We start from the raw sequence: 57,671 nt of genomic DNA, 5'->3' as shown, positions 1-57,671 counted from the left end.
GCTTTTTGACACACCTTCTTTTTTATATACAATAATATAATTGTATTATGCTATTAATATAATACAGCAAGTTCATCACCAATTTGCATATCAATCATGATCATCCCATCAACCACTGGCAAAGAAACCGCTTTCTGATTTAACAGCAAACTGACAGGAGCTGATTTTTCCCGAGGAAGCTTTACACGGAAATTTCCTTTACAAAGAGCTTTTACTCTCATTACTTCTACTTTTCCATTCTTCCATTCCGCCGATACTTCTGCACCGCCCCGAGCCTTTAATCCTGAAAAACTTCCATTCGGCCAGGCCGCAGGTAATGCCGGTAGCACTTCAATACAGTCATTCTGACTTTGAAGCAACATTTCAGCCATACCAGCACAACCACCAAAATTACCATCTATCTGAAAAGGAGGATGTGCACAGAAAAGATTAGGATACGTTCCTCCGCCATTCACCATATTTGTACCTGTATCTACACAAGGACGTAGTAAATCCGTCAGTAACTTCCAGGCATGATCTCCATCATGCAGGCGAGCCCAGAAATTAATCTTCCAGGCCATCGACCAACCCGTACTTTCATCACCTCGTATTTCCAAAGTCTTACGGGCAGCCTCAGCTAATTCTGGTGTCTTATCCAATAAAATCTCATTCCCCGGATATAATCCATACAAATGAGAAACATGACGATGATGCGGTTCTACCTCTTCATATTCCTGTAACCACTCCATAATACGTCCGTCTTTTCCAATAGATGTCGGCATCAGGCGAGCCTTCTTTTCGGCCAAGATCTTAACAAAATCCGAATCTGTACCCAATACTTCTGCAGACGCAATCGTATTAGTAAAAAGCTCACGAATAATCTGATTATCCATAGTCGAACCCGCACAAATGCTTACAGTATTTCCATTCAACCGATAAGCATTCTCTGGTGAAGTTGTCGGTGCTGTTACCAGGTACTTCGACTTAGGGTCTTCCACCAGCATATCAACAAAGAACTGAGCAGCACCACGCATGGTTGGATAAACATCAGCCAAATAAGCCGTATCTTTCGTATACAAATAATGCTGATATAAATGTTCGCATAACCAAGCTGCAGAAGTATTGGTCGCTCCCCACGACGGATGTTCTCCTGGAGCCGTAAATTCCCACACATTTCCCAAAATGTGTGTTACCCAACCCCGGGCATTATAATAAGCCTTCGCTGTGCGTTCACCACTTGCCACCTGTTTCTTAGTCCATTCAATCAAAGGCATATGTAATTCTGATAAGTTGGTAACTTCAGCCGGCCAATGATTCATCTGCAAATTAATATTCAAATGATAATCGCCATTCCACGGCGTATGAATCGTATGACACCACAGACCCTGCAAATTAGGAGGCAACAAACCTAACCGCGTAGATGAGATTAACAAATATCGCCCAAACTGAAAATATAAAGCTTGTAAACCTGGATCATTTTTATCCTGCGCAAAGGCGGCTAATCGTTTATCTATTGGCCAAAAATCACGTTCTGAACTTCCTAAATCTAAAGAAACACGATTAAAATACTGCTGATAGGCAGACGAATGTTCCCGTTCGAGTGCCATATAACTTTTTCCGGCAGCCTCATCAAGCAGCTGTGAAATCCGTTCAAGATAATCCGATGCAAAATAGTCTGTTGCCATACTAACCAACAGGATGGCTTCAGATGCATTCTGTACGGTAATCCGGCTACTGTCGGTTACGATTAAACCACCTTTAGGCAAAACCACCCGTGTACAAGCCGCAAACTTCATTCCTCGACAAGCCGTTGTATCAACGCCATCCGGCAATTGACCTTCCAGCCATAAATCATTTCCCTCCAAACGCAAGATTGCATGTTCAGGGCGATTCATTGTATAAGAGAAATTCAAAGCTTTCTCCACATCAGCCGTCAGATGAATCACTCCAACATCTTGCGTAAACGAAGTAAACGATTCCCTCATAAAAGTAACACTGCCACGTTTGAAGGAAGTAGTAGATACGGCATCTTCCAAATTCAGTTGTCTGCGATAATTTGAGACAGAATCTGTTGAATTGTATTGGTACTGAATATCCAAATTACCTAACAACTGATAACTTCCATAGGGAACTTCTGCTCCATCACCCAGTCCACTGCCGGCACCTTTACAGACAAATGTCTGATACATCAATTGCTGTGCCTCATCATTCCGGCCTTCAAACAGCAACCGACGTATGGTCGGCAAAGCATAGCTCGCTTGAGGGTTATCCGTATCCTGTTTACAACCAGACCAAAGAGAAATCTCATTCAATACAACCTGCTCCTTATCGAGTCCGCCATCAGGCATCATCCCCAACCGGCCATTTCCCAGTGGGAGGCATTCTTCCCACATTCGTGCCGGCCTGTCAAAATAATAAACGGACGAATGGACTCTCTTTACCTGCCAGTCTTCACATGAAAATAATCCCAGCAGAAGGAGCATACAGCAACTGCCACGGAATATTTTACTTACCAGTTTTTTCATTATCTACCTGTATTATTTAAGTTAGAAACTTTGCATATCACACAAACGCTTATAATAGCCATTCAGTTTCAGTAAATCTTCATGGCAACCACGTTCAACAATTTCACCTTCGTGCATGACACATATTTCATCTGCATTCTTTATCGTCGACAAACGATGCGCAATAACAATAGTTGTTCGATTACGCATCAAATTTTCCAAAGCTTCCTGAACCAGATGCTCTGACTCCGTATCCAAAGCAGAAGTAGCTTCATCTAAAATCAAAATAGGAGGATTCTTTAAAATAGCACGAGCAATACTGATTCGCTGACGCTGTCCTCCCGACAGTTTTCCTCCTCGATCACCAATATTCGTATCATAACCATTCTCGGAAGCCATGATAAAATCATGTGCATTGGCTATTTTCGCCGCTTCTTCTACTTCCTCTCTCGTTGCTCCTTCAACGCCAAAAGCTATATTATTGTAAAAGGTATCATTAAATAATATAGCCTCCTGGTTTACATTTCCCATCAGGCCTCGCAAATCGACCAACTTCACCTGGCGAATATCAGTATCATCGATCGTTATTGAACCTTCTGAAACATCATAGAAACGAGGCAGCAGATCAACTAATGTACTTTTTCCTGAACCGGACTGCCCCACCAGCGCAATCGTCTTGCCTTTAGGAATTGTCAAGTTGATTCCTTTCAGCACCCAGTCATTCCGATAACGGAACCAGACATTCCGATATTCAATAGAACGTGTAAATGATACCGGCTTTGGCTGCTCCGGATCATTAATATCCGACTGGGCCATCAATATCTTATCAATTCTCGTCATTGAAGCCAATCCTTTTTGTATCGCATAGGCCGCTTTACTCAAATCTTTCGCCGGATTGATGATGCTATAGAAAATCACCAAGTAATAAATAAAAGTTGCCGCATCAATCGAACTGTTATTGCTCAAAATCAGTGAACCGCCATACCACAAGACAATAGCAATGGTTGCTGTCCCTAAAAATTCACTCATCGGATGAGCCATCTGCTGACGGCGATATACCCGTGTTGTCGTCTGACGAAACTGTTCATTGGCACGTTCAAAACGATCTTGTATCTTTTTCTCCGCATTAAAGGCCTTGATAATGCGTAATCCACCCAAAGTTTCTTCTATTTGGCTCATCAACGCTCCCCACTGTTGTTGACCTTCCAGCGAACGGCGTTTCAGTTTCTTTCCGACCTGTCCCATTACATATCCCGCAAAAGGGAGCAAAATAAATACGAACAACGTCAATTGCCAACTAATTAAAATCATGCCCACCAGATAAATAGTTATCAATATAGGATTCTTAAATAACATATCCAGTGAACTCATAATAGATGCTTCTATTTCATTCACATCGCCTGAGACGCGTGCCAGAATATCTCCTTTTCGTTCTTCCGAGAAAAAGCCTAAAGAAAGTTGTGTAATTTTCCGGTTGATCTGATTCCGGATATCACGAACCACACCCGTACGAATGGGAATCATCATATAAAATGCCAGATACATGGAAGCAACCTTCAGGAAGGTCATGACTACCAGGAAAACACCTAATACAATTAATGTAAACGAACCACCATCCCGTTCTATCAAATCACTTACAAACCAAAAGAAATTGTTTTTCCAAATTTCCGGTAAAGTTTTTATCGAATCCCAACTTCCCCAATCGATAGCCATAGGCATATATGTATAAATGCCTTTGTCTATTTTAAACAGAATCTGCAAAATAGGTATTATCAAGGCAAAAGAAAACAGATTCAAGATTGCAGAAAGTATATTAAACAGAATATTACCGACTAAATACTTCTTATAAGGAGGAACGAAGCGCTTCAATATGCGCAGAAAATCTTTCATAAGCTTTTATTATTTGAATACGTATTTCTCTCTTCAACCTAAAGACAAGCATGGAAGAGTGTGCGAATTTATAAAATATTCCAGTAATCATCGCTGTAATTCCAACTCATTGCACCAGTTACATGCAAATTAATCAATCATCAGAATCATGCGAAATCTACATGAATCATTATTAATTATTAATATAAGCAAACAGAGTTCAAGAATAAATAATTAATTAGCTACTTTTACTTCATTATATAATCTAAATCAGAAAAACAAATATGAGAATTACATCCATTTTACTTTGCTCACTATTAGGAGCATCTACATTAAGCTATGCGGCTAACCAGAAATCTAACATCTACCAGAAAGGTTGGATAGACTTCAACAAGAATCAAAAGAAGGACATCTATGAAGATCCGACAAAACCAATAGAAGATCGAGTCAATGATTTGCTTAATCAAATGACGCTGGAAGAAAAGACCGGCCAGCTATTAGCTGAATTCGGATGGCCACTTTTCAGTCGGGAAGGGAATAAAATAACACTGACGGATGAAGCCCGTAAAGTCGTTGTTGAACATGGAACAGGTAGTTTATGGGGTTTTATGCGTGCCGATCCTTGGACTCAAAAGACATTGAAGAATGGATTAAATACGCATTATGCCATTGAAGCGACAAACCTGCTCCAGCATTATTGCATAGAAGAAACCAGGTTAGGCATTCCAATGTTCTTGGCAGAAGAATGTCCGCACGGACATATGGCTATCGGAACGACCTCTTTTCCTACAGGCATCGGACAAGCATCAACGTGGAATCCGGATTTATTGCGCCGACTGGGAGCTGCTCAAGCCAAAGAAGTACGTAAACAAGGCGGACATATCGGCTATGGTCCTGTAATCGACCTGGCCCGAGATCCACGCTGGTCACGAGTTGAAGAGGGATTTGGGGAAGACACATATTTATCCGGAGAACTTGGAAAAGCCATTGTAGAAGGAATGCAGAACAACCCAGAATATCCCATCATTTCAACGGTTAAACATTTTACCGCTTATGGATGGACGGAAGGCGGACACAACGGAGGTGCCGCTCACATGGGAGAAAATGAAATGCAAGAAGTTATCCTTCCTCCGTTCCGTAAAGTTGTCGAGGCCGGCCTGCTGTCTCTTATGACATCCTACAATGAAATTGATGGAGTTCCGTGTACCGGAAATAAGAAGTTAATTACCGATTTACTGAAAGATACATGGAATTTCAAAGGTTTTGTGGTTTCAGATCTCTTTTCGATCGACGGGATGACAGGTCATGGTGTAGCCGGAAACTTAAAAGAAGCTGCCGATATTGCATTTCAGGCTGGAGTTGAATCAGACTTAGGTGGACAAGCCTACCGGAATTTACCGGAACTGGTTAAAGAAGGGAAAATATCAGAGAAACAGATTGACGAGGCCGTCAAGAAAATCCTTTACTTGAAATTTCAATGGAAACTGTTTGATGAACCATTTATAAACCCTAAAAATGAATTGACAGAAACTGAATTAAGCGAACATCGTGCATTGGCCCGTGAAGTGGCCCGCCAGTCTATTGTCTTGCTAAAGAATGAGAATCAGGTCTTACCTTTACAAAAAGATAAGATCCGTTCCATTGCCGTAATTGGTCCGAATGCAGATACTCCTTATAATATGTTGGGCGACTATACAGCACCCCAGCCAGAAGGCAGCGTCATCACGGTTCTGGACGGAGTTAAGAAAGCTGTACCTAACGCAGAAATAAACTATGCTAAAGGTTGTGCCATTCGAGACATGTCTGACGAAGGAATGGCTGAAGCCCGAGCTGCCGCCGAAAAGAGCGATGTCATCATATTGGTTTTAGGTGGATCCAGCGCCCGGGATTTCTCGGCCGAATTTGAAGCAACCGGAGCAGCAAAGGCCAGCAGGAATGAGTTAAGCGACATGGATAGCGGTGAAGGTAACGACCGCTGTACATTAGACTTGCTTGGCCGGCAGAATGAATTGCTAGATATGATGAAAGAAACCGGCAAACCACTGGTAGTCGTATTGATCAAAGGACGACCATTAGCGGTAGAAAACTGCCAGGAGAAAGCAGATGCGTTATTGGACGCCTGGTATCCGGGTGCTGAAGGTGGTAACGCAATAGCAGATGTCCTTTTCGGAGATTATAATCCGGCCGGACGATTAGCGATTTCTGTTCCTAAAAATGTCGGACAATTGCCTGTCTTTTATAATCCCAAACGGGGCGCAAACCGTAGAGGTTATATTGAAGGTGATGCCAATCCGCTATATCCATTTGGATACGGACTGAGTTATACGAGTTTCAGTTATGACCATATGGAAGTAACTCCAACAGATTCACATGTTAAAATCGCTGTTACCATTACTAATAAAGGTAACTATGATGGCGATGAAGTCGTCCAAGTATATGTAAAAGACGTGATTTCATCACACAGTACTCCAGAAAAGAATCTGAAAGCATTCAAACGCGAACACTTCAAAGCAGGAGAAAGCAAAGTGGTAGAATTGCTCGTAGACAAAAAGGAACTGGAATTATACCAGGGTAACGGCAAATGGGAACTTGAACCGGGAGAGTTTATCTTCATGGCTGGTGGGTCATCCGAATCATTACCGCTCAAGACAACAATTACTCTTTAATGGCTGTGAATAACAAGTTTTCTTATACCTTATTATATATGTAATCATTAAACAAACAGATATATGAAAAGGCTAATCTTATTAATCATGATCATCGGATGGATATCAAGCTCGGCTATGTCCATTGAAATTAAACGGTTAGAACCCGCCTGCTGGTGGATTGGAATGCAAAATCCGGAATTACAGCTAATGGTCTATGGAGACAACTTAGCAGGATCTGAGGTTGCTATAGATTATCCGGGAGTTACAATCAAAGAAGTGGTAAATGTAGAAAACCCCAATTATCTATTTCTTTACCTCAACATTTCGAAGGGAACTGCTCCTGGAACGCTCAACATCACTTTCCAAAAAGGAAAGAAGACACAAGTAAAGCATATTGAATTGAAAGAACGAAACCGTAAAGCCGGTGCAGCCGGCTTTACACCAGCCGATGTCATGTATTTAATTACGCCGGACCGTTTCGCTAATGCTGATTCATCAAATGACAATCTGGAAGATGTCAAGGTCGATCGTTCTAAACCCAACGCCCGTCATGGTGGTGACTTACGGGGAATCATCAACAAGTTAGACTATATTCAGGATTTAGGCTTCACAACGATCTGGCTGAATCCAGTCTTGGAAAATAAGATGCCGGGAGGTTCTTATCATGGATATGCGATTACAGACTTCTATCAGGTAGATCCTCGTTTTGGAAGTAACGAAGAATATGTAGAGCTGGTAGACAAAGCCCATGCAAAAGGTATGAAGGTCGTTATGGACATGATCTTCAATCATTGTGGAAGTTCTCATTGGTGGATGAAAGATCTACCGTGTTCCGACTGGCTGAATAATCAGTCGGAGTTTGTGCAGACAACTCATTTTAAATGGACAATCATGGATGTGCATGCACCCCAATCAGAAAAAGACCTTCTGGTTAAGGGCTGGTTTACTCGAGGTATGCCTGACTTAAACCAACAGAACAGACATCTTGCCCGTTATCTGATTCAGAATAGCATTTGGTGGATTGAATATGCCCGGATCGATGGTATCCGACAAGATACACATCCATATGCCGATTACAATTTTATGGCTGAGTGGTGCCAAGAAGTCGAAAGAGAATATCCCGATTTCAATATTGTTGGTGAAGCTTGGTACCCCAGAGGTAGTGCTTCTGCCTGGTGGCAAGCTGGTTCACCCATTAACGACAAAGACAGTCATCTGAAAACTGTTATGGACTTTGATTTAACCTTCACTTGCCAAAAGGCGTTCAACGAAGTCTGTTCCAGTCAGGAAGGATCAGAAGCCGGATTGTTTAAGATTTACGAAGTCATTGCCCAGGACTTTCTGTTCCCTGATCCCAACAATATTTTGATCTTCCTCGACAATCACGATCTGAGTCGCTTCTCTCAAAAGGGAGAAAGTGACCTGCGCAGATACAAACAGGCTATTGCTTTCTTATTAACGACTCGTGGCATTCCTCAAATTTATTACGGAACAGAGATTCTGATGTATGGGAATAAATCAGAAGGAGACGGGAACATCCGGAAAGATTTTCCTGGTGGCTGGGCTGGCGATCCTGTTGATGCATTTACTTCTGCTGGAAGAACAGAATTGCAGAACGAGGCATGGAACTATCTGCAGAAACTGTTGAAATGGAGACAACAATCTGAAGCTGTCACTACGGGTAAGTTAGTTCATTACACGCCGGATGGAAGCGGGTGTTATGTCTATGCCCGTATCAAGAATGATAAAACCGTACTCGTTATCATGAATGGTACCGATGAAAAACAGACTTTGGATATGAGCCGATTCCAAGAAGTCATTCAAGAAAAGCGCATCGGGCAAGATATTATCAGTGGTAAATCAATCAGTATTGATTCATCCCTGCCAGTTGATGCCCGCGGTGTCTACATTCTGGAGTTATAGGGAATAAACTGTTGCCTAACAAGATCATTATCCTACCGATAACAACACAATTGGCTGACTTCCGTGATGGAAGTCAGCCAATTGCCGTTTATAGTAAATCTTATTATTCAGCTTTGAGTTTATTAAACTCCAGAGGCTTGTCTGTCGTGATGAAATCAACGCCCTGATCCATCAGCGATTGCATTAAAACCGGATCGTTGACGGTCCAGACGTTTACTTTTACTCCAAGCTCTTTTGCTTCCTGTATCCAGGTAGGATTCTTTTCAAAGGCTTTATAATGGTAATCCATATCCATGCCCAAGCGCTTCAAATCGGCAGGAGAAACCTCGCCATTCAAATAAGCAACCGACGCATACGGAACACGGTCTACCAGTTCTTTACAGATATTCATACTGAAAGAGATATAATCAACCCGGTTTTCCAACTGATATTTCTCTATCAAGGCAACAACTGCATTGACAGCCCGGTCTTCATTGACAACCCGCTTATGAGGTTTGATTTCCACAACTAGCTTCATGTCCGGAAGCGTTGCAAACTTCTGCAGATAACTTTCAAAAGTAGGAATAACTTCTCCGTTCTGCAACTGGATGTCCTTTATCTGTTCATAAGACGCATCTTCAATTCGCATTCCCTGCACTTCATCATCGTGGTGTACTACCGGAATACCGTCAGCCGTAATAATTACATCCAACTCTGAACCATACGCATGTACTTCATGCGAAGCTTCAAGTGAAGCAATGGAATTCTGGGCTGATCCTTCCCGATCCCAGAAACCACGGTGCGCTACCAACTGTGTTTGAGCCGACAACGGCGAAAGTCCAGCCAACAATACAAAGGAACAAGTGAGTAATAACTTTTTCATGATTATGCTACATTTAATGTCTTACAGGTTATTTCTGATAAAAACGAACCCAGTCTATTTCCATTTCAACTGGTAAATCTTCCTTATACACGGCTCCAACCCATGAACCTCCTAGTTGCATGTCCAACAGTAAATAGTAAGGACGATCGAACGGGAATTGTCCTTTCTTGTCTGTTTCAATGCGCGGGTAAGTAAATGTATGGGTATCATTAATAAAGAAGCAAAGACTATCCGGATATAGTTCTACGGCATACACATTAAAGTCATCCCGGTTGATCAGGCCTGTACTTCCTTGTTTCGGATTATCCTTGATACCTTGTACATACGTATAATGTGAATGTACCGTCTGATAAGCAATCGAATCATTATTCAACCGCTCCATAATGTCAATCTCACCGCCATTCGGCCACTTTTCATCTTCCGGCAGCAACCAGAAAGCAGGCCATGCTCCTCGTGCACCATGCAAACGTGCATTGATTTCCAGACGTCCGTGTTCAAACAGTTTCTTTCCCTTACTGTACACACCACCCGTCAATACGGATGAGGTATCATTTTTCTGCGTATAATTCACCAACCCGCGCAGAATCAATTTCCCGTCGCGCATGGCATAACAAGAATCAAAATCAGACATATGCCGGTCCCAATCCGATGTTCCTCTCGGTATCTTACTCCACACAGCCGGGTCAAAAGCATCCGTCTGTTCAAAATTCTCTTCCCAGACTAATTTCCAATCTGATTTTTCCGACTGGCAACTTACTAAAAGTCCCACTCCGGCTATCCAGGAGACACAAGTAGTAATTAGTTTTTTCATAGGCTACAATATATTTTTGATTTCGTCTAACTTCTTTACGGTAAAGGTTGGAATAAAGCCTTTGGGAGGACAGTCCTTCGGATTAAACCAGATCTGATCTATGCGGGACTGGTAAGCACCTACGATATCAGCATCCCAACTGTCGCCAATCATCAACGATTCGTTCCGCCGTGAATTGGTATTCACCAACGCATAATCGAATATTCCTTTATGCGGTTTCTGTATGTTCGCATCTTCCGACAAGATCAAACGGTCAAAATAAGGAGCCAGCCCCGAATTCTGTAATTTCAGAGACTGAACCTCCCGAAATCCGTTAGAAAGAATAAACATCCGATAATTCGGACGCAGATATTCCAGCAGCTCGATGGCTCCCGGCACTAATCGTTTCTGCAAGGTCGTCCGATGCAGGAAGTCGTTATTTATCCGAAGAATTTCTTTCGGATCTTCGATTCCTAACGGACGAAACACATAACGGAAACGGTCGATTATCAAAGTCTGCCGATCAATTTCACCATTCCGGTATTTTGCCCACAGCTCTTCGTTGTGCGGCATATAGATAGCAAAAAATGCCTCGAAAGAGGCATAATGACGATCCATCTTATAATCGGCATATAGCTCTTTGAGGCATTCTTTATTATTATGATACGTATCCCAAAGCGTATCGTCTAAATCAATGAACAGGTTTTTATATTTCATCATCCAACTTCAATGACCAAATACCGGCTCAGGCTCCAGAATGTTTTCGGATCAGTAATCTTCAATGTCATATTACCGTCTTCATCCTTGACAAATTCATACGAGCCGTCCGGATGGTTCGACTGCAGTTTGGCTTTTGCAGCAAACAACGGAATCTCTGTTACTTCGCGGATATCAATAGTAATAAAATAATCTTTGTTGAAACCGTCCTGCAAAACTTTTGTCTTTGAGAAAATACCCTTCTTGCTCAAAATATTCTGGGCTTTCAGTTCTTTCGATGTACCAAAACAATAATAAGCCTTGTTCAATTCCTTGTCTTGCGCATCGATCTTTTCAGACTGGGCAGCAGTTGTTGTTGACAGGTTTTCCACATCTTCGTTCAATGAAGCTACCATATTGTCCAACTCCTGAATACGTACATTCTTGTTGGCCAGATCTTCCTGCAAAGCAACGATCTGTGCTGTCTTTTCATTCAATTCTTTTGACAGACGATTCACCATCTTCTGCAATGTCGCATTTTTATTGCCACTCTGGTTCAGCTTCTTCTGCAGCTCTTCAATCTGAGCCTTGTTCTTCTTCAAGGTTTCAGACACCAACTGCATGTTTTGTTTAATCTGTTCACGACGGCTCGGAGTCATTTCACCGCCGGCCTGTTGCTGAACAGACAAATAGTTCTCGGCATCCTTGATAGACTGGAAGCCGGTTTCAATATCATCTAAAGTCGCCAGCATTTCATTCAAGTCGCTGGTGGCTTTTGTATTTTCAATTCGAAGAGAATCATTCTCCGCCTTGAGTTTCTTATACTCCGCGGATTGCTGGCCACAAGAGGCCAACATCGCTGTACAAACACATGCTACTAATACCTTTTTCATTGCTTTTTCTTTTAGTTCGTTAAACTTCTTCTTCAGCTCTCTTGTCTTTTTTATTTTGTTTTAAGCCTGCTAATACGATGACAATTTCACCTTTTGGTTCATGTTCGGAGAAATGTTGAACAACTTCTTCCAATGTTCCCCGAACCGTTTCCTCATGAACTTTTGAAATCTCCCGTGAGACCGACACTTGCCTGTCTGCACCGAAAAACTCCATAAACTGCATGAGCGTCTTCACCAGTCTGTAAGGTGATTCATAGAAAATAATTGTACGTTCTTCTTCCGCCAGCTCCATCAAACGTGTCTGACGACCTTTCTTCTGCGGAAGAAAACCTTCAAAACAGAATTTCTCATTCGGCAAACCGGAAGCGACCAGTGCCGGGACAAACGCGGTCGCACCCGGCAGACATTCTACGTCCACACCTTGCCGCACACATTCACGCACCAGCATAAAACCCGGATCCGAGATAGCCGGTGTCCCCGCGTCAGATACCAAAGCGATATTCTCGCCGGCCTTGATCCGCGCAGCCAACTGCTCTACCGTTTTATGTTCGTTGAACTTATGATGCGACTGCATCTTATTCTGTATTTCAAAGTGCTTAAACAAAATTCCAGTTGTTCGCGTATCTTCGGCCAGCACCAAATCGGCTTCCTTCAATACTCGAATTGCCCGGAATGTCATATCTTCCAGATTACCAACCGGGGTCGGAACTACTGTTAATTTTGCCATATACTGTTTTTTGAGTTAACAAGTCTATTCGTTTTCAAGCTGTGGTCCGGCTGTTGTATAAACTTTTCCACGTAAAAACTGAATAACCCAGAAACTTATTTTAGTTAGATATATCTTTTCTCCAAAAGTTTAATGAAGTCGGTTACAGTTTCATTATTCATGTCCCACGACAAGTTTTTATCAATGAAACGAAGCGCTTCATCCAGGGAATCTATCTGATTCAAATCTGAAATCACCTGATTCATCTGTTCTTCATTACCATGGAAAAGATCACGGCGGAAACGGAAGCGGTCGTTCAAGCTGAATGCCTTACGGAAATCAGAAAGATTCTTCTTTTCCAACAGATCATTCAACGACACATTACCTTTCGCCATAACCGGGGCAGGCTGTGGAGCCTCAGCTGTTTTTTGAACCGGCTCCTTTACCGGCTCTTCACGCACGGACTCAGTCGGTGATTTGACTTCTTCCTTCTGAACCGGTTCTTCTATTATAGGCTCCGGCTCTTTCGGCAGAACAGTCTCTTTCACCTCTTCTTTTTTCTGTGACAACAAAGGTTCCGAATTTTCTATTTCCTGTTTTGTGGCAAGAATATCCTTCTTACAGGCTTCTGCCATACGCTGGTATTGGTCGAGAAGCACTGATAAATGGCTCAGTTCATCCTGCCGCTCTACCAGGCGGGTATTCATCTGCCGGATCTGTTCGTTTTCGATTTCCTTTATACCTTCCAAGATCGAATACGCCCGACTGCCTGACTTAAAAAGCAACTGGGCACCCGGCTCTTCTTCTGCCAACAGCTCTCCGATCAAACTTTCCAGTTCATGGACATCGGCAAGCAGTTGATTTAATTTCTCCCTATATACCATTTTATTCAACAAAACCTATTAATATCGCAAAAATATGTATTTCCACGGAATAATCAGACAACAAGTTCCAAATAAATCTTTTTTCTTCTACATTTCTTTCAGACAACAAAAAACAGAAGAAATTCCTTTCATAAAGATATTTCTTCATTCCTCACTTGGAATTCCTCCAGAACTGCCAAGACATTCTTTAATCCACGCCGCGGATTACTTAGTTCACGTCGTGAATTACTTAGTTCACGTCGTGGATTACTTAGTTCACGCCGTGAACTAAAGAATTACCCGTTAAGTTCGAAATTTTATCAGACTACTATTCCACAAAATCATCCGGCAGATTGACTAAATACAAGCGCTCGGTCGCACGCGTTATAGCTGTATACAGCCAGCGGTAAAAATCTTCTCCCAGCATTTCTTCCGTCATGTACCCGATATCTAAGAACACATATTTCCACTGCCCGCCCTGAGCTTTGTGACATGTAACGGCATACGCATATTTTACCTGAAGGACATTATAATGCGGATCCACTTTCATCTTCTTGATCTTCCCAGCCTTCGTCGGAACATCCGCATAATCTTCCAATACGGAATAGAAAAGCTTATCGTTCAATTCACGCGACAGAGAAGGCGTTTCGCTTTGCAGTGTATCCAAAAGTATTTTCGTTTCTAACTCTAAGTCGTAATCCTGAAAACGGACTAGCACATCCGCAAAACGAAAACCATACAATTCGTAGGTACGTCTTACCCGAACCACTTCCACAATCTCACCATTGGCGATGAAGTCCATCTCCTTCATCCCGGCCGTCCAGAAGTAATTGTTTTTGGAAACCATCAGCCGGTCGCCCGACGACAATTCTTCTTCGCGATACAGAATCCGGTTACGTATACCATTATTATATATGACAGCCCGCTTATTGGAACGGGTAATCACCATGGTTTCCTCCACGCCCTGCTGATTATAAGCAGAACCGATCTCTTCAATCAGATCTTCACCACCTATTTTCCTGAAATCCTGAAAACCGGCCAGCCTCAACTTCGGAAAAATCTCTACCTGATAGTTACGCAAAGCCTCCCGCAACCGCGTTGCATTAAACAAGATGCCCGAATCCTCCTGCTGACGGACTACTTGGGTCAATACGACTGTTGTCACCTCTAAATTATAGCCTCTGAGTATCTCCGGATTTAACGCCGGACTTTCAGTCTGCATCACCGGCGGGAGCTGTGCTTCATCCCCCATCAAGATCATCCGGCAGTTCTCCCCCGAATAAACGAAGTGAATCAGATCATCTAAAAGGCGACCAGATCCAAAAATATATGAATCTACCCCATCATTTGTTATCATAGATGCTTCATCTACAATAAAAATTGTATCTTTGTAGAAATTTGGTGCAGGAAGGAATCCGACCGGCTCATTAGAGAATGCTTTTTGCCGGTAGATTCGTTTATGAATGGTATAAGCTTTCTGCCCGGCATAGTTGGAGAATACTTTGGCAGCACGGCCGGTAGGTGCCAGTAACATTGTTTTCTGACCCAGTTCATGCAATGTTTTCACCAAAGCACCAATCAACGAGGTCTTTCCAGTTCCCGCATATCCCTTCAGCAACAACAACGAATCAGGAGTTGTAGCAAGGAGAAAGTCGGCTATTGATTCAAGAGCGAAACGCTGATCGGGAGTCGGATCATGTGGAAAATTCTGGCTGATTTTGCCTTTTAAGAAACTATTTATCATTTTATCGTAATAATTTTCGCGATAAAGGTAGTGTATTAAATATTCTTTTTTAAATTTGCCGAACGAAATAAATACAAAAATTATATAAACCATGAAAGTTGCATTGAAGATTTTATTGGTAGCCGCAGTAGTAGTGCTGGCTTACATGTGTTACAAGAGTATCACAGGTCCGATCGAGTTTAACCAGGAGAAAGAATTGCGCGACAAAGCTATTATCGCCAGATTGATTGACATCCGTAAAGCTCAGATCGAGTATAAGAATGTGTATAAAACACATGCTGCAAACTTCGATGACTTAGGCAAATTCTTGAAAACAGCAAAATTGCCTTTGGTCATAAAGGAAGGTGTCTTGAGTGATGAACAGCTGGAAAAAGGTATGACTGAAAAGAAAGCTGTTGCATTGATTGAAAAAGCAAAGAAAACTGGCAACTGGAGCGAAGTTGAAAAAGAAGGTTTGAAAGGTTTCAAACGTGATACAGCTTGGGTTCTGGCGAAAGATACTTTGCTGGGCAAAGATTATGATGTAGACAACATGCGTTACGTTCCGGGCGTTCCGGGTGACAAGATCGAATTCCACATGGATACAGCTACATTGAAATCTGGTTCAGGTTACGAAATCAAGGTATTCGTTTGCGAAGTACCGTATGATTCATATCTGCGCGGAATGTATCCTCAGTTGGAATACAACTTGAAAGACAAAGCTATCAAACAGAACAAATATCCGGGCTTGCGCGTTGGTTCATTGGAAGAAATCAACAACAATGCAGGTAACTGGGAATAATCAGTTATGTTTTTATGGCGGTTTTAATTCCGGAGTTATTATCGAAAGAATCTGAGAATTATATAGTGTCCATTCGGCTTTTGCCGGATGGACTTTCTTTTTCTGGATATAACCCACATATTAAAGGAAGTTTCTTTATCCATGAAGAGAAATGGAATCCGTCGGATTCTTACTTAAAACATTTGGAAGATTTCTTTTTCGCGCACGAATGCTTAGCGTATACCTTCAAACGCTTTTATGTCGTACAGGCAAATGCAGATTATACACTGGTGCCTCTTTCTCTTTTTTTAGAGAAAAAAGCGGATGAACTGTACTCATTTGTTTTCGGACATTCAGCAGACAGACAAATTTTACACCAGCCGCTAAAGGATGACAATCAGATAATCATCTACAGTATGGCACCCGATGTATACACGTTTTGTTCACGTTCGTTAGCCAACCCGGTCTTTGTTCATACACAGAGTGCCGTATTTCCTCTCTGGAAACAACGAAGCCTTACGAAGGCATGCCGGGTGATGTTTGCCTCACTTGCCGGCGGACGGCTGATAATAGCCTGCTATGAACAAGGGCAACTGCTGTTTACCAATTACTTTCAGGTAGCCGAATACAAAGAGATTCTCTACTATACCTTATATATATGGAAACAACAGCAATTTGATGTACAGGCAGACAGGCTGTATCTGTCAGGAGAAGCCCAGCAAACGAAGGAACTGAAAATGGCATTAAGCGCCTACATCATGAATGTAGACATATTTGATTATCCATCAGAAGTATATTTGATGGGAACCGAAATACTTCGTACACCCATTGATTTAATAGCTTTATATTTATGCGAATTATAAGTGGTATTTACGGCAAACGCCGGTTTGACGTGCCGTCGTCGTTCAGTGCCCGTCCGACAACTGATTTTGCAAAAGAGAATTTATTCAATGTGCTGTCAAATCTGATAGACTTTGAAGATTTAGACGCTCTCGATCTTTTTGCCGGCACAGGCAGTATCTCATTTGAATTACTATCCAGAGGCTGCCGGCAGGTCACTTCGGTCGAGAAGAACAATGCCCATGCGTCTTTTATAGCCAAAGTAGGAAAGGAACTGAAGACAAACGGACTGAATTTAATCCGTGGAGATGTATTCCGTTTTCTCCGTACGGCCCCGTCTCAAAGCTTTGATTTCATTTTCGCGGATCCGCCTTACGCATTAAAGGAATTACCTGAAGTTCCGGCCATGATCTTCGAACGTGATTTGTTACGGCCAGAAGGAATCTTTGTCATGGAACATCCAGCCAATTACGAATTCTCCCAGCTTCCGTACTTCGACCAGCATCGTGCTTACGGATCGGTCAATTTCAGTATTTTCCGAAAAGAAGAAGGATGATGCTTTCCCTCACCCGAAGGGAACATCATCTTTCGCTTTAAGAGAACATGTAATTACAATAAAGGAGAGAAAAGCCGCATAAAAGATTCGGAAAAGCGTTTGCTCAACGGCCGCTTCAACCAGATAGAAGGAGTAATAAGCATGCATTGCTCAATATCGTGCATGAATATTTTCCGCATCCCTATCGCAAAGTCTCGCTGATAAACAAAGGCATTTATTTCAAAGTTGTGCTCCAGACTTCGAAAATCCATATTAGCCGAACCGATACAAGCCACATCATCATCACTGACTATTAATTTGGAATGGAGAAATCCGGCCTGATAAAAGAAGATCTTGATACCGGCACGGATCATTTCAGCCAGGAAAGAACGAGTGGCCAAATGTGCCATACGGGTATCAGAGCGTTGCGGAATCATAATCCGTACATCAACGCCACTCCGCGCAGCTACCTGTAAAGCCTGACTTAATCCTTCAGTAGGCAGGAAATACGGAGTTTGAATATATACGTACTTACGTGCATTCGTTATCAAATAGATTTCGGCCTGAGTCAATACTCGCCATGGGCCGACAGGACCGCTCGTTATAACCTGCATGATATTGTTACTAAATACTTCCGCTTTCGGGAAATAACGCTTGTCCATAATAAGCTGTTTGCTGGCTACATACCAGTCCAAAAGAAAAGCTGTCTGCAAACATTGTACACCTTTTCCTTCGATCCGGAAATGCAAATCACGCCAGACACCCCACGAGACACCTTTCACATAACGATCGGCCACGTTCATACCACCCATATATCCAATCTTACCGTCGATCACCACAACTTTACGGTGATTTCGGTAATTAACCTTACTTGTCAATACCGGGAAGACCACCTTCAAAAAAGCATATACCTCAATACCTTCCTTCTCCATCTCACGAAAGAAGCGGTTCTTGGCTTTCCAGCTTCCCACATCATCATAAAGCACACGGACTTCAACGCCTTCATGTACCTTTTGAATCAACAGTTCTTTCAACTGAGTACCGATTTCATCATCATTAAAGATATAGTATTGAATATGGACATGCTGTTTTGCCCGGCGGATATCATCAAACAATGCTTGGAACTTATCTTTCCCATTGGTAAACACCCGGATAGCACTGCCATATAACAAAGGAGAAGTACGGGAACGGTTTAAAAGCTTGGTTAATCCTTTATAATGATCAGGAACCGAACAAACATCATGCGGAATCTTGCCGGTCCGCGGTTGCTTGATAATCCGCTTATAAGTCTTCCGTGAGATAATCCGCTGCTTTCGATTATCCTGCCCGAAAAAGAAATAAAACAACAAACCGACGCCAGGAGCCAACAACAAGACAATTACCCACGGAATTGTCTTCAACGGATTTCTATTCTCTGCTATAATGACTACAATCAAACCAATAATCGTAATCGTATACAACAGAATAAAAATCGTACTAACTAATATTTCCCAAAAAGAAGCGTCGCCCATAAATTAGTCATGATAAAAACACCTAAAGGTAGACAAAAAAAATCGGAAACCCCAATTAATATTCAGATTTCCGATTTTACATTCTACTTATTTAGAATCGAGGTGGTGGCGGAGGTCCCATTCTTCCCGGACGCGGACCACCAGGACCTCGCATATCTTTAGCACTGGCTCCACCTTTGAATATACTGAAACGATAGATGAAATGGAACATGAAATAACTGTTCAGCGTATTGTATTCTGAGTCGCTAATACTGCTGGCTGTTACTGTTCGACTGATATTACTCCGCTGTTGCAGAATATCATAAATCTTGAATCGTAAGGTTCCCTGATTGTTCTTCAAGAATGATTTGGAAATAGAGGCATTCCATAATATCTCGTTCTGCTCAAAGCCTTCCGCATAACCGGCATTAGCAGACCAAGTAATATCACTTTCTACTTTAAAATTCCAAGGTAAATAAATTGTTGTATTACCTCCTACTCCGTAGTTGAAGGTATTCATATCATTCTGTCCCTGCAAAGAGTTACGGGTAGAATTATACCGGAAGTTCCCGTTCAACCCTAAATCCAAATACGTTGAACGGAAATCAATACCCGCCCGTTCCATAACCGACAATGTTTTACTCTTATTCTTTTCACCATTGATAAAACTATTCGTATTTCCATACGAAGCCATACTCATCGTATTGATTGTAAACTTTTTGTTCTTCAACGGTGTATTAACAATGACACGGCCGTTAAAACTATAATTCCCATCTACATTTTCATAGGTAGTAACACGACCTCCCGTAGTTCCATCAAAAACAGTTTTACTGACAATATCATTCAATGTATAACTACCGTTCAACATGGCGATAATAGCCCGTTGCTTCTCTGGAGCAAACTGACCAAAATCAACCCGCATGCTATTCGTATATTTCGGTTTCAAATCCGGATTACCCGTTACAATATTCAATGGGTCAGAAATATCTACTACCGGTTGTAATTGAGTCATGGAAGGCTGCGTTGTCCGTCCGTCATAACGGATTCGCAGATTTGTCTGCTTATTAAAGCGATAATTAAACCGGATCATTGGAGAAAAATTTACTACTTTCCGACTTAAGTCAGACAAAACCGTATCACCTATAAAGTTCTCACTCCGGGAATAAGAAGGATCCACATTGAAGCCAATCGTATAATTGTACTTCTCTCTTTGTGCCTTAAAACTCAAGCTCGCTCGCTGGTTAATATAGCTGTTACGATAGTTCTTACTATAAGCCGTATCAAGCACATTATATTCTCCTGTTTCGAGATCAGGAGTATAAGCATTCTTCAACGACTCTTGCTGTTGCTGAGAAAAGCTATAAGTCGCTTGCAAGAAGTTATTATGCCCTAATGGTTCAACCCATGAAATATAGGCCCTATAATTGTAACTCTTGTTATCATAACGAATATGCTGGTCGACTAACTCGTTCCGTTGTTCCTGTAAATATTCCGTATTTGAATAGTTGACTTCATTGGTATATGAGTCATTTACCCCACCCGACAAAGAGAAACTCAATACACGGCCCTTACTGTTCAGCTTACGACTAAATTCCAACCGCCCACTTAAATTATAACCTGAGCCGTCTGAAAATACATCCGAATTACTTGTATTCAAGGTATCGCTGTTCAAACGTGTACTTGTATTCTTGATTTCAGAAGAATGGCTTTTACTGTAACCGAAATCAGGCGTAAAGAAAATTTGTGTCAACGTATCCGGACGCCAGTCCAAGCGAAAATTAAATCCGGCATTATCACTTACACTATTACTCACGGTATGATTACTGGCATACGAAATACTATCACCCGGAAGGAAAGTCTGTTCATTACTTTTCTTCTCAGCATCATTATCTGAATGAGAATAGCGCGTATTACCACCTAATGTAATCTTCTTGTTAAATTCTTTACTGAAATTTAATCCGGCATTACCCGAAGAAGTAATACCCGTTCCGGCATTTCCACGCATTCCACCACGCATTCCAGAAAACATCGTAGATGCCAGATCAGAAAAGCCCATATTATTCGTATTATTCAACCCTCCCATAAAAGTCAGCTGATCATTATTATAAAAACGATTCACCATGGCATTTCCTTCATAGCGGTCTTTACTTCCATAACCACCATAAGCATTTCCGAACCAACCTTGCTTCATTCCGGGCTTAACGGTCAGGTTCAATACGGTTTCTTCTTCACCATCATCAAAACCGGTCATCTGAGCCATATCGCTCTTCTTATCTAATACCTGAACCTTATCAATCATCTTAGCAGGTAAATTCTTAGAAGCAATTTTCGGGTCGTCAGAGAAGAATTCCTTGCCATCAACCATAATCTTCTTTATTTCCTTACCGTTAACGGTCACTTTACCTTCACTGTCAACCTCTACACCTGGCATTTTCTTGAGCAAATCTTCTAACATAGAGCCCTCTGTTACTTTATAAGAATCAGCATTATATTCGGTAGTATCATTGCGAACCACAACTTCAGGAGCTTTTCCTGTAATTACGGCAACTTGCAAACGAACACTGCCATCAGTCAATTCAAAGGTTCCCAAACGAACCGGGGCTGTTCCTGCCACTGATATATTTTTATATAATGGATCAAAGCCAATATAAGTAATATTCAGAATATAATTACCTTTCCGAACATTCTTCAATGAAAAGGAACCATCCGTGCTACTAGCAACACCTCGAACCATACTACTGTCTTTCACACTCAAAAGCCGTACTGAGGCTTGTTCAATGGCCAATTGAGTGTCTTTCTCTTGCACCTTTCCCGTTATTTCAACACCTTTTTGCTGCGCCATTACCGGACTAACCAGTAACATCAGTAGAACTAGTAGTTTTATGCCTGTTTTCATCTGCTCTGATAATTATTAGAATTGCGAATCACATTTCTTTGTTAGTAAGTTTGAATGAATAGACTCAGACAACAGGCATTTGTTTAAATCACGATTTTAGAATTTCCAAAAATTAACTTTTCAATATATAAAAAACGGATTCAGAATCTTTTGTATAAGACTCTAAATCCGCTCTGTTTAGTATTCTGATTCCTTTATTACAGACCCAATTCCACTTGGAATCGGAATTGCCAACGACTATAAGTCGGATCTACCGGATTCAGTTGATGATTATAGGAAGCATCAGCCTGAATTTTTAAGCTATGACCTATTAAATATCGGGTAACCGCCAGTGTTGTCTGATTATAGTTCTCATAGCCAACAATCTTCTGAACCTTCTCTTCCGGGAAAAGGGTAGAATTACGGACAGCTATTTCCCAGTTCTTTGGGAATAAGTAACTGGCTTGGACATTCAATCCATTACCTGTATAAATACAGGTTTCCGGATCCGACGTAAAAAGTGGTTCATTACACTGCCGTCCCATAAAATCCGTATAAAAAGCAAAGCCATTATATTTCAAGATAAAATCCACAAAGTAACTGTTCAGATCACGCAATTCATTATTAAGAATATACTCGCCATTCTGTCCTTGCAGACGATTTGTCTTATTATTAAACGAATAAGCTCCAGCCAACAAAACCTTTACTCGTTCTTCACGCTCAAAATCTCCTTCCGCTATATCACCCAAAGACTTAAAACGGCCGAAAGGATATAGTTCGACACGGCCCGTATATGCTAATCCTCCTTGGTTGCTTGTACTCCAGTTACGACCTTCTCCCAAGGTGATTGAACCTTTCAATGCAATATTAAAATCACCTACTACAGGTTTATAATATTCAGCAAAGAAACCAAAGTCGCGGTCCAAATTAAATTCGGAATTGACGATACTGCGATCTACAAATTGAAGTGCACTCGACGAATTAACGCGGGCACGATTTGCCTTTATCTTTGTCTGTCCGAAACCAATACTAAAATCGTGAGTTGGCATATAATAGACCATAGCATCTCGAACAATATTCACATTGCCATTCGGTAAGTCTTTCGAATCATACGGAGTAAATCCAAGTTGTATAGAATACAGCAATTTGGGAGAAAATATGTATCCGTCAAAACGCAAACGCAAGCGTTTTACCCGAGCTTCAGCCTCTGAGTATGAAAAATCATCATTCAACGATACGGATGCCATGTTCTGCATGCGGAAACGCATCGTCATCTTATACCGTTTATCTGCCGGCTCAAAAGAAATACCTTTACCGACTTCAATATTCGGCATATTCCGGATCTTATTCAAGATATCTTCGGACGGTTCATCAACATTTGCCAGTGAATCAATAAATGAAGAGAATGACTTGGCGGGCTTTTCCTGAGCCTGCAGGCTCAACGTAGTAACCACCAAACTGAATGCAAATAGAATATTTCTGAATTTCATGAAGTTGAATTTTGTGCAAAGATAGCTTAACTTCTATTACATTTCAGAAACATTCATATTACATTCCTGTTACACCTGTCTTTCTATTGTTTTATATCTTTCAATTCCACTAATTTATTGACAATTGCGTAAATTGTCAAACCACTTGGACTATGTATTTGCAGTTTACGAGCGATGTTTCTCCGGTGAGTAATTACCGTATGTGTAGACAAGAATAATTTGTCGGCAATCTCCCGATTGGTCATTCCTTTCACAACGCAGATAACAATTTCCTTTTCCCGAGCGCTCAAGCTCTGTTGTTCATCGCCCGATTCTTCACTATCATCTTCTTGTGTCTTAACCAAACGCTCCAGCTTTTCCCGAATTTGCTCTGCTGTATCATAAAGGCTGATTTGATCATCGAACATGCGTAAAAGATGTGTCGGACAGAGAGCCGTCAATAAAGCCAGTATTTTCATCTCGGCATGAGAGGATTCTTCTCGCAGATGATGAAAAGAATGATGCAATAATAATTGTGGACAAGCAATTAAAACATCTGGTTTATGAATACGAAGCGAATCCAGCAACGATTCAATATCCAGGATTTCGACTACCGACAGTTGCATTCCGGGTAATTTCCGCAGAAGTGCACTTAATCCCATTCGCACCATAACCGATGGTTCAACTATCGCAATCTTCAAATTCGCTTTCATATTTTGTTCGAATTATCGATTTAACAGGTTATTTTCATGCCACAAAATAGAAGGAACAAAAAGATTATCTTCCACTAATGAGTGTGAAACCAGATCTTCTTCCGTTGTAAACAAATCAAACAGGACACTATTTAGTAAATATCCGCCTTCTCCCGGATAATACTTGATCAGAATATTCTTCAAATCGGAAAGCTTTTGATCAATCTGTTCATGACGCTTACGGAAAATGGAAATATTATATTTTTCACTTGCCTTACCAGCCAACAAATCCCGCACATATGGGAAAACGACCTTTTCCTCATATGACATATGTTTGTTGACTTCTTCTGCGTACTCATCGAAAAAGCGTCGGATAACGAATGCCACATCTTCCGGGCAACCACTGATGGCATCGTTCAGCTTACGCCGCATATTGGGTAAACGGAAGGCCAGAAAGTAATCATGAGCATTATGCAAATAACGAATAAGAGTTTCCAATGACAAACGGCTACTGAGAATATCGTTTACTCCTTGTATCTCTCCCGTCAGGAAATTTACTACAGCTAAAAATGTATAAGCATCGACACCATTCTGACGACACACTTCTCCTATGCTCTTTTCTCCAAAGCCCAATGCGATTCCAAAACGGCTCATCACCAAAACCATCGGATAGTTTTCGCAAATCAAGTCGCTCATCTTATCTGTTTCCTTATAAAGACCTTTTTTGTACATAGCTATATCTAATCGTATGGGTAATTGTGTTTCCAAAGTTACGTCATTTTGCTTCATAAACTTTCATTTTAGGTTGCTAAAATTAAATTTACAGAATACTTAAATGTATCCTTCGCACCGAATCAATGATTCTAAAGCCTGTATGCAAATAGAAAATCTATGGATAGATCTAAAACGGAGAATATTTTTCGTTCGAAGCCGGCACAACAGCGATACACTCTGTCTCACATAGCCAACCAGGCCGGCAGACCGGCGCATGAACAAGCAGATAAGGCCAATCTGGATATTCAGAAGAAAAGAAATCAGATATCACCCGGTAGTCTGCCGGATCACGCAAATAAACGATTGCCTGCATAGTATCCTTCCATGTCGCACCCGCTTCTGTCAATAAGACCTGTATATTCTCCATCATACGTTTTGCCTGACTTATGATATCTCCGGGAGCAACAATTTCTCCCCGATTATCAATACTCGCAGTACCCGAAAGAAATATCTGCTTTCGGTCTCCGAAACTCACGGCTGTTCCTCGCTCAAAAGTCACACCATATTCATATGTCGGATTCAGATGCGACGGAGCATAAAGAAATTGAATTTGATCGGGCAAAAGACCTTGGATTGCATAGGTATCCATGGTCACCAAAACAGAAGGATCACCAGAACGTCCTTCTATTCCCGTACTTGCAATATAGTGTGTTTCTTCCGTCAGGTTCTGTGTTAGAAACACTTCTTTCCGCGCCTTTACCACTCCTGCGTAATTTACATCCACATTCTGCACAAAGAACCAAGTACGAATACAGTCTTTAGCCAAGATACAACCCCGAGTCATCAGTTGCATCACATAGTCATTAAGCAAAAGCCGGGTCTGATATTCGGAGGTTGAAGCTTTATTGTACGCTCCTGCAGTCCACATATGGGTATAAATTCCTCGTCGAGCCAATACCATTCCATTCATATCCGTCTCAACAGAAGTATTAGTCACCAGCCAAGTCCAGAATGCCACTTTCGTTCCATTTAGAGGCGCTTGTTGCAGTATTGATAACGCACATTGCGTCTGTTCACATTCCCATGCCATTACCCAATCTGCCTGATTGGCGGCATCGCTTAAGAAATACCGGCGAAAGACGGCTACAGCACCATCTTGCAGTTCATTTTCAAGGCAACAAGCATAAGCTTGCTGAAGAGATTGAAACTGCTCGGCAAAAGAGAGATTGTCATTGATAACTGACAACATAACATGATGCTCTGTCGTTCCGCCTTTCCCTGTAAAAGTAGAGATTTGTGCCTCAACGGCACCCTCCAAATATGTTACTCTTTTCCATTCCATCCTATTCATATATTATTCATTGGCACCGTTGTCAATCCAGTCGTCAATCAACTGTAACGTATTAGCCGAAGTTATAATTTGCGTATGATCATACCTCAATACATTTTCCCGAAGCATAACATGCAGAAAACTTTCCGACGCATTTCCCGGATTCACCAGCAAGAGACTATCCGCACTCCGGTCAGCCACTATTCCAACTAAAGCAGCGTGACTTTTCCCTTCCGTCAGATATAAACCGGCAGCCGGTTTTGTGCTTCCCCCGTGACAGGCCGTACAAGAGCGATCAAATACTCCCGACTGAATAGCAGCATACATACGAGCATCGACTGTTCCCATATCAAGACGCAGTGTATCTGCTGTCTCTTCATAATCAACCGCATAGAAAGTCGCAATACGTTTACGCAGCTTGTTAATAGCACAAACCTCCACACGAGTCACTTCCGCGGGTATTCCCTGAAGAGTCATACTGACGCTTCCATCAGCTGCAGGAGTAATTCCCTGCGCAGTCTGCGCATACTCATTCGTACCGGCAAATCCGGCCAGTACAATGCTATAACCTCCGGGCCAAGAATCAACGCCATGCAAATGGCCGGTCAGGTTTACTGCTCCACCTTCCCGTACAACAGAAGTATGTTCATCATAAATTTTTCCATCATCACAAGCCGGAGCAAACAGCAGACTCAGTCCGATACACACCGATAAGAAAGTTTTCATATTCATAATCTATTATCTTTAGAATGTATATTGAAGCATAACCGTTCCGGAATGCATGGCTAATCCCAAATCATCATTATCGCGGTCAAGTTGCCTGTCATGTCCGGCACGACCGATAAACTGATACATGGCCTGTAATTTCAGATTACATCCCCGGAAGAAATAATTAAATCCTACTGCCGGCATATTCAGAAATCCATTTGTATCTAATCCGTTGCGATTGAAGAAGTCATAACGGGCTGTTGCCTGTAAACGGTCAAACACAAAATACCCGCCCTGTACATATCCGCCTAAATAGTGATATGTCTCATCAATCTTCTGCCGTTTGGTAAAACCGACCTGCATATAGTAAATCTCGGCTCCCAGATAAAGACGGTTCTTCAACATCGCAAATTCGGCACCTGCCCGAAAATCATTGGTGCTTTCGCTCTCGCTCTCCACATTCAAGGAAGACGAGAGTCCGAACAAAAGTTTATCTTCCCGTAAACGATTGGGATTACCTTGCGTGGCGGGCATTATTCCTTTAGGCATATACGTCAGCCGGCCCGCATAGAGTAAAGACGGAATATGCCAGTCGTCACTAAAAGTCTTGGAAGCGGTATTTACCGAGCTGCCTGTCCCGTTGAAAATACCTACTTCGTAACCGAACTTCTTGTTCACCAGTCCGTGTACCTCAACTCCAAGGTCGAACCCTGTTCCTATATTAGGAGTCACGGCATTCAACGAATAAGGTAGAATCACCGATGAAGTCAGTGAAACAGGCAATGTTGGCATTAAAGTTTCACCCAAGGTAGTCAAATACGCATGCGTGAAAGGAGTCTTGAACTTTCCTACACGAATAGCAAAACTTTCCTTTACCTCATAGTCAAACCAGGCTTGCTGAAGAATATTTCCTCCGCTACCGGCCGCATTGATAGACAAGTTAAATGTTACCCGGTTGAAAGCCTTACCCGTAAAGCCCAATACCGCATAAGGAATAGCAAAACCTGTATTATGGATGTTATCCTGATTATAGGCAGGATCCAATCCTTCGTCATCATAATAATTGACACTGGCACTTGTCTGTACCAGCAAATAAGGCTTAAACACAAAATCTCCTTTTTTAGTAGCAATAGAAAAGCCTTCTTTCCCAGCCAAGGAAACCACGCCATTCTCTGTATCTTCTTCATATTGGGCAAAAGCGCCCAGCGGCAATAATAAACAAGCCGCAATCAGTAACAATAGATGTCTCATTGTTGTATTTATAAGATGTGTATGTTTATAAAGAATTCAAGAAAGCAATGACGGCATCACGTTCTTCCTTCGTCATTTGCTTGAACAGGTTTTTTGAGGCTTCTCCTTCTCCTCCGTGCCACATGATTGCCTCAACTAAATTACGGGCACGGCCATCATGCAGGAAATACGTATGACCATTCACTTTTTCTTGTAACCCGATTCCCCACAAAGGAGTTGTACGCCATTCATTTCCCTGCGCCATTCCGCTGGTATAATTATCATTCAGTCCGACACCCATGATTTCTGATCCCATATCGTGCAGTAAATAATCCGAATACGGATGAATAGTCTGTCCGCCTAACCAAGGTAAGCGCGTTCCGTTCAATAAGACTGAACCTTCCGGCCGTGTATGCAAGGTCGGCACGTGGCAAAGATGACATTTCGCCTCATAGAACTTCTCTTCGCCCAAGATCACCTGCGGATCGTTCACATTCCGACGAGCCGGAACGCCTAAACTTTGCATATACAGGTCTACATCTTCCATATCCTTCGTTGAGATGTCGAGCTGGTCATACGAAAGTCCCATCATGCTTCCCTGGCTGATTTGTGCCTGTCCTTCGCAGATTTCTTCCGGATAACGGCTATTCGTGACTCCCATATCGCTCGAGAAACCCAGTTCGACCGTCAAGTCGAGGTGTTGTGCCTTATTACCCGAAAGCCCAACACCCGTAATGCCTTTCTCCGTGATATAATTTACCCGTCCGCTAATCCCATATTCCGGATAATTGCTCTTGGCAGCCAAAGCGATGATCTCATTTCTGTCAATGGCCATCATCGGACCCAGTCCGACATGACGTAGCGGAATACGAACCGAACAGAACAAGTCTTCTGGAGCAATGCTGTCTTTATACCATTCACTAATATGATAGACGGGTTTGCATAGCTCATACGTTTCTCCATCCGGGAATGAGAATGTCTCATATTCATACTTCACTGAAAGCTTGCCTTCCGGTTTTACACCATAAATTGCCTGGTCATGAAGTACCCGCCCGTAATCCCGGAAAAAAGAGCCATTGCGACGTGTGATATATACTAACATCGATGAGAAGCCATAATTCCCCGACCCGCCGTTTTCCCACAGTGTCGGTTTGGTCCGTCCGGCATTCCGATGGCAACTTCCGCAGGAATATCCGGCATAAACAGGGCCAAGACCACCTCCGTCTGTATTACTACTGGTGCGAACATCATCATATAATCCGTCACCATTGTTAAAACGACTGGCATTTGCCCCTGTCACCCAATCGGCTTCCGTATCATAAGCAACAGACGAATTGAGAAAGATGGTTGAAGTCCCTGCCGAAAGAGCATAACCGTTTGGGACATTTACTTTATCCATATCCATCTTTTCATCTTTTTCGCAAGCCATACACGAAAGCAAAAGCGACAACGAAACTGTAAACTGATACAATCGTTTCATCTCCATATTTTATTGGATAAATTCTTTATTTACTATAAATCACCAGATTCTTCTCTCGTGCAGAGAACCTTGAAGTACTCCAGAGGAAAGTTTTTAATGCTTCAAGGCCGATCTTTCCTTATTATTTATATCCATAGTTATTTCGTGCTAACAGTCTTTCTGGGCTGACCGTCTTTAAACAATAAATATTCCAAGGTATGATATCCACGAACACTTTGGGCCGCACCAATAGCTTTATCTTCCTCACTGAAATTACCGCTCCACTGCATATCATTCCAGTTTTGTGATTCCAATACCTGCACGATACCGGCCTGATCCAAAGGCCAACTGTCCATGTTAGGATCTAATCCTTTATTGGCAACAGGGCCAATCAGGAAGGCTTCGCTCTTTTCCCACGGTTCACGGGCCTTAATCCAAGCACTACATGCCGCTTCAAACGCCTCATCACTCGGATGAGTCCGGAACTTATTCACGGATTCCAACAGAGCTGTATTCTTTTCTTTCAGATCTTTATAGGTAGGAAGGACAACCGCATCTACAAACTGTTCTGCCACTGCATCCAACTGAGCATCATATTTTGAATTACTCAACTCATTTGTTACGAATGGCAGCAACTCATTCTTCAAGGCACCCGCCAATTCCACACATTTATCCATAGCTGCAACCGATTCTTTACTGTCGATGTTATTACGGAAAGGTTGCGGAATCGCCTGAATAGCCTTGGCTGATTCGAAGATCAAAGTTTTGATTTTCTTATCGAGTTCCGGATTTACGGAAGCAACCAAGGTAGACAAGGATTTCTCTGCAATATCACCGGCATCATCGAAATCCGCATAAGAAGCAAAAGCATTCAGATTTCCGTCTACCTTATTTACATCATTATCATCAATGCGTCCGTAGTACGTATTACGGATAGAGAAGATATTATTCGTATAGTCGTCACGTGAATGCCAGCTATACCACGATTCAACAGCATAAAGCCCACCATCTTTATCGCCACTGGTATATTTTTCCCAGGGATCTTTGATTTTGGCATCTCCTACTTCGTTGGCGATGTTCCACATACCGCCTTCTACCATTTCCTGGACACAGGCCAAAGCACTGCTGTAAGCTCCACCGGTCTGATCTTTAAAGATGGTGGCATACGGACCTTTGCCATCATAGTCTTCCGTCCAATACTTATATAGAACCAAGGCATCCTGATTCAACAACAGACCTACATTATACATATAGTTGCCCCAGGCAACTGCATTTTCAGCCTTGTAGTCCAAATTAGTCGGATCGTCCTTTCCACCAGCATCCGGTTTTGGATTATCCGATTCCGAACAAGCACTCATTGAACAAGCCATCATCAAAGCCATGACTCCTCCGTAAAAGAAATTCTTTCTTTTCATTTTGTTTTAAATATTAAAGGATTTATACTTATTTACTCAAGAACCAGGCGATATAAGCCACACCCAAACTAAATTCATTTTCACTGTTGTACTTGCCGCCACCTATACGACGCGTTGTATAATCGGCTTTCACTACTAAATTGGGTAAAGCATACCAGTTGGCACCGGCCGTCCACATACTGACTTTATTCCGCAGTTCTGCCGTATGCGGACTCAAGACTTCTTCCTGCGGATTATAATATTCATACCGGACAAAGGGATAAATCACCGGGACACGCGTATTATCCCGGCAAAGCGAACGTAAGTTAAAGCCTACTTCACCACCATAACTAACCGCTTTCTTGGCAATTGGCGTTACCCGGCTGTAAGGAGAAAGCCCGGACAGTTTGCCATTGGCATTGCTCAGTTCCACCGTGTTTCCCAAGTTTCCATAGACCATATTGGCACGGGCCGTCAGATATTTATTCTTATACTGTACATCGGCCGTGTAAATCCGCAACGGAATGTCGCCGATAGATTTATAGGTTGCCGTCTTGTCGGAATTAGCTCCCGTATTATGGCAATAGTAGAACGAACCTCCCAACTTCAATCCGGGAACACCTATATAATTTAGACGGGCCACATAAGCTGGCGAAGTAAAATTATCGGTCTCAAAAATTCCCTGTTTCCCACTGGCAACCCATGTATTCCGGTCAAAGCCATTGGCATTTAATCCGGTAACGATCTGAAGCTGATAATTAAAACGGGCATACTTCCTACCCAACGTACCAAATACCTCGATTCCGTTTTCATGCCAGGTAGAAGGCAGAATGGTTGTTTCACCTTCCGGCCGCGAAGTCCCGAAGAAATTAATCGGTTCATGATGTTCGTTGGTCAGACCAACCGGGACAATCAGATGACCTGCCCGTACATTAAAAGCAGGATGAATCAGACGGGTGATATGAAATTGCTCCAACGCTACCTCACCTCCTTTTTCTACTTCCGTTTCGTATTCACCATTCTCTGTATTTTCCAGTTCATAAGCCGAACCTGTTCCACCAGCTTCAAATTCGATCTCGGCACCTAATATCCATTTGGAATTGAATTTATAATCGAAAGCCAGGACAAACCTGGGAATAGAAATGGAATTACGATGTGCCTTTTCATTTCCTTCCGGACGTGTATACCGGTTAATTCCATAATCCATAAAGTTGACCAAGGCTTCTCCGTAGCCGCCAAAGCGGAATTTATCATATCCTTTGGCATAAATTTCTGCCGACTGTTCAGCTGCTGACTGCTCAGATGTTGTTTCTTGAGCCATCAGAGGAGTAGCCACAAACAACGACAATACCAGAAAATTTGCTAATCTTTTCATTCTGTTTTTAAATTTTGTGCAAAACTATAGGACTATCGAAGGGGAATCAATCACAGCAATTAGGTATAAAGCCCAACGGTTTACTGATTTATAGGTATTTATTCATAATAAGCTATTTAAATACCAACAGATAAGTACAGCGTTTTGGCAAATACCACGGAATAGGTATTGACAAAGGCATTTTTCATGAAACATATTTATACTAAAAAGACCGAAAAGCGGCAAATACTCATAATCGGGTATAAGAAGACAGTCGTTTTACTCATAAGTAGGTATTGATCAGCCTGAAAGAGGGAAGTATCTTTGCATTGTCAAAATGAACGTAACACTATTAGTATAATCGCTAAAACCAAAACCATATCGCTAATTTATGTAAGCATATAAGATGATGTAATATTGGAAAGTTTTTATTGGTTATTTCCGATAACATGAAAGCCTCGCTGGGAAGTGAGGCTTTTGTGCGTTATCCGGCGAAATCTTTTACCACCGGATTGTTCAACTCTTTATCTGCCTTTTCTATAAAAGCAACCATCATAAAAGATAAACTATACGACTTATTCTTTAGTTCACGCCGTGAATTAAGTAGTTCACGGCGTGAACTAAGTAATCCACGCTGAGAACTAAGTAATCCACGACGTGAACTAAAGAATTTCTGCCGAGAATCGAAAGAATTAATAATAGGCCATTCAAAATAATCCTACGGGGAAAAACAAATTTATCTTACCTCGAAAATGAACAAAACAAATCAGCCTCTGAATCAGTTATATGATAAATATTTGTAACTTTATCCCGAAGGAAGGAAAGACTATATGAAAACAACTTATTTAATCGGATTATTCGCCAGCTTCATGCTAACAAGTACGGGCTGTAAAACAATGACTCCGCAAAACAAACAAATGTTTGCCATGCAGACCGGAGGCATGATTGGCAGCGTTTCTGGTACTTTATTGGGTGATCGTATCGGAGGCTGGGGCGGATCGTTAATAGGTTCGGTGGTAGGAGGAGTTGCCGGAAGTGCTTTGGGCGCCGCTGCTGCCAATCCGTACAAGGAACAACCTGCACAAACAAGCAGACCGGAAGAAAGAGAAGTTCCCCAATTAGTTATCAAAGATATTCTGCTGACGGATGAAAACCGGGACGGAACGCTGGAAGCGGGCGAACATGCGCACCTGACTTTCATTATCCATAATAACGGATCTAAAAATATACGGCAGTTACTTCCTGCATTGAAAGGGAAAAAAGAAGCCAAACGAATCCGTAATTCGGAAGTCATTCCCATTACAAACATTAAACCAGGAGAAGAAATCCGCTATCGGATCAATCTGCTGGGCAGTTCGCAACTGAAAGAAGGCAAAGCTGTTTATCAGATTTCCCTGAATGATTCGCAAGGACAGACTTTGTACGAAGAAGAATTTTCATTTCCAACGCAGAAATAAACAAGAGAAAGAGGAAATCATATCCAGAAAAAACATAAAGGAGCCCTTTTCACAAAGAACCCCTCCACTCTCTTACTAACATAAATGCCTGAGTAGCATTTAAAGTAAAATTTCAAGTCTGAATTTTTACTAAGGAAATGACTATTTATAATTCTATGGCGCAAATATACGCATAATTCTTTATCTGAAAAGACTTCGTATAGCGCCAGCTACTTATAAATAGTTAAAGATACTCAATGAAACTGCATTCAGCTACTTCAGGTAGTCAGCATCAGAACATTTTACGTACTCGTTCGATACCACGAACCAGCACATCTACTTCTTCACGCGTATTATAGAATGAGAACGAAGCACGAACTGTCCCTTCTATTCCCAAAGCCTGCATCAAAGGCTGTGCACAATGATGACCCGTACGCACGGCAATGCCCAGATGGTCAAGCAGCATGCCCATGTCATAGTGATGGATATTTCCGACCAGGAAAGAAATAACGGCGCCTTTATCAGCCGCCTCACCGAAGATACGCATGCCTTCGATCTGTTTCAGCTGTTCGGTAGCATACTGGAGTAAATCCTGTTCCTGCGCTGCTATGCGGTCCATACCGATATTATCAACATAACGCAAAGCCTCGGCCAAAGCAACACTGCCAATATAATCCGGCGTGCCGGCTTCAAACTTAAATGGTAATTCATTGAATACGGTCTTTTCGAATGATACTGTGGCAATCATTTCACCACCGCCCTGATAAGGAGGAAGTTTATCCAGCCATTCTTCTTTTCCATACAGTACACCAATGCCGGTCGGACCGTAAATCTTATGCCCTGAGAAAACAAAGAATTCAGCATCCAGGTCTTGCACATCTACTTTCATATGCGGAGTAGATTGCGCACCGTCAACCAGCACAGGAACTCCGTGTTCGTGGGCTATCGCAACTATTTCCTTTATCGGATTGACTGTTCCCAAAACATTTGATACTTGCGTTACAGCGACCAGACGGGTCTTCTCCGTGAAAAGTTTCCGGTATTCATCCAGCAGCAGTTCTCCTTTCTCGTTCATCGGGATAACCCGCAGGGAAATACCTTTCTTCGCTGCCTGGATTTGCCAGGGAACAATATTGGAATGGTGCTCCATGACCGAAACAATCACCTCATCTCCGGCCGACATACATTCGTCGGTAAAACTGCTGGCTACTAAATTGATGGATTCTGTCGTTCCCCGTGTAAAGACAATCTCATTAGATGAACGGGCATTCAGGAAATGTTGTACCGTACGGCGGGCTTCTTCGTGCGCTTCGGTTGCTTCCTGGCTCAGGAAGTGTACACCACGATGAATATTCGCGTTCACATTATAATATCCGTTTTCAATCTTTTCGACCACACAACGCGGTTTTTGTGTCGTTGCCGCATTATCGAAATAAACCAGAGGCTTGTTGTAAACCTGATGAGAAAGGATCGGGAAATCTTCCCGTATAGCTTTTATATCGAAAGTCATTGCTGTATAGATTAAATTCATTATTGATAACAACCCACAAAGATACAATGTTTAATTGAGATGTGTATAACTCGATGAAAAGCCGGACGGCATCAAATAAAAAAGGCTGCCTTACCCACCGCCGTAGGTAAAAGCAGCCCATACTAAAATAGAAATATTTAAAGGATAAATTATCTCTTGATTTACACCGGCAAATGTAAACCACTGATATGACAAACAGATGACAAACCTATGTCATTTTATCCTTATTGCTCTTTTTATTTACAGATCCGACATCCGGCGCACTTTGCCAGTTCTCCACGGAAACGTTTCTCAACCAGTTTATGCAAACGGTCTTTCAATGCTTCCAGACGGACGTGTTCGATGACGTCTGAAGTAAACGCAACGCTGAGCAACATGCGAGCTTCGTCACGCGGAATACCACGGCTCTGCATGTAGAAGAGGGCGTTTTCATCCAACTGTCCGGTACTCATACCGTGCGAACATTTCACATCGTCGGCATAAATTTCCAACTGTGGCTTGCTGTACATCCGGCATTCGCGTGTAGCACATAAATTACGGTTCGTCTGATAAGCCTCAGTTTTATCAGCTCCCTGCTGTACTAAGATGCGTCCGCTGAACGCACCCACAGCCCGATCATTCAAGACATTCTTGAACAATTCATTGCATGTACAGCGAGGAACTTTATGTTCCACCAACGAATAGGTATCCAACTGTTGTTCCTTGTCCAATACCGACATGCCACAAAGAGAAAGATCAGCGCCTTCACCTTCAAGCGATACAAAGTAATTATTACGCGTCAGTCCGTTCGTCAACGTAACCCCATTGACAACCACATTCGAGCCTGCTTCCTGACGGACATACAGATTAGAGAAACGAGTCGTTGAGACGGAACTTTCTTCCAGGTCATAATAATCAGCCCGCGCATTTACTCCGGCAAAGATCTCGATAACTTGGTTGGAGAAGAACTTCACATCGTCGATGCTATGATCACACACCAGCAGACGCGCTTCAGCATTCTCTTCAACAATGAATAAAATACGGCGATTGGCCATCGTATCGACATCGCTTCGGAATATATTCACCAGCTGGATAGGACGTTCTAAGACCATATTCTTCGGAACATACACAACAAAACCATCCTGCACCAGCATCGTATTCAAAGCCACTACTCCATTGGCTGAAGTCTGCGCCAGCTTGCCATAATAGCGTGCCGCCACTTCCGGATACTCAGCCGCAAAGCGACACAAACTTCCCACATAGACACCTTCGGGTAAATGAGCCTTCGGTAATTCCTTCTCATAGAAAGAATCGTTGACCACAAAATAAAGTGAGGTGCTCAGGTTGGGAACATCACAGTGAAACACATCATACGGATTGACAGGTATATCAAGACGATTGATATTGATTCCATAATCAGGCGCGAAAGCCTTTTCCACATCCGTATATTTATAGTCTTCACCCTTCAACGAAGGAAAGCCTAACCGCTCAAAGTCGGCGAATGCCTGCGCACGCAACGCATTCAATACCGGCACACTCTTGCGGCAGATCAAATCTTCATACTGGGTAAAGAGATCAATATATTGTTGTTCTGCTTTCATACTTCTTATTTATTATCCATTTTTGGCACGGATTACACGGATTACACAGTTTTCACGTTAATATTTTTCGCTTAACTTCTCCTGATAAGCCAAAGTTCAGTAATAAACCGACTTTCAAGCCTGTTGCCTTCAGATAATTTACTAACTGCCATTCATGTTCAGGACGCAATGCTGATACCGCCTTTAACTCTAATATAACTTGATCATTCACTACGATATCAGCTACGTAATTACCTACAACCTCATTCTTATAATAGACTTTTAGTTGCTTTTGAGCTTCACAATGTAATCCTCGCCGTTTTAATTCTTTATAAAGGGCGTTCTGATATACTTGCTCCAAGAATCCAAAACCCAAAATAGAATGAACTTCATAAAAGGCGCTAATAATTTCTTTAGTTAAATTCTCATACAACATATATCCGTGTCATCCGTGAAATCCGTGCCTAGTTTGATTTGTTACAAATCTCCCATCTCCTTCTTGATCCAGTCGTAACCTTTTTCTTCCAGCTCGAGAGCCAGTTCCGGACCGGCAGTCTTTACAATACGACCTTTATAAAGTACGTGCACCACATCCGGCTTAATATAATCCAGCAGACGCTGATAGTGAGTAATCACGATTGTAGCATTATTAGCAGTCTTCAACTTGTTGACGCCGCTTGCTACAATACGTAAAGCATCAATATCCAAACCTGAGTCTGTTTCATCCAGAATAGAGAGTTTCGGTTCCAGCATCGCCATCTGGAAAATCTCGTTACGTTTCTTCTCACCTCCCGAGAATCCTTCGTTCACACTACGGCTCGCCAACTTGTTATCCAACTCGACAATTGCCCGTTTCTCACGCATTAGCTTTAGAAACTCAGTAGCTGAAACCGGAGCCTGCCCGTTATATTTCCGATGAGCATTGACTGCTGCACGCATAAAGTTCACCATACTTACACCCGGAATTTCCACCGGATATTGGAAACTCAGGAACAAACCTTCACAACTACGGTCTTCTGGAGACAATTCCAACAGATTCTTTCCGTTGAAAGTAACTTCTCCTTCAGTAACCTCAAACGCCGGATTTCCTACCAGCACACTGCTCAAGGTACTTTTTCCTGAACCGTTCGGGCCCATGATCGCATGAACTTCGCCCGCCTTCACCGAAAGGTTAATACCTTTCAATATCTCTTTGCCATTGATACTGGCATGCAAGTTTTTTATCTCTAACATATTTTGTTTTCCTCCTTTTATCATCTATAATAATACTCCCGACTGTTCTGGTCAAGCCGATAAAACCAGTTTTCTATCAAACTTCCAATAATTCCGCCCAACGAGAAACCATCCTGCTGAGAGAACCGCATCGGGAATGTAACCTTAATACCTAAATTCAATCGTTGATACATTCCTTTGTCCCGCAATTGATATGTCACACCTTTGTTATCCACTGCTTCAATCTGAGTATGAGAGCCAAGACCAAGTCCCAAGTCATAACGTATGACAAACGCTACCGACGAAAACAAGTAAAAATCGACACCGACCGAAGGAACAAATACTGCCCGCGGATTAACCGCCTTCTGCCGGACTTCGATCGACCAATTTCCGGAAGAGGCGCCCGTTGTACTATCTTCATGCCGGTCGCCCCAGTTAAACAGCCATCCGGCTCCTAAATAAGGCTGAACAAACCACCTATCAGGAACGAAATAACGCTTAACTCCAACACCTATTCCTTCCAGGCTTCGACTCGAATATCCATAATTCAATTCCGTTCGTTCATAACCGGCATAGACCGCCCATTTCTTGGGTAAAAAATATTCACCCTTAATTCCGAATGACTCACTTCCGTCTCCTGTGGAAACCCGCTGAGGATTATCCGACAAAATCGGACGAACGAATACACCGCCGGTGAATCCAAGACTCCAACGTGCTCCGTCTACATCGTTCCCAGTATAAAACTGCGCCTGTATTCCTTGCACTGACAACATCGACAGGAGACAGCATCCTATCCATTTACATCCACTCTCCATATTTATCTCTTTTATCCTTGTTTTCGCATTCCGGCCGTTCTCTTGCAGCGGACATTTGTCTGTCAGGATTTCCTGACCAGCTCCATGTTTAGCCGACGCTTCCTTCCAATGAAATGCTCAGCAGTTTCTGCGCCTCGACAGCAAATTCCATCGGAAGCTTATTCATGACTTCGCGAGCGTATCCATTAACAATCAAGCCGACAGCTTCCTCAACGGAAATACCACGTTGCTGACAATAGAACAACTGCTCCTCACTGATCTTGCTCGTTGTTGCCTCATGCTCCACGACAGCTGTTTCATTCTGAATATCGGCATAAGGGAATGTATGAGCGCCACACGTCGGACTCAATAACAGGCTATCGCACTGACTGTGGTTACGGGCACCTTCAGCACGCGGGGATATTTTCACCAATCCACGATAACTGTTCTGACTATGACCGGCAGAGATACCTTTGGAAACAATTGTACTACGCGTATCCTTTCCCAAATGTATCATCTTCGTTCCCGTATCTGCCTGCTGATAATTATTCGTTACAGCAACTGAATAAAATTCACCTACCGAATGATCACCAGCCAAGACGCAACTCGGATACTTCCAGGTAATAGCCGAACCTGTTTCAACCTGTGTCCAGGAGATCTTACTGTAATCGCCTTTACACAAGCCTCTCTTTGTTACGAAGTTATAAATACCGCCCTTTCCGTCTTTATCTCCCGGATACCAGTTCTGAACAGTCGAATATTTAACTTCGGCATGATCGTGAGCCACAATCTCAACAATAGCGGCATGCAACTGATTCTCATCACGCATAGGAGCAGTACATCCTTCCAGATAACTGACATATGATTCATCGTCAGCCACAATCAAGGTTCGTTCAAACTGACCTGTATTGGCCGCATTGATACGGAAATAAGTACTTAACTCCATCGGACAACGTACTCCTTTCGGAATATAAATGAATGAGCCATCCGAAAACACAGCCGAATTCAAAGCTGCAAAGAAGTTATCCCGATAACTAACCACGCTTCCCAAATATTTCTTTACCAAATCTGGATGATTCTGCACGGCTTCACTGATTGAACAGAATATGATTCCTTTCTCTGCCAAATTTTCCTTGAAAGTTGTTTTGACAGAAACGCTATCCATAACTGCATCCACAGCCATGCCACTCAATACTTTCTGTTCCTCCAAAGGAATACCTAACTTATCGAATGTCTTCAACAATTCAGGATCTACTTCTTCCAGATTTTTCGGTCCGTCTTTCTTAACCGGAGCCGCATAATAAATGATATCCTGATAATCAATGGGGGGAATCTTCAGCAAGGCCCAGTTCGGCATTTCCAATGTCTGCCAGTACCGAAAAGCGCGCAAGCGGAATTCCAATAACCAGTCTGGTTCATGCTTTTTGGCAGAAATAATCCGCACGGTCTCTTCATCAAGACCCCGATGAATTACTTCTGTATCTATATCCGTAACGAATCCATACTTGTACTCTCCATTCGTTACTTCATTCAACACACTATTTGAATCTTGCATATATACATTATATTATATAAGAAAACCATTCACTCTTCTATACTAAACAAGTTAGAAGGGAAAATGGTTGGGACAATCTGTTTAATGTAACCATAAAATCGAGACTCTACTTTCTGTTCCCGGGGAATTAAGACTGAACCTCGGTCGATGTATTCCAAAACATTAAGGGTAAGACTCAGGAAAAACATCATAAACATAAAGCCGAACAAGCCGCCTAACAAATGGTTCAATACACCCAAGGGTGTCACTCCTATCAGTTTGCTCATCAAGTCGCCCGTCAGCTTCAATACGCCTATGATCAACATAAAACCGAGCAGATAACTTAACACCGTAACTCCATACTCCGGAAACCAACCAAGTTCAAGGATATAACCACGTAACCAGTCGGCTACCTTGGCACAACAGAAGATAGCAGCCACAAGGGCTATAAGCGAAACAACCTGTTTGATGATTCCATCAAACAGGCCTTTCACAAAACCGAATCCGGCCAGACACAATAAAACTACGTCTAACCAGTTCATCTGATTATAAAGTCTTTTTAATTTCAGTTTCTTCGTATGCCTCAATCACATCTCCAACCTGAATATCATTAAAGTTCGTGATATTCAAACCGCAGTCCTGACCAGCTACGACTTCCTTCACATCATCTTTGAAACGCTTCAAAGAACCTAATTCGCCGGAATAGATTACAATACCATCACGAATCAAACGAATCTTATTACTGCGTTTGATCTTTCCTTCTTTAACCAGACATCCAGCGACTGTACCCACTTTAGAAATCTTGAATACCTGCTGAACTTCTACATTGGCTGTAATCTCTTCACGAATTTCCGGAGAAAGCATTCCTTCCATAGCACTCTTCACCTCATTGATTGCATCATAGATGATAGAATACAAACGGATTTCAACGCCTTCTTTCTCAGCATTTCGACGAGCCAACAAAGACGGACGTACTTGGAAACCGATGATAATAGCATTTGAAGCTGCCGCCAAAACTACATCCGATTCAGAGATCTGTCCGACTGCTTTATGGATTACATTCACCTGGATTTCTTCTGTTGACAAACGAATCAAAGAATCAGACAAGGCCTCTACGGAACCATCCACATCACCCTTAACGATGACATTCAGTTCCTGGAAGTTACCAACTGCAATACGACGTCCTATATCGTCCAATGTAAGCATCTTCTGTGTACGCAGACCTAATTCACGCTGTAGCTGTTCGCGTCGGTTGGCTATTTCACGAGCCTCCTGTTCTGTTTCCAGTACATTAAATGTATCACCAGCCTGCGGAGCTCCATTCAGACCCAAAATCAATACCGGTTCTGATGGTCCTGCTTCCTTTACACGTTGGTTACGTTCGTTAAACATAGCCTTGATACGTCCATAATGTGTTCCTGCCAAAACAATATCACCCATCTTCAGCGTACCGTTTTCTACCAGAACTGTTGATACGTATCCACGACCTTTATCCAATGATGATTCAATGATTGAACCCACTGCACGACGCTTCGGATTAGCCTTCAGATCCAACAAGTCGGCTTCCAGCAATACTTTTTCCAACAGTTCATCAACTCCGATACCTTTCTTGGCTGAAATTTCCTGGCACTGATACTTACCGCCCCAGTCTTCTACCAGGTAGTTCATATTAGCCAGTTCCTCTTTTATCTTATCCGGATTGGCATGCGGTTTATCGATCTTGTTAATAGCAAATACAATAGGCACACCTGCCGCCGAAGCATGATTGATAGCTTCTACCGTTTGAGGCATCACACTATCATCGGCAGCTACAATAATAATGGCGATATCTGTTACTTTCGCACCACGAGCACGCATAGCTGTAAAAGCTTCATGACCCGGTGTATCCAAGAATGTAATACGACGGCCATTAGGCAATTTCACATTGTAAGCTCCGATGTGCTGGGTAATACCACCGGCTTCGCCAGCAATCACATTCGCGTTACGGATATTATCCAATAAAGAAGTCTTACCATGGTCAACATGTCCCATCACCGTTACAATCGGTGGACGTGGTACCCAGTCTTCTTCATTATCTTCATCTTCATCCGCCTTGATTGCTTCAACTACATCCGCACTAACGTATTCCGTCTTGAAGCCAAATTCTTCAGCAACAATATTAATCGTTTCCGCATCCAAACGCTGATTGATAGAAACCATGATGCCAATACTCATACAAGTAGCAATGACTTTCGTAACAGGAACATCCATCATGTTGGCCAAATCGTTTGCTGTAACGAATTCAGTCAACTTCAGGATTTTGCTTTCCTTTTCCTCCTGTTCCATCAATTCATGTTCACGCTTCTGGATAGCATCACGCTTATCCCGACGATATTTAGCACCTTTATTGCTCTTATTGTTCTTATTTGTCAGTCGGGCTAATGTTTCCTTTATCTGCTTCTGAACATCTTCTTCGCTAACTTCGGCCTTAACAGGCTTTTTCAGTCGAGGCTTACGTTCATCCCGATTGTTTCCATTCTGACGATAATTATTACCACCACCATTCGCAACATTGGCTACATCGACACGATCTTTCTTGATACGTTTACGCTTTTTCTTGCCATCACCTTCTTCATTGGAGGCTAAGGTTGCTTTTGGAGTTCCTCCTTGCTGTTTGTTCTGATCCTTCTTAAAGTTCGGTTGTCCCGGACGATTATTTCCTTGTTTTTCGTCACGTTCTTTCCGCTTTTCTTCCTTCGACTTTTTCTTCGGACGAGTTGACTGATTCAGGGCTTCCAAATCTATTTTACCCGTAACTTTGATATTCGATTCAAATTTAGGGGTACTTAATCGGAACAGCTCATTGTCAGTTTTCTCAGCCGACGCCGTTGATGAACCAGATTCCACGGGTTGATTTTTTTCTTCTTCTTTTGGAGCGGCCATTTCCGGCTGCTTCTCTTCGGCTTTCTCTTTATTCACAATATTTATTTTTACTTCTTCTTTCTCAGTTTGTTGTTTCTCTTTTTCTACGGCAGGAACGACTTTTTCTTCCTGTTGAACTACAGGTTCAGCTTTTTTGTCGACCGAAACCGAAGCGGAAGCCGTTTCAGAAGGAACTTCATCTTTTTTCTCATGTTCCAGTTCGATATGACCTTTCATCACTATTTTCGGACGGAACTCTTCCGGAACTTCTGTTTTTATCTCCACGGACTGTCCCTCTCTTGCTACAGTTGCCGCACTTTTCTTATTGTATATATGCGAAGACTCACGCTTATCCGTCTCCGCTGCAGGCATATTTTTCCCAAACTCCTTTACGAGCAAAGCATACTGTTCATCACTCAACCGGGTATTCGGATTTGATTCTACCTCCGGATATCCATTCTTATGCAGGAACTCAACCACTGTATTGAGCCCCACGTTCATTCTTTTTAATACTTGTTGTAATCTTATAGGCATACTAAACTTTGTCGTAACACTTAATCATTATTTTCATCATCCTCAAATTCGGCAGCCAAGATGGATAAAACATCATCTACTGTCGATTCTTCCAAGTCAGCCCGCTCTACTAGTTCATCTCTTGGTATTGCCAATACACTCTTCGCTGTATAGCAACCGATATTTTTCAGAGCGTCAATTACCCAACCATCTATTTCATCTGCAAATTCATCCAGATAAATATCTTCCTCGTCAGCACCTTCAATATCACGGAATACATCGATTGTATACTCGGTCAACATACAAGCCAACTTGATATTTAACCCGCCTTTACCAATAGCCAGAGATACTTCTTCCGGACGCAAATAGACTTCGGCCCGTTTTTCTTCTTCATTCACCCGAATGGAAGAAATCTTAGCCGGACTCAAGGCTCGCTGAATAAACAAAGATATATTTGACGTGTAATTGATCACATCGATATTCTCATTTCTCAACTCGCGCACGATTCCATGAATACGAGATCCCTTCATACCCACACAGGCTCCTACCGGATCAATACGGTCATCATACGATTCAACAGCCACTTTAGCACGCTCTCCCGGGATTCGAGCAATCGCTTTAATGGTAATCAAGCCATCGTTGATTTCCGGAACTTCCAATTCAAACAGACGCTGCAAGAACAATTTATCTGTACGGGAAAGGATAATTTTCGGATTATTATTATAATTGTCTACGCGCTGTACAATAGCACGAGCTGTTTCTCCTTTCCGATAAAAATCACCCGGAATCTGTTCTGTCTTCGGTAACAGTAATTCATTACCATCATCATCAAGCAGCAACATTTCCTTCTTCCAAACCTGATAGACATCGGCCGAAATAATCGTTCCGATCTTATCTTTATATTTGGCATAAAGGTTGTCTTTCTGCAGTTCCAAAATCTTGGAGGCTAACGTCTGACGTAAATTCAAGATAGCACGACGACCAAAATCGGCAAAATGAACCTCATCAGTAATTTCTTCTCCTACCTCGCAATCGGCATCAATCTGACGGGCATCCGTCAATGAAATCTCCAGATTTGAATCTTCCAATTCATCATCGGCTACGACCTTACGATTTCTCCAGATTTCAAAATCACCTTTTTCAGGGTTAATGATCACATCGTAGTTTTCGTCTGTTCCAAACATTTTTGCAATCACGTTGCGGAACGAATCTTCCAACACGCTGATCATTGTATCCTTATCTATATTCTTCAACTCCTTGAACTCCGCAAGGGTATCAATCATACTGACTGTTTCCTCTTTTTTGGCCATACTATTTGAATCTAATTAAATATTTTGTATACTTTATTTCCTGATAGGTATAAGGCTGGTCTTCTTCGACCGTCACCTTACGCTTGGCGCCTTCCGGCTTTACTTGCTTTGCAACGGTCAGAACGATACCGTTCTCATCGGCCGATTTCAATACGCCTGTCAGCTTCGTTCCGGCTGTCAGCAAGACTTCTACTTCATTTCCTATATTCTTTTGATACTGACGAAGTACTTTAAACGGAGATGTTATTCCGGCAGAACCGACTTCCAGTTCAAAATCCTCCACGTCGCGATCCAGATGATCTTCCAGATACCGGCTCAGCTCTACACAATCATCAATACATACAGAATCGTCATTGTCAATTTCCACAACAATGACATTATCCGGCTGAACTGTAACATCTACCAGATAATTGGACGAAGATGCCAATTTTTCCTCAACCAGTTTCTCTATCAAATGTTTATCTATCATACTTCGCTTGCTATATTATCTGTTTTCTTATTATACGATAAGGAAAAACTACTCTCTCGAAAACCATTTTTAAAACCAACGAGAATCGTTTTCAAAAGATACGGGAATCAAAAGGCAGTCCCGCCTTTTCTTCTCCTCTTATTATCCATCAGCTTGTATATTGATTACTTACTGAATGATTCAGACAAAAAGAGGGGACCGCCCGCCCCCTCATCATCAACACTCAATCGTCGCAAAAATACAAAAAATCAGTCACTTTTCAAATATCCGACTGATATTTCATACAACTATTCCTGTATTTCATTGCTTCTACATTCATTAACAAGAAACAAGTCATACATACGGGCGAAAAAAAACAAAACCGCCACGAACGCATCGTGACGGTTGACTTTTGTAGCGAGACCCGGGATTGAACCGGAGACCTCATGATTATGAATCATGCGCTCTAACCAGCTGAGCTATCTCGCCATTTTCTTGTTTTTGTCGTTATCATTTCTGATTGACGATGCAAAAGTAGAGGTTATTTTTTTACCATCCAAATTTTCGGCAAACTTTTTTCACTAGCATTTTTCAACCGTAATGGTAATTTACTAATAATGAGACAGAATTTTAATACAATTTTTTTTGATAATCAGAAAACTTTTCTGTAATTTGCGAATCGTAAAAACGCTCTCGACCATGAATAAAGAAAAGTTTAACATTGAATACGTTTTTGATAACGTCTCTCGATCCAGTTTGTGGAATCACATCACAACGTCAAGAGGACTTTCCTCCTGGTTCGCCGAAAAAGTCACCGTAAAAAACAATGTCTACACCTTTATGTGGAACAAAGACGAAATCAAGGCCCGTGCAGAACTGATCAAGCAGAAAGAACAAATCCGTTATTGCTTGGAAACAGAAAATGCCGGGCCTTTGTCTTATTTCGAATTTTCCATTCATACATTGGAATTGACAGGAACTACTGCGTTACAGATTACAGATTTTGCTGAACCCGACGAAAAGGAAGATGCTATCGACTTGTGGGATTCTCAGGTGGATACCCTGAAACGCACACTTGGCATTTAGTGTAGTTTCACATATAAAAAAGAGGATATTATCGTTTTTTACACTACTTTTGCCTCTCCAATCTATTAGGCATGTTGAGAATAAAACGATTATACACCTTTATGCTGCAGACTTTTCTGCCGCTGTTCTTAATGACCTTTGGAATCTGCCTTTTTATTGTCTTGATGCAGTTTCTATGGAAATACATCGACGACATGGTTGGGAAAGGATTAGAAATGAAGGTCTTGGCAGAGATGTTCTTCTATGCAGCTTTGGGATTAGTTCCCATGGCACTGCCCTTGTCTATTCTGTTAGCTTCACTGATGACTTTCGGTAATTTGGGAGAGCGTCTGGAATTACTGGCGATGAAATCGGCCGGTGTTTCTTTAATCCACATCATGCGCCCACTGATTATCTTCATTGCGATGGTCAGTATCGGAGCTTTTTTCTTCCAAGACAGAATCATGCCTGTTGTACAGGTTAAACTTTATACGCTACTTTATTCCATCAAACAAAAATCACCCGAGCTGGAAATTCCGGAAGGTGTATTTTACAAAGAAATCACGGGCTTTAATGTGTATGTCAAAGAAAAGGTACCTAAAACAGGACTCCTAAAAGATGTGATGATCTATGATTATTCGGAAGGATTTAATAATGCCCGCGTGATTGTTGCCGATTCAGGAAGATTAAAGACTTCGGCAGACAAACTGTATCTGGTTCTTTCTTTATTCAACGGCGAATCTTTTGAAAACCTGAAAAACCAGACACAGAAGGGAAAAAGCAAATCGGCTGTTCCTTATCGCAGGGAATCGTTTGCCACCAAAGATATCCTGATTGAATTTGATGCCAACTTCAACCGGACCGATGAGTCTTTCATGCAGAATCAATACATAGGAAAAGGATTATCACAACTACAAGCTTCGATTGACTCGATGGGCCTTCGCCTCGATAGTATCAAACGGGAGAATGCTTCCATCATTCTGCGGCAGTCTTATCGCCAGGAATTTACGAAACATGAAATTGTAGACGGGAAAAGCCAACCTATTTCTACGATCGATTCATTAGCGCCTCTCGCCAAGAATATAACGATTAACTTCGACAGTCTGTATCAATCCATGTCACCGGGTAAACAGTCGGCTATCTTAAACAAAGCCAAATCGAAGATAGAAAACACACGGGCTGAAATGATTTTCAAGGCTTCTACAATTGGAGATGAAGCCTATAAAGTACGCCGTCACCTGACGGAATGGCATAAGAAATTTACCATTTCGTTTGCCTGTCTGATATTCTTCTTCATCGGAGCGCCTTTAGGAGCCATTATCCGAAAAGGCGGACTCGGAATGCCGGTCGTTATCTCGGTCTTTCTTTTCATTTTCTACTATATCATCGACAACATCGGCTTTAAAATGGCCCGTGATGGTATTTGGCAAGCTTGGGAAGGCATGTGGCTGAGTGCCGCCGTTCTAACGCCTTTAGGTATATTCTTAACCTACAAGGCCGTCAACGACTCTGTCATTATGAATGCGGACACTTATATTAACGCACTGAAGAATTTGGTAGGGAAAAGAGCCGGCCGAAAGGTCGAACGCAAGGAAGTCATCATCTATACACCTGATTATGACGCCATCTTGCCCCGTTTGACGCAACTGTCGGCCGACTGTAAGCAATACTTGCAAAATCACCGCCGCTGGATCAATTACATTCAATACTGGAAATCCGGAGGTAAAGATCATACAGCCGAAGCCATTGCTCAGGAAATGGAGTCGATCGTTGAAGAACTGTCGAATTCAGACCAGAATTTGTTGCTGAATAAACTGATGGATTATCCGATCATCAGCAACTACCATCAGCTGAACGCGAACCTGAATAAAAAAGTCGCGATAGGCATAGGCTGCTTCATCCCATTGGGACTGATTATATATCTGTTTGCCGTTTACCAGCGAAAGTTATTGCGGCAGGATATAAATACAGTACAAAAAGTAAGCGATGAGATTAAAGAAATGATATTTTCACTACATTTGTCAAAAGAAACTATTGATAATAAAAACAACATATGAGCGAATTCAAATTAAACACAATCGAAGAGGCTATTGAAGATTTCCGTGAAGGCAAATTTGTCATCGTTGTAGACGATGAAGATCGTGAAAACGAAGGTGATCTGATTATTGCCGCCGAGAAAGTGACACCCGAGAAAATCAACTTTATGTTGAAGAATGCACGCGGCGTATTATGTGCTCCTATCACGATATCTCGCTGCGAAGAACTGGATCTGCCTCATCAGGTAACAAACAATACGTCTGTATTGGGTACACCGTTTACGGTTACAATCGACAAGCTGGAAGGTTGTACGACAGGTGTTTCAGCTGCCGATCGGGCCGCAACCATTTTAGCTTTGGCCGATCCGGCATCGACTCCGGAGACTTTCGGTCGCCCGGGACATATTAATCCGCTGTATGCTCAAGAAAAAGGTGTATTACGCCGGGCCGGACATACCGAAGCTTGTATTGACATGTGCCGTCTGGCTGGTTTATATCCGGCAGCTGCTCTGATGGAAATCATGAGCGAAGACGGAACCATGGCACGTCTGCCCGAACTGCGTAAGTTTGCTGATGAACAAAATATAAAGCTGATTTCCATTGCCGATTTGATTGCATATCGACTGAAACAGGAATCGATTGTAGAACAGGGAGAAGAAGTTGACATGCCTACCGAATACGGGCATTTCCGCCTCATCCCGTTCCGTCAGAAGAGCAATGGTTTGGAACATATTGCCATTATCAAAGGTGATGTGAAAGGAGACGAACCAGTTCTGGTTCGTGTTCATTCTTCTTGCGCAACCGGTGATATCTTCGGTTCGTTACGATGCGACTGTGGTGAACAGCTTCATCAGGCACTCCGTATGATTGAAAAAGAAGGAAAAGGTGCAGTTATCTACCTGAATCAGGAAGGCCGTGGCATCGGTTTGATGGAAAAGATGAAGGCTTATAAGCTGCAGGAAAACGGAATGGATACCATTGAAGCCAACATTTGCTTAGGACATCAGGCTGATGAACGCGACTATGGTGTAGGAGCTCAGATCTTGCGTCACATTGGTATTACCAAGATGCGACTAATGACGAACAATCCAGTAAAGCGCGTTGGTCTGGAAGCATACGGACTTTCGGTAGTAGAAAATGTACCTATCGAAGTAACCCCGAATCCTTACAATATGTTTTACCTGAAAACAAAGAAGGAAAGAATGGGACATACATTACACAATGTAAAATAATTCAAACAATTAATATTCATAAACGATGGCACAATTATCAGAAAGATTGAACAGATTGTCTCCGTCTGAAACGCTGGCAATGTCTCAAAAAAGTAGTGAGTTAAAAGCTCAAGGTATTGACATTATTAACATGAGCGTGGGTGAACCTGATTTTAATACACCAGAGCACATTAAAGAAGCCGCTAAAAAGGCTATTGACGACAATTATTCCAAATACTCTCCTGTCGCAGGTTATCCGGCTTTGCGCAATGCGATTGTTGCCAAATTGAAAAACGAAAATGGCTTGGATTACACAGCTGCACAAATCTCTTGTGCCAACGGTGCTAAACAATCGGTTTGCAACACAATCATGACTTTGGTAAATGCTGGTGACGAAGTAATCATTCCGGCTCCATACTGGGTAAGTTATCCGGAAATGGTGAAATTAGCCGATGGTACTCCTGTTACTGTTCCTGCCGGTATCGAACAAGACTTCAAGATCACTCCGGCTCAATTGGAAGCAGCTATTACGCCGAAGACCAAATTACTGATTTTGTGTTCACCGTCAAACCCGACAGGTTCTGTTTACAATAAAGAAGAACTGGCTGGTCTGGCTGCTGTACTGGCTAAACATCCGCAAGTATACATCATCGCCGATGAAATTTATGAACACATCAATTACATCGGAAAGCATGAAAGTATTGCCCAATTCAAAGAAATACACGACCGTGTTGTCATCGTAAACGGTGTTTCTAAGGCGTATGCCATGACGGGCTGGCGTATTGGTTTCATTGCCGGACCGGAATGGATTGTAAAAGCAGTGAACAAACTGCAAGGTCAATATACTTCAGGACCTTGTTCTGTCTCTCAGAAAGCTGCCGAAGCAGCCTATACGGGAACACAAGCTCCGGTAGAAGAAATGCGCCAGGCTTTCGAACGCCGTCGTGACCTGATCGTTAAATTGGCAAAAGAAATTCCGGGATTCGAAGTAAATGTTCCGCAAGGAGCGTTCTACCTGTTCCCGAAGTGTAGTTCTTATTTTGGCAAATCAGCTGAAGGCCGCACAATTAACAACGCAGCCGATCTGGCTATGTATTTACTGGAAGTCGGCCATGTAGCATGTGTAGGTGGTGGTGCTTTCGGAGCTCCTGAATGTATCCGTATGAGTTACGCTACTTCCGACGAAAACATCACAGAAGCTATGCGCCGAATCAAAGAAGCTTTGGCTAAATTAAAATAATCGCCGGTTTTCTGAAGAGAGATTTCAGGTCTTCTCTGACATGATAAAAGCCTCCTGCTCTCCGTCAGACGGAACAAGCAGGAGGTTTTCCTGTTTTTATTTCTTTTCTTCCAGCACAATTTCATCATTAACTATTTCAAACTCATGCTGTTCATACTGAATTCAAGTAAAAAATAAACTAGATATTAATTAATTCACTTATATGAATTAATTGCATCACAATAGTAAATTAATTAATTCACATAGGTAAATTAATTACATCACTAATATGAATTAAATAAAAAGCAAGGGAAAATAGATAATTTCTCACATCATTCTATATTCTTCGTCTGCAGTGAAAGGAAAATAGATAATAACAATCCAAACATATAATATTATATAAAAACTATTCCATAGCAACTGATCCCTATTCATGTTAAAACAAAAGTATTTATCTAAAATACAACCATAAAACAGAAATATCCGATTAAAAGCGAAACAATAAACGGATTACTTTGTTTTATAAATACAAACAACAATTAAGTTTCACTTTAAAAATAAACTTTTATGAAAAGAATCATTTTAGCAGGCACACTTTTACTGATGACTGTCGCATCATGTTCAAAAGACGACGAGTATGACGATCCTATTTCATCTCTAAATCTTGTCTCACCGGAATTAACGGCCTATGTGAATAACACAGATCAATCAACCAGTCCATTAACCGGATTCCTTGACATCTATCCATGCACAAAAGGCACTTCCGTTTACTTTGGAAATTACATAGACGAAAAACTTACTGTATTCAATGCCTTCTATCCCATCGAAAATGGGGAAATCTATTCAGGCTATTACCGGAAACTTTTATTACCCGAAGATACATACAACCTCGTTTACTGGGGAACGCCTGTCAGCAATGATGACACCTATGATTCTCCTTCCATAAAAAATCCGGAGATTACACTTGGAGCCGATTTATCCACGCTGTATCTTGAACTGCGGAAAAATCAGAAAGATGATACTTATAATCCGACATTCGACCTCGTTTATGCAGTAAAAGAAAAGAACCTGGCCAGCGACGATTTAAGTACCTCGCTCGACAGAGCTGTAGCTGGACTTAAAGTCATTGTAAAAACAGCCGATGATTCTCAACTCAGTTCGAACATATCGACGATGGAAGTCCGCATCAATAATATTGCTGAAAAGCTGAATTTTTACACGGCCCAACCCGAGAACAAGACCAAGACCGTTAAATTCGCTTTAAACAAATCGGCAGACGGCAAACAAATGACCAACGGAACAGTCATGCTCTTCCCTTCCGACGAAAACCCATTACTGGAACTAAACATTACATTAAGCGATGGAAGCGTTCATTCTGTCTCTAAAAAGTTAAATACAACTTTAACTGCCAACAACCGACTTACCTTGACAATTATTATCGGTGATACCGTCGGCGAAGACAGCAGCGAAAAGGGTTACTTTACAGTCCGGAACTGGATCGAAAACAGTGAAACGATTGAATTCCCTACCATTCCATAGAAACATTCCTTTAAGAACAGTCAGGAGTCAGCAAATATCTTAAAGCTGCTGTCTCCTGACTTATTTTTTGAATGAATTTATTTCATTTTTGCATTTTTTGGCCCATATTATTGATAATCCTGTTTTCATTTCATAGCTTTGCGCTCTAACCTATTCGTAAACGATTATGAAAAGACGTATAGTTATCAAAATAGGGAGTAATGTACTGACCCGAACCGACGGAAAGCTTGATATAACACGGATGTCTGCTCTTGTTGACCAGATAGCCGAACTGCACCGCTCGGGTACAGACATCTTGCTGATTTCTTCAGGAGCCGTAGCTTCAGGGAAAAGCGAAATCAGGATAGGAAAAACATTAGATGCTGTCTCATCGAGGCAACTCTACTCTGCCATCGGACAGGCCAAGCTCATGAATTGTTATTATGGTTTATTCAGGGAGCAAGGAATCTGTTGTGGCCAGGTTTTAACAACCAAAGAAAGCTTTTCAACAAGAACCCAATATCTGACACAAAAACATTGCATGGAAGTCATGCTCAACCAGCATGTCATTCCGATCATCAATGAAAATGATACCATTTCGGTAACGGAATTAATGTTTACCGACAATGATGAGCTATCCGGCTTGATCGCCACCATGATGAATGCAGATACTTTAATTATTCTGAGTAATGTTCAAGGCATCTATACCGGTAATCCGGCCGATCCGCAAAGTAAATTGCTCACATCCATCAAACCCGGAGAGCAACATCTGGATTCTTATATTCAAAGCGGCAAATCATCTTTCGGCAGAGGCGGAATGCTGACCAAATGCAAAATAGCCTGCCAGGTAGCAAACGAGGGCATCGAAGTATTTATCGCGAACGGGAAAGAAGAGGACATTCTCGAACAAATAGCCCATCATCCCGAAACAACCCAATGCACGCGCTTTATACCCGGCGAGAAGAATGTCAGCAATATCAAGAAATGGATTGCACATTCCGGTGATTTTTCCAAAGGAGAGCTCTGCATCAATGCCGGCGCAGAAGAGGCCATTTCCTCTTCAAAAGCCAGCAGTCTTTTACTGGTTGGTGTGACCAACGTAAAAGGAGACTTCGAGAAAGACGATATAGTCCGGGTCATTAATGAGGAAGGAAAGCTCATTGGCATTGGCTGTACTGCCTACAGCAGCCAGGAAGCCCGTGAAAAGATGGGACAGAAAGAGCAGAAACCGATCATTCATTATGACTATCTGTATTTAAATTCATAATAAAGAGTTTTCAACCCCCAACGGAATATTTATCAGCATTATGACGACAACACAACAACTTTTGCAACAAGCTGCCCAAACAGTTATTGCCCTGCAACGCTGTTCCGAAAGTTTGGTACAAGATATATTGAACGACACCGCTTCGGCCTTGCTGGAACACATGGCAGATATCCTGGAAGCCAACCGGGAAGACTTGTCGCGCATGGATATTTCAAACCCGAAATATGACCGGTTAAAACTGACCGAAAGCCGTATAGAAAGCATCGCTCAAGATATGCGGAACGTATCCACACTTCCGTCGCCGTTAGGAAAGGTCTATAGTGAGGTTACTCGTCCGAACGGAATGACGATAAAAAAGGTAAGCGTACCGTTTGGTGTGATCGGGGTTATTTATGAAGCGCGCCCGAATGTCACCTGCGATGTCTTCTCGCTTTGCCTGAAAAGTGGAAATGTCTGCGTACTGAAAGGCGGATCAGATGCCGATTGTTCGAATCGGGCTCTGGTGAAAATTATCCATCAGATAGTAGAAAAGTATGGCGTTCCGCCGGCTGTCTGCACATTACTGCCACCCGACAGACAGGCAACCACCGAACTTCTGCACGCTGTCGGACTGGTTGATCTGCTGATTCCACGTGGAAGCAGTGCACTGATTCAATATGTCCGGGAGAATGCCCGCATTCCTGTCATAGAAACGGGTGCAGGAATCTGCCATACCTATTTTGATTTAGCAGGAGACAAACTGAAAGGTCAGGCCATCATTACGAATGCCAAGACCCGACGAGTCAGTGTATGTAATGCCCTCGACTGCCTGATTATCCACAAAGAACGCCTGGCAGATTTACCCGATCTGTGTACCTTGCTTGCCCAGCATCAGGTCATTATCTATGCGGATGAACCAGCTTTTAAGGCGCTACAAGGAAAGTATCCCGCCCATTTGTTACGGCCGGCAACGGCAGATAGTTACGGAACCGAGTTCCTTGACTATAAAATGAGCATACGTACCGTTGCATCCATCGAAGAGGCTTTGCAACATATTGCTCAATATAGTTCCAAGCACAGCGAATGTATCATCAGTGAAGACCAGCAAGCTATTGCTACTTTTCAAAAGCAGGTTGACGCAGCATGCGTATACGCCAACGTATCTACGGCGTTTACGGATGGAGCACAATTCGGCTTTGGTGCTGAAATCGGAATCAGTACTCAAAAAATGCATGCACGCGGTCCGATGGCTTTACCCGAACTTACAACCTATAAATACATCATAACCGGAAACGGACAAACAAGAAGTTAATAACATTATAAATCAAACAACATGAAAATTACAATCATCGGCTCCGGAAACATGGGTGGAGCCATCGCAAAAGGTTTATCACAAGGAAGTATCTTCCAGGCCAGTGACATCACTTGTACAGCCCAGACTGACGAGACTCTCGAAAAGATGAGGAACATCAACGAAGACTTTAACCTGACTCACGACAATATTACAGCTGTACGCGAATCGGACTTGGTAATCATTGCCGTAAAGCCTTGGCGAGTACAATCTGTCATTGAGGAAATCCGCCCGGTTCTGCAGTTCGACAAACAAATTATCATATCGATTGCGGCAGGCGTCACCTTCGAACAATTGAACAGCCATCTCAAAAAGAGCATCGCATCGAAAGTACAGGTGAACCCGGTAATCTTCCGTGTCATGCCAAATACAGCCATTGAAGTGAAAAGCAGTCTGACCTTTATCTCGGCCTGCAATGCTTCGGAAGATCAGATCAATCTGGTTCTTTCTATTTTCAATGAACTAGGAAAAGCGATTCTGATTGAAGAACGACTGATGGAAGCCGGAACAGCTTTGGCGTCAAGTGGTATTGCCTTCGCCTTGAGATATATTCGCGCAGCTATCGAAGGCGGTGTAGAATTAGGATTTTATCCGAAACAAGCCCAGGAAATTGTGGTACACACCGTAAAAGGGGCAATCGATCTGCTGTTGGAAAACCAGAGCAATCCGGAAGCTGAAATCGATAAAGTAACAACTCCGGGTGGTATCACAATCAAAGGATTGAATGAGATGGAACTTTCAGGTTTCACATCAGCCGTCATCCGAGGACTGAAAGCCAGCCGGTAAAACCAGTTACTGCACATACAAAAACAAAGAAGGCATGCCGCAACCGACATGCCTTCTCTTATTGAATAGGATATTTCGTCCCGACAAATTATTCAGCACGCAAAGTCAGACGCTTGAATGCCAAGATCTGCAATTCAGGATCAGCTTCCTTCATTACTTCTTTTACTGTCTTCTTAGCATCCATGATATCTTCCTGGTTCAGCAAGCAAACTTCTTTCAAGAACTTGCTCAAACGACCCTTAGCAATATTCTGGATCATCTGTTCCGGCAGATTAGCAGCCTTTTCAGCAGAAACAGTTGCGATGATTTCTTTAGCTTTAGCTACATCTTCAGCAGTAATCCAGCCTTTAGCCATGTTACTTTCCATGTGCTCTTCGCTATCAACGTGAGCCGGATTGATACCAGCCTTCTTCAAAGCAGCCTCAACAGCTTTCTGTACCTGCTCAGCTTTTGTCTTTTCAATAGCCACTTGGATTTCTGATTCCTTTACGGATTCAGGAACACCTGCTTCATCAATAGCGATCGGGTTCATAGCAGCGATCTGCATAGCAATATTGTGAGCAACTTCTTCTGAAGGCTTATTGAAAGCAGCAATTGTACACAACTGGTTTTTACCCATATGGTTGTAAACAGTTGTATAAGCACCTTCTACTACACTGTAGCCATCCAGTTCCATCTTTTCACCTGTGATACCACTACGATCTACTACAGCATCCTTTACAGTTCCGTTACCCATCGGCAAAGCCAATACTTCTTCCAAAGTATGACATTTGTTAGCTACGGCAGCATCCAGGATAGCCTGAGTCAAAGCAACAAAGTCAGCGTTTTTAGCAACGAAGTCAGTTTCACACTTCAAAGCGATAACTGCAGCAAAACTACCATCTTTCTTTGCCAGAACACAACCTTCTGAAGCATCACGATCAGAACGCTTAGCAGCGATAGCCTGTCCTTTTTTACGGATAATTTCCATTGCTTTTTCGATGTCACCGTCAGTTTCAGTCAAAGCCTTCTTACAGTCCATCATACCAGCTCCACTCATTTTGCGCAGCTTGGTAATATCAGCCATTGTTACAGCCATAATCTTATTTTCTTCTATTTAAAATGTTTGTACTCTTTATAAATTGACAATGGACAATTGACAATTGACAATTCTTGTCAAAAGCCAATTGCCCATTGTATGTGTATTCTAATTGTCAATTGTCAAATGCAACTTACAATTGAATTACTCTTCGTCTTTAGCGAACTTACCAGCGATGTTAGCGTTCAAAGCTTCATCATCTTCTTTCTTGGTACGTTCTTTCTTTGCAGCCTTTGCCTTACGTTCTCTCTTCGGAGCTTCGCCTTCACCGGCAGCTTCAGCATCTACCTTTTCAGCTTTGCGTTCCTGCAAACCTTCGTTCATAGCTTCGCAGATAGCGCCCAAGATTACTTCTACTGATTTAGTAGCATCATCATTAGCCGGAATTACATAGTCGATGTTTGAAGGATCAGAGTTTGTATCTACCATACCGAATACAGGAATACCCAGACGGTTAGCTTCGCGAACAGCAATATGTTCTTTCATTACGTCAACAACGAACAAAGCAGACGGCAGACGAGTCAGGTCTACGATAGAACCTAAAGTCTTTTCCAATTTTGCACGCTGACGAGTAATCTGTAATTTTTCTCTCTTTG

46 protein-coding genes and 1 tRNA gene (1 of these 47 only partly in view) are annotated in these 57,671 nt (G+C 42.2%); 14 read left to right on the top strand and 33 right to left on the bottom strand.

The genetic code is table 11. From position 1 onward, the window contains the following. Positions 1–53: 53 nt before the first annotated feature. Both NEE14_RS14025 and NEE14_RS14020 read right to left on the bottom strand, forming a co-directional pair. Entirely contained in the window at positions 54–2,504 is a 2,451-nt protein-coding gene (locus tag NEE14_RS14025) for a glycoside hydrolase family 95 protein (protein WP_251967274.1), read from the bottom strand. 21 nt (positions 2,505–2,525) lie between these two features. Further along, the gene (locus tag NEE14_RS14020) at positions 2,526–4,373 is read right to left on the bottom strand and encodes an ABC transporter ATP-binding protein (RefSeq protein WP_251967273.1); all 1,848 of its coding nucleotides are present in this window, start codon (positions 4,371–4,373) and stop codon (positions 2,526–2,528) included. Positions 4,374–4,636: 263 nt separating this feature from the next. Here NEE14_RS14020 and NEE14_RS14015 point away from each other — a divergent pair, with 263 nt between their 5' ends. Next, positions 4,637–7,018, top strand: a complete 2,382-nt coding sequence (locus tag NEE14_RS14015; protein WP_251967272.1) for a glycoside hydrolase family 3 N-terminal domain-containing protein — start codon at positions 4,637–4,639, stop codon at positions 7,016–7,018. A gap of 63 nt (positions 7,019–7,081) precedes the next feature. Next, on the top strand, positions 7,082–8,923 hold the full coding sequence (locus NEE14_RS14010; RefSeq protein ID WP_251967271.1) for a glycoside hydrolase family 13 protein: 1,842 nt from the start codon (positions 7,082–7,084) through the stop codon (positions 8,921–8,923). A 103-nt stretch (positions 8,924–9,026) separates the two neighbouring features. On the opposite strand, the gene NEE14_RS14005 is transcribed toward NEE14_RS14010, so the two are convergent. From NEE14_RS14005 to NEE14_RS13975, 7 genes are all read right to left on the bottom strand, one after another. Continuing rightward, on the bottom strand, positions 9,027–9,785 hold the full coding sequence (locus NEE14_RS14005; protein WP_251967270.1) for a glycerophosphodiester phosphodiesterase: 759 nt from the start codon (positions 9,783–9,785) through the stop codon (positions 9,027–9,029). 28 nt (positions 9,786–9,813) lie between these two features. Continuing rightward, positions 9,814–10,596 (bottom strand): glycoside hydrolase family 16 protein, encoded by a 783-nt coding sequence (locus NEE14_RS14000; RefSeq protein ID WP_251967269.1) that lies wholly within the window; start codon positions 10,594–10,596, stop codon positions 9,814–9,816. Between the two features lie 3 nt (positions 10,597–10,599). Then, the gene (locus NEE14_RS13995) at positions 10,600–11,292 is read right to left on the bottom strand and encodes a YjjG family noncanonical pyrimidine nucleotidase (RefSeq protein WP_251967268.1); all 693 of its coding nucleotides are present in this window, start codon (positions 11,290–11,292) and stop codon (positions 10,600–10,602) included. Next, positions 11,292–12,164: a hypothetical protein gene (locus NEE14_RS13990; protein WP_251967267.1), complete on the bottom strand. Its 873-nt coding sequence runs from the start codon at positions 12,162–12,164 to the stop codon at positions 11,292–11,294. Before NEE14_RS13990 ends, NEE14_RS13995 begins: the two co-directional genes overlap by 1 nt. 19 nt (positions 12,165–12,183) lie before the next feature. Beyond that, entirely contained in the window at positions 12,184–12,891 is a 708-nt protein-coding gene (rsmI, locus tag NEE14_RS13985; RefSeq protein WP_251967266.1) for a 16S rRNA (cytidine(1402)-2'-O)-methyltransferase, read from the bottom strand. Between the two features lie 104 nt (positions 12,892–12,995). Continuing rightward, entirely contained in the window at positions 12,996–13,754 is a 759-nt protein-coding gene (locus tag NEE14_RS13980) for a hypothetical protein (RefSeq protein ID WP_251967265.1), read from the bottom strand. Between the two features lie 307 nt (positions 13,755–14,061). Continuing rightward, complete coding sequence (locus NEE14_RS13975) at positions 14,062–15,477, bottom strand: ATP-dependent DNA helicase (protein ID WP_251967264.1); 1,416 nt, start codon at positions 15,475–15,477, stop codon at positions 14,062–14,064. Positions 15,478–15,568: 91 nt separating this feature from the next. Between NEE14_RS13975 and NEE14_RS13970 the strand changes: the two genes are divergently transcribed. Genes NEE14_RS13970 through NEE14_RS13960 form a run of 3 tightly spaced genes read left to right on the top strand, consistent with a single transcriptional unit; the run spans position 15,569 to position 17,633 of the window. After that, positions 15,569–16,258: a hypothetical protein gene (locus tag NEE14_RS13970; RefSeq protein WP_251967263.1), complete on the top strand. Its 690-nt coding sequence runs from the start codon at positions 15,569–15,571 to the stop codon at positions 16,256–16,258. A 14-nt stretch (positions 16,259–16,272) separates the two neighbouring features. Beyond that, a complete protein-coding gene (locus NEE14_RS13965; RefSeq protein WP_251967262.1) occupies positions 16,273–17,100 on the top strand; it encodes a DUF3822 family protein in 828 nt (275 codons plus the stop codon). After that, positions 17,088–17,633, top strand: a complete 546-nt coding sequence (locus NEE14_RS13960) for an RsmD family RNA methyltransferase (RefSeq protein WP_251967261.1) — start codon at positions 17,088–17,090, stop codon at positions 17,631–17,633. The genes NEE14_RS13965 and NEE14_RS13960 overlap by 13 nt, the downstream gene beginning before the upstream one ends. A 53-nt stretch (positions 17,634–17,686) precedes the next feature. Here NEE14_RS13960 and cls read toward each other — a convergent pair whose 3' ends face one another. From cls to NEE14_RS13905, 11 genes are all read right to left on the bottom strand, one after another. Further along, complete coding sequence (gene cls, locus NEE14_RS13955; RefSeq protein WP_251967260.1) at positions 17,687–19,123, bottom strand: cardiolipin synthase; 1,437 nt, start codon at positions 19,121–19,123, stop codon at positions 17,687–17,689. A 91-nt stretch (positions 19,124–19,214) separates the two neighbouring features. Next, positions 19,215–21,998 carry an outer membrane beta-barrel protein gene (locus NEE14_RS13950; protein WP_251967259.1) on the bottom strand — a complete coding sequence of 928 codons (2,784 nt, stop codon included), beginning with the start codon at positions 21,996–21,998 and terminating at the stop codon, positions 19,215–19,217. A 197-nt stretch (positions 21,999–22,195) separates the two neighbouring features. Then, on the bottom strand, positions 22,196–23,467 hold the full coding sequence (locus tag NEE14_RS13945) for a porin (RefSeq protein ID WP_251967258.1): 1,272 nt from the start codon (positions 23,465–23,467) through the stop codon (positions 22,196–22,198). Positions 23,468–23,550: 83 nt separating this feature from the next. Further along, entirely contained in the window at positions 23,551–24,159 is a 609-nt protein-coding gene (locus NEE14_RS13940; protein ID WP_251967257.1) for a response regulator transcription factor, read from the bottom strand. A 12-nt stretch (positions 24,160–24,171) separates the two neighbouring features. After that, entirely contained in the window at positions 24,172–24,870 is a 699-nt protein-coding gene (locus NEE14_RS13935) for a hemerythrin domain-containing protein (protein WP_251967279.1), read from the bottom strand. A 169-nt stretch (positions 24,871–25,039) separates the two neighbouring features. Further along, complete coding sequence (locus NEE14_RS13930) at positions 25,040–26,194, bottom strand: Rid family hydrolase (RefSeq protein ID WP_251967256.1); 1,155 nt, start codon at positions 26,192–26,194, stop codon at positions 25,040–25,042. A 12-nt stretch (positions 26,195–26,206) separates the two neighbouring features. Continuing rightward, entirely contained in the window at positions 26,207–26,908 is a 702-nt protein-coding gene (locus NEE14_RS13925) for a hypothetical protein (RefSeq protein WP_251967255.1), read from the bottom strand. A gap of 18 nt (positions 26,909–26,926) precedes the next feature. Beyond that, positions 26,927–28,141 (bottom strand): porin, encoded by a 1,215-nt coding sequence (locus NEE14_RS13920; RefSeq protein WP_251967254.1) that lies wholly within the window; start codon positions 28,139–28,141, stop codon positions 26,927–26,929. Between the two features lie 25 nt (positions 28,142–28,166). Then, positions 28,167–29,606: a di-heme oxidoredictase family protein gene (locus NEE14_RS13915; protein WP_422394659.1), complete on the bottom strand. Its 1,440-nt coding sequence runs from the start codon at positions 29,604–29,606 to the stop codon at positions 28,167–28,169. A gap of 131 nt (positions 29,607–29,737) precedes the next feature. Continuing rightward, positions 29,738–30,994 (bottom strand): imelysin family protein, encoded by a 1,257-nt coding sequence (locus NEE14_RS13910; RefSeq protein ID WP_251967253.1) that lies wholly within the window; start codon positions 30,992–30,994, stop codon positions 29,738–29,740. A 28-nt stretch (positions 30,995–31,022) separates the two neighbouring features. After that, positions 31,023–32,348, bottom strand: coding sequence for a hypothetical protein (locus NEE14_RS13905; RefSeq protein ID WP_251967252.1), 1,326 nt, complete (start codon positions 32,346–32,348; stop codon positions 31,023–31,025). Between the two features lie 809 nt (positions 32,349–33,157). On the opposite strand from NEE14_RS13905, the gene NEE14_RS13900 reads away from it, so the two are divergent. Then, positions 33,158–33,784: a hypothetical protein gene (locus tag NEE14_RS13900; RefSeq protein WP_251967251.1), complete on the top strand. Its 627-nt coding sequence runs from the start codon at positions 33,158–33,160 to the stop codon at positions 33,782–33,784. A gap of 271 nt (positions 33,785–34,055) precedes the next feature. On the opposite strand, the gene NEE14_RS13895 is transcribed toward NEE14_RS13900, so the two are convergent. The 11 genes from NEE14_RS13895 to NEE14_RS13845 form a co-directional block, all read right to left on the bottom strand. Beyond that, positions 34,056–35,273 carry a cysteine desulfurase gene (locus tag NEE14_RS13895; RefSeq protein ID WP_251967250.1) on the bottom strand — a complete coding sequence of 406 codons (1,218 nt, stop codon included), beginning with the start codon at positions 35,271–35,273 and terminating at the stop codon, positions 34,056–34,058. Positions 35,274–35,530: 257 nt separating this feature from the next. Then, a complete protein-coding gene (gene sufD, locus NEE14_RS13890; RefSeq protein WP_251967249.1) occupies positions 35,531–36,874 on the bottom strand; it encodes a Fe-S cluster assembly protein SufD in 1,344 nt (447 codons plus the stop codon). 52 nt (positions 36,875–36,926) lie between these two features. Further along, on the bottom strand, positions 36,927–37,289 hold the full coding sequence (locus NEE14_RS13885) for a GxxExxY protein (RefSeq protein ID WP_251967248.1): 363 nt from the start codon (positions 37,287–37,289) through the stop codon (positions 36,927–36,929). Between the two features lie 41 nt (positions 37,290–37,330). After that, positions 37,331–38,086, bottom strand: a complete 756-nt coding sequence (gene sufC / locus NEE14_RS13880; RefSeq protein ID WP_251967247.1) for a Fe-S cluster assembly ATPase SufC — start codon at positions 38,084–38,086, stop codon at positions 37,331–37,333. 20 nt (positions 38,087–38,106) lie between these two features. Next, entirely contained in the window at positions 38,107–38,880 is a 774-nt protein-coding gene (locus tag NEE14_RS13875; RefSeq protein WP_251967246.1) for a hypothetical protein, read from the bottom strand. Positions 38,881–38,968: 88 nt separating this feature from the next. Further along, a complete protein-coding gene (gene sufB / locus NEE14_RS13870; RefSeq protein WP_251967245.1) occupies positions 38,969–40,414 on the bottom strand; it encodes a Fe-S cluster assembly protein SufB in 1,446 nt (481 codons plus the stop codon). 29 nt (positions 40,415–40,443) lie between these two features. Continuing rightward, a complete protein-coding gene (locus tag NEE14_RS13865) occupies positions 40,444–40,935 on the bottom strand; it encodes a CvpA family protein (RefSeq protein ID WP_251967244.1) in 492 nt (163 codons plus the stop codon). Between the two features lie 4 nt (positions 40,936–40,939). Continuing rightward, a complete protein-coding gene (gene infB, locus NEE14_RS13860; protein WP_251967243.1) occupies positions 40,940–43,828 on the bottom strand; it encodes a translation initiation factor IF-2 in 2,889 nt (962 codons plus the stop codon). 20 nt (positions 43,829–43,848) lie between these two features. Further along, positions 43,849–45,117 (bottom strand): transcription termination factor NusA, encoded by a 1,269-nt coding sequence (nusA, locus tag NEE14_RS13855; protein WP_251967242.1) that lies wholly within the window; start codon positions 45,115–45,117, stop codon positions 43,849–43,851. Between the two features lies 1 nt (position 45,118). Continuing rightward, entirely contained in the window at positions 45,119–45,586 is a 468-nt protein-coding gene (rimP, locus tag NEE14_RS13850) for a ribosome assembly cofactor RimP (RefSeq protein WP_251967241.1), read from the bottom strand. Positions 45,587–45,980: 394 nt separating this feature from the next. Continuing rightward, a tRNA-Met gene (locus tag NEE14_RS13845) sits at positions 45,981–46,054 on the bottom strand. Between the two features lie 210 nt (positions 46,055–46,264). Between NEE14_RS13845 and NEE14_RS13840 the strand changes: the two genes are divergently transcribed. From NEE14_RS13840 to proC, 8 genes are all read left to right on the top strand, one after another. Beyond that, the gene (locus NEE14_RS13840) at positions 46,265–46,651 is read left to right on the top strand and encodes an START-like domain-containing protein (RefSeq protein WP_251967240.1); all 387 of its coding nucleotides are present in this window, start codon (positions 46,265–46,267) and stop codon (positions 46,649–46,651) included. 71 nt (positions 46,652–46,722) lie between these two features. Then, positions 46,723–48,687 carry an LptF/LptG family permease gene (locus NEE14_RS13835; RefSeq protein WP_338578744.1) on the top strand — a complete coding sequence of 655 codons (1,965 nt, stop codon included), beginning with the start codon at positions 46,723–46,725 and terminating at the stop codon, positions 48,685–48,687. Continuing rightward, on the top strand, positions 48,684–49,898 hold the full coding sequence (locus NEE14_RS13830; RefSeq protein WP_251967238.1) for a bifunctional 3,4-dihydroxy-2-butanone-4-phosphate synthase/GTP cyclohydrolase II: 1,215 nt from the start codon (positions 48,684–48,686) through the stop codon (positions 49,896–49,898). Before NEE14_RS13835 ends, NEE14_RS13830 begins: the two co-directional genes overlap by 4 nt. Before the next feature lie 25 nt (positions 49,899–49,923). Next, positions 49,924–51,117: a pyridoxal phosphate-dependent aminotransferase gene (locus tag NEE14_RS13825; protein ID WP_251967237.1), complete on the top strand. Its 1,194-nt coding sequence runs from the start codon at positions 49,924–49,926 to the stop codon at positions 51,115–51,117. A 546-nt stretch (positions 51,118–51,663) separates the two neighbouring features. Then, positions 51,664–52,635: a FimB/Mfa2 family fimbrial subunit gene (locus tag NEE14_RS13820; RefSeq protein ID WP_251967236.1), complete on the top strand. Its 972-nt coding sequence runs from the start codon at positions 51,664–51,666 to the stop codon at positions 52,633–52,635. Positions 52,636–52,801: 166 nt separating this feature from the next. Beyond that, positions 52,802–53,881 (top strand): glutamate 5-kinase, encoded by a 1,080-nt coding sequence (proB, locus tag NEE14_RS13815; protein WP_251967235.1) that lies wholly within the window; start codon positions 52,802–52,804, stop codon positions 53,879–53,881. Positions 53,882–53,921: 40 nt separating this feature from the next. Then, positions 53,922–55,172: a glutamate-5-semialdehyde dehydrogenase gene (locus tag NEE14_RS13810; RefSeq protein ID WP_251967234.1), complete on the top strand. Its 1,251-nt coding sequence runs from the start codon at positions 53,922–53,924 to the stop codon at positions 55,170–55,172. Between the two features lie 21 nt (positions 55,173–55,193). Then, positions 55,194–55,997, top strand: a complete 804-nt coding sequence (gene proC / locus NEE14_RS13805; RefSeq protein ID WP_251967233.1) for a pyrroline-5-carboxylate reductase — start codon at positions 55,194–55,196, stop codon at positions 55,995–55,997. Positions 55,998–56,085: 88 nt separating this feature from the next. Here proC and tsf read toward each other — a convergent pair whose 3' ends face one another. Continuing rightward, positions 56,086–57,075 (bottom strand): translation elongation factor Ts, encoded by a 990-nt coding sequence (gene tsf, locus NEE14_RS13800; RefSeq protein WP_251967232.1) that lies wholly within the window; start codon positions 57,073–57,075, stop codon positions 56,086–56,088. A gap of 144 nt (positions 57,076–57,219) precedes the next feature. Then, positions 57,220–57,671: the 3' portion of a 30S ribosomal protein S2 gene (gene rpsB / locus NEE14_RS13795; RefSeq protein ID WP_251967231.1), read on the bottom strand. It continues 388 nt past the right edge of the window; only the last 452 of its 840 coding nucleotides appear in the window; its start codon lies beyond the right edge, outside the window — the gene reads right to left on this strand; its stop codon occupies positions 57,220–57,222.

The organism is Parabacteroides sp. AD58 (assembly GCF_023744375.2).
Classification (GTDB): Bacteria; Bacteroidota; Bacteroidia; order Bacteroidales; family Tannerellaceae; genus Parabacteroides; species Parabacteroides absconsus.
This window is presented reverse-complemented; position numbering and strand designations above follow the sequence as displayed.

What these genes read in the sequence shown, in the direction of transcription:
- NEE14_RS13820 (WP_251967236.1), top strand. Translation starts at nt 51,664, where the DNA reads ATGAAAAGAATCATTTTAGCAGGCACACTTTTACTGATGACTGTCGCA.
- NEE14_RS13945 (WP_251967258.1), bottom strand. Translation starts at nt 23,467, where the DNA reads ATGAAATTCAGAAATATTCTATTTGCATTCAGTTTGGTGGTTACTACG.
- tsf (WP_251967232.1), bottom strand. Translation starts at nt 57,075, where the DNA reads ATGGCTGTAACAATGGCTGATATTACCAAGCTGCGCAAAATGAGTGGA.
- NEE14_RS13990 (WP_251967267.1), bottom strand. Translation starts at nt 12,164, where the DNA reads ATGAAAAAGGTATTAGTAGCATGTGTTTGTACAGCGATGTTGGCCTCT.
- nusA (WP_251967242.1), bottom strand. Translation starts at nt 45,117, where the DNA reads ATGGCCAAAAAAGAGGAAACAGTCAGTATGATTGATACCCTTGCGGAG.
- NEE14_RS13835 (WP_338578744.1), top strand. Translation starts at nt 46,723, where the DNA reads ATGTTGAGAATAAAACGATTATACACCTTTATGCTGCAGACTTTTCTG.
- NEE14_RS13810 (WP_251967234.1), top strand. Translation starts at nt 53,922, where the DNA reads ATGACGACAACACAACAACTTTTGCAACAAGCTGCCCAAACAGTTATT.
- NEE14_RS13830 (WP_251967238.1), top strand. Translation starts at nt 48,684, where the DNA reads ATGAGCGAATTCAAATTAAACACAATCGAAGAGGCTATTGAAGATTTC.
- NEE14_RS13910 (WP_251967253.1), bottom strand. Translation starts at nt 30,994, where the DNA reads ATGAAAAGAAAGAATTTCTTTTACGGAGGAGTCATGGCTTTGATGATG.
- rsmI (WP_251967266.1), bottom strand. Translation starts at nt 12,891, where the DNA reads ATGGCAAAATTAACAGTAGTTCCGACCCCGGTTGGTAATCTGGAAGAT.
- rimP (WP_251967241.1), bottom strand. Translation starts at nt 45,586, where the DNA reads ATGATAGATAAACATTTGATAGAGAAACTGGTTGAGGAAAAATTGGCA.
- NEE14_RS13825 (WP_251967237.1), top strand. Translation starts at nt 49,924, where the DNA reads ATGGCACAATTATCAGAAAGATTGAACAGATTGTCTCCGTCTGAAACG.
- infB (WP_251967243.1), bottom strand. Translation starts at nt 43,828, where the DNA reads ATGCCTATAAGATTACAACAAGTATTAAAAAGAATGAACGTGGGGCTC.
- NEE14_RS13875 (WP_251967246.1), bottom strand. Translation starts at nt 38,880, where the DNA reads ATGGAGAGTGGATGTAAATGGATAGGATGCTGTCTCCTGTCGATGTTG.
- NEE14_RS13960 (WP_251967261.1), top strand. Translation starts at nt 17,088, where the DNA reads ATGCGAATTATAAGTGGTATTTACGGCAAACGCCGGTTTGACGTGCCG.
- NEE14_RS13950 (WP_251967259.1), bottom strand. Translation starts at nt 21,998, where the DNA reads ATGAAAACAGGCATAAAACTACTAGTTCTACTGATGTTACTGGTTAGT.
- NEE14_RS13920 (WP_251967254.1), bottom strand. Translation starts at nt 28,141, where the DNA reads ATGAGACATCTATTGTTACTGATTGCGGCTTGTTTATTATTGCCGCTG.
- NEE14_RS13940 (WP_251967257.1), bottom strand. Translation starts at nt 24,159, where the DNA reads ATGAAAGCGAATTTGAAGATTGCGATAGTTGAACCATCGGTTATGGTG.
- proC (WP_251967233.1), top strand. Translation starts at nt 55,194, where the DNA reads ATGAAAATTACAATCATCGGCTCCGGAAACATGGGTGGAGCCATCGCA.
- NEE14_RS13900 (WP_251967251.1), top strand. Translation starts at nt 33,158, where the DNA reads ATGAAAACAACTTATTTAATCGGATTATTCGCCAGCTTCATGCTAACA.
- sufD (WP_251967249.1), bottom strand. Translation starts at nt 36,874, where the DNA reads ATGAAAGCAGAACAACAATATATTGATCTCTTTACCCAGTATGAAGAT.
- sufC (WP_251967247.1), bottom strand. Translation starts at nt 38,086, where the DNA reads ATGTTAGAGATAAAAAACTTGCATGCCAGTATCAATGGCAAAGAGATA.
- NEE14_RS13915 (WP_422394659.1), bottom strand. Translation starts at nt 29,606, where the DNA reads ATGGAGATGAAACGATTGTATCAGTTTACAGTTTCGTTGTCGCTTTTG.
- NEE14_RS14000 (WP_251967269.1), bottom strand. Translation starts at nt 10,596, where the DNA reads ATGAAAAAACTAATTACTACTTGTGTCTCCTGGATAGCCGGAGTGGGA.
- NEE14_RS13895 (WP_251967250.1), bottom strand. Translation starts at nt 35,273, where the DNA reads ATGACTTTCGATATAAAAGCTATACGGGAAGATTTCCCGATCCTTTCT.
- cls (WP_251967260.1), bottom strand. Translation starts at nt 19,123, where the DNA reads ATGGGCGACGCTTCTTTTTGGGAAATATTAGTTAGTACGATTTTTATT.
- NEE14_RS13840 (WP_251967240.1), top strand. Translation starts at nt 46,265, where the DNA reads ATGAATAAAGAAAAGTTTAACATTGAATACGTTTTTGATAACGTCTCT.
- NEE14_RS13930 (WP_251967256.1), bottom strand. Translation starts at nt 26,194, where the DNA reads ATGGAATGGAAAAGAGTAACATATTTGGAGGGTGCCGTTGAGGCACAA.
- NEE14_RS13925 (WP_251967255.1), bottom strand. Translation starts at nt 26,908, where the DNA reads ATGAAAACTTTCTTATCGGTGTGTATCGGACTGAGTCTGCTGTTTGCT.
- NEE14_RS13935 (WP_251967279.1), bottom strand. Translation starts at nt 24,870, where the DNA reads ATGTACAAAAAAGGTCTTTATAAGGAAACAGATAAGATGAGCGACTTG.
- NEE14_RS14020 (WP_251967273.1), bottom strand. Translation starts at nt 4,373, where the DNA reads ATGAAAGATTTTCTGCGCATATTGAAGCGCTTCGTTCCTCCTTATAAG.
- NEE14_RS13970 (WP_251967263.1), top strand. Translation starts at nt 15,569, where the DNA reads ATGAAAGTTGCATTGAAGATTTTATTGGTAGCCGCAGTAGTAGTGCTG.
- NEE14_RS14010 (WP_251967271.1), top strand. Translation starts at nt 7,082, where the DNA reads ATGAAAAGGCTAATCTTATTAATCATGATCATCGGATGGATATCAAGC.
- NEE14_RS14005 (WP_251967270.1), bottom strand. Translation starts at nt 9,785, where the DNA reads ATGAAAAAGTTATTACTCACTTGTTCCTTTGTATTGTTGGCTGGACTT.
- NEE14_RS14025 (WP_251967274.1), bottom strand. Translation starts at nt 2,504, where the DNA reads ATGAAAAAACTGGTAAGTAAAATATTCCGTGGCAGTTGCTGTATGCTC.
- proB (WP_251967235.1), top strand. Translation starts at nt 52,802, where the DNA reads ATGAAAAGACGTATAGTTATCAAAATAGGGAGTAATGTACTGACCCGA.
- NEE14_RS13865 (WP_251967244.1), bottom strand. Translation starts at nt 40,935, where the DNA reads ATGAACTGGTTAGACGTAGTTTTATTGTGTCTGGCCGGATTCGGTTTT.
- NEE14_RS13980 (WP_251967265.1), bottom strand. Translation starts at nt 13,754, where the DNA reads ATGGTATATAGGGAGAAATTAAATCAACTGCTTGCCGATGTCCATGAA.
- NEE14_RS13965 (WP_251967262.1), top strand. Translation starts at nt 16,273, where the DNA reads ATGGCGGTTTTAATTCCGGAGTTATTATCGAAAGAATCTGAGAATTAT.
- NEE14_RS13975 (WP_251967264.1), bottom strand. Translation starts at nt 15,477, where the DNA reads ATGATAAATAGTTTCTTAAAAGGCAAAATCAGCCAGAATTTTCCACAT.
- NEE14_RS13995 (WP_251967268.1), bottom strand. Translation starts at nt 11,292, where the DNA reads ATGAAATATAAAAACCTGTTCATTGATTTAGACGATACGCTTTGGGAT.
- NEE14_RS13905 (WP_251967252.1), bottom strand. Translation starts at nt 32,348, where the DNA reads ATGAAAAGATTAGCAAATTTTCTGGTATTGTCGTTGTTTGTGGCTACT.
- NEE14_RS14015 (WP_251967272.1), top strand. Translation starts at nt 4,637, where the DNA reads ATGAGAATTACATCCATTTTACTTTGCTCACTATTAGGAGCATCTACA.
- sufB (WP_251967245.1), bottom strand. Translation starts at nt 40,414, where the DNA reads ATGCAAGATTCAAATAGTGTGTTGAATGAAGTAACGAATGGAGAGTAC.
- NEE14_RS13885 (WP_251967248.1), bottom strand. Translation starts at nt 37,289, where the DNA reads ATGTTGTATGAGAATTTAACTAAAGAAATTATTAGCGCCTTTTATGAA.